Below are 56,678 nucleotides of genomic sequence, written 5' to 3'. Positions count from 1 at the left end.
TATCGCACAGGCGACCTCGTCCGGTGGGACCGGAGCGGGCGGCTGGACTTCCTCGGGCGCCGCGATCACCAAGTCAAGATCCGTGGGCACCGTACGGAGCTCGGCGCCGTCGAGGCCGCGATGCGCACCGCACCGGGTGTTCGCGACGCGGTCGTGGTAACGGACGCCGAGCGAACGCGACTGATCGGATTCGCGCTCGCCCACCAAGGAGCCACCGCGGAGTCGGTACGGGAACATCTGACGAGCCGACTGCCGGCCTTCATGGTGCCTGCCAGCGTCGCCGTACTCGACGACTTTCCACGGACGGTGAACGGCAAGGTCGACAGGGGTGCGCTCGCCGCCGCTGTCTCCACCGGGGAACCAGCCTCGTCCGCCACCGCTGCTCGGCCGGCCGTCCGCGGTGAGGACCTTGAGCAGCGAGTCGCCGCCGCCTGGGCCGAGATCCTCCGGCTGCCCGACATTCCCAGAGAGGTGAACTTCTTCGACCTGGGTGGCCACTCGCTCGCGATGTTCCGACTACAGGACGCGTTGGAGCAGCACACCGGGGTCCGTCCGTCCGTCGCCATGCTCTTCCGGTGCACAACGGTGTCCGCGCAGGCCGCCATGATCGGTGCGGGGGAAGGCCAGGGGGACGCGGTGCCGGGTGAGCAACGACAGGAGAGCCGACGGGCACGGGCCCTGAACGCCCGCCGGCAGAGGTTGCGCCAGCCGGTCTCCGTAGCGCCACAGCCCAGGAAATGGCTGCAATGCGTGGTGCCGCGGGAGGAACCCAGGCAACGGCTCATCTGCTTCCCGCACGCGGGGGGATCCGCGTCCTTCTTCCGCGACTGGGGACGCCACCTGTCGGACATCGAGGTCCACGCCGTCTGCTATCCAGGACGTGGTGAAAGGATCGAGGAGCCGCCCGCCACCGACTTGCGTGCACTCGCGACACAGATCGCGGAAGCGGTGGCATCGCTGGGCGGGGCGGAGATCGCCCTGTTCGGCCACAGCATGGGGGCGGTAGTGGCCTTCGAAGCGGCCCGTGCGCTTGAGGCCGGTGGCATCCGGCCCACCCATCTCTTCGCCTCCGGTTCCCGGGAAACACCCGGCGGTTTCACGGGGAGTGATGCGGCTGACGAGTGGGCCGACGGCCCAGCTGACAACGTGGTCAACCGTCTGGTGGATCTCGGCGGCACGGATCCTGAACTGGCCGCCGATCCCGCCTTCCAGGAACTGGTCCTGCCTTACGTCGAGGCCGACTCCCAGATGTTCCACAACTACATACTGCGACCCGATCCCATCCTGCACTGCCCGGTGACAGCCCTGGTCGGCGACTGCGACCCACACGCCGATATCCGGCCCTGGAGCGAGCTCACCGAGGGACAATTCCGCGAGGAACCGGTGAGTGGCGACCACTTCTACCTCGTTCCGAATCCACCCTTCGCCCTGCTTGAGAAGTCCCTCTCCACGTAAACGAGTTGATCAGAGCAGTACCCACCGCGACGGAGTCGTTAGAGAGGTATGCGATGAAACCGAACGGGAGTCACCCGACAGAGCCGGGCGTGACGTCGGACCTGGCACAGATGCGGGATCGGGACAGGCAGTACGTCTGGCATCCGTGGTCACCGGTGGCGGCCGACCGTACTGAGCTGATGATCTCAAGCGGGGAGAAGTACCGGGTACGGGACGTCGAGGGAAACGAGTACATCGACGCCTCGTCGCTCAACTCCATCTGTGGCTACGGCCATCCCGAGCTGATCGCGGCCGTCAACCGGCAACTGCTCCGGCTGCACGGTTTGGACATTTCGGTGGCGAGCCACGAGCTGGCCGGCCTGCTGGCCGAGCGTCTCGCCTCTTACCTGCCGACGAACCTCAACAGGACACTGTTCGTCAACAGCGGATCGGAGGGCATGGAGGCAGCTGTCCTGATCGCCAGCAACTACTGGGCGCAGGTGGGCGAGGCGCGGTCGAGGGTCGTCACCCTCACCGACGGCTACCACGGCTCGACAACGACCAGCCGGAGCTTGTCCGGGCTGCCACGCGTCGGCCATCCCTTCCAGGCCCCGTTGCCGGTCACACACGTCGACCTGCCGGCGTCGCCCAGGGAGATGCGACGGCCCGAGTCGTTGCGGCTGCTGCTGTCGGCTTTCGAGCGGGCGCTCCTCGCCGACCCCAACGATCCCCCGATGGCGGTGGTGGTGGAACCCTTCCTGAATGTCGGCGGCGGAATCGTGCTGCCAGAAGGGTTCCTGCGCGGACTGCGTGAACTGTGCGACTCCACCGGGACGTTGCTCGTCCTGGACGAGGTGTTCACCGCATACGGCCGGACCGGGAAGATGTTCGCCTTCCAGCGGGAGAACGCCGCGCCGGACATCCTCGTGACGAGCAAGGGGCTCGGCGGTGGCTATATGCCGATCGCCGCGGTCACTGTCCAGCAGCGAGTCTACGACAGCTTCGCCAGCGAGCCTGTCATCGGCGGTCTCCGCTACGGCCACACCACATCGGGTCACGCGGCGGCGTGTGCCGCCGGCCTCGCCACTCTGGACGTACTCGACAAGGAAAACCTGGTGGACCAGGCCGAGCGGTTCGGCACCGGTCTGCTCGACCGGTTCGCGCCGCTGGCAGGTACCGGCGATGTGCTCGACGTACGGGGGCTCGGTCTTGTCACGGTGCTCGAACTGTCGTCGGTGGAAGCCTGTAACCGACTGCTGCGACGAGCTCGGGACAACGGGCTGCTGCTCCGGCAGCACGGACCGGTCGCCATGTCGGTGCCGCCGCTGACGATCGATGACGAGGGCGTCGACGCGCTGGCCGACCGGCTGGAACGTGCCCTCGGCACGGACTCATGAGCAACGGTGCCGATCAGCTGCATACGATGGCCAACGACGAGGCCTCTGCCCGAGTCATCGCTTCCGTCGGCCGGCTGAGAGCGGACGGCGAGCTGGCCACCGGCGAGATCGAGCAGATCGTTGCCGACTTCGTCTCAGGCCGGGTTCCGGACTACCAGATGTCCGCTTGGCTGGCGACGATCGCGTGCCGTGGGTTGAACACCGCGCAAACAGCGGCCCTCACCCGCGCGTATGTGGAAAGCGGCGAGCGGCTGCATCTCGGCGACATTGGCCGAACGGTCCTGGATAAACACAGCACCGGCGGTGTGGGGGACAATGTCAGCCTGGTGGCGGTGCCCGTCGTCGCGGCCTGTGGTGTGTCCGTCGGCAAGATGAGTGGGCGTGGTTTGGGGCACGCAGGGGGGACCATCGACAAACTTGAGTCCATTCCCGGTCTCCGACTGGACTGCGGTGCCGAGGACATGTACGGACTGTTGCGTGACGTCGGCATGGTCATCACCGGCCAGAGCGACCAGCTGGTGCCGGCGGACCGGGCAACGTACGAGCTGCGTGATGTCACCGGCACGGTCGAGAGCATCCCGCTGATCGCCGCCAGCATCATCAGCAAGAAAGTCGCTGTCGGCGCCGACGGCCTGCTGCTGGACGTGAAGACCGGTACCGGGGCGCTGATCGTCGACCGTGAATCAGCCACACTGCTCGCCGAGACAATGGTGGACCTGGCCACTGCCTTCGGCCTGCCCTGCCGGGCCGTGCTCACCGACATGAGCCAGCCACTCGGCTACGCGGTCGGTAACGCACTGGAGGTGAAAGAGGCGCTCGCCGTTCTCCGCGGCGCGCACGTCCCCGGCCTTTCGGAGCTCTGCAAGGTCGTGTGCCGGTTGTTGCTCCAGCTCGCGGACCCCGGCCTCACCGACACGGCTGCCGATGACCAGGTCACTCGTGTCCTGAACAGTGGGTCCGGGTTCGAGCAGTTCATGCGCTGGGCCCGCGCGCAGGGCGCGGACGCCCATGTGCTCGCCCGCCCCGAGCTGCTGCCCACCGCCTCGCACCGGACCGTCGTCACCGCCGATCGAGACGGCTGGGTAGAGGACGTCGATCCCCGGGCCGTCGGCGCCGCCGCACTGCGTGTCGGCGCGGGACGGCTGGTCCACGGCGCCGCTCTCGACCACTCCGCCGGAGTGGTCCTACGGCGGAGGGTCGGCGACCGCGCGGTGGCAGGGGAGCCGCTGGCGGAGATCCATTACACCGACCGCGACCCCGAGGCCGCCGTCGCGCTCTGCCGTTCCGCGTTCCGCATCGGCACCGAGCGCCCCGCTTCCCGGCCCGTACTTCTTGATGTCCTCGATCCGGCCCGTACATCCAGTGACGACCTCCGGAAGGTATAGCGACATGTCCCCAGCCATACCCCTCACCGAGCTGCTGGCCGCGGCCCGGTCGGTCACCACGACGTTCGACCTGATCCCTGAAGAGCCGGTTCCGGTGGCCGACGCGGGCGCTCTGGTGCCGCTGGAGCTGAGCCAGGTCGCGGACCGATACGCCCGGCACGGGTTCGCGATCATTCAGCTCCCCCCTGGACCCTTCACCGACAAGTCGCTGCTGGCCCTTGCCGAGTCACTCGGTCTCGGGGAGCCGTTCCTCCCGCCGCTGTACCGCCTCGGCGGGACGGTCGCGACGGTCTCCCGGATCTCCGCCGCCGCGAACGAGGGAACCGTCGACGCGGACCATCCGTCCTTCGCGCGCACTGTCGGACAGGAACTGCACTGCGACGGCACCCTTCAGGACATCGGCTTCATCAAGGCGTCCGTGCTGCTGTGCGAGTCACCTGCGGCCGAGGGCGGGGACACTACGCTGTTCAACGCCTCGGCGGCCTTTGCCCGACTGCTCATGACCGACGCGGCGGCCGCCACCGCCCTGGCCACGCCAGGAGTGCTGATACGCCAGGCCAATGTCAACGGCAGCACCGAGGTGAACAGCGGGCCGGCGTTCACGGTCCAGGACGGTCAACTCATCTGCCGCTACTGCGTCTCCGGAACCGACAGGTGGGCCGTACCGGCCGACGTCACCGAGGCAGACCTGTGGCGTGGTGTGGAGTTCATGCGGTGGGCCAGTCAGCCGATCAGCCCGTTCTTCGCGCGGCTGAGACTCGGGGAAGGCCAGGCGATCGTCTTCGACAACACGCGCATCTCACACGGACGAAGCCCCTACAGCGATTCCAAGACCCAGCACCGCTGCCTTCACCGCAGCCTTCACCTGACACATCCGCGCGGCGTACGGACTCACCAGGATCAGACGCACGCCGACACCGAACCCCGGTCCACGGGCGCCGCCCGGACACTCGGCACGTATCCGGGCGATGCCCCGCTGGGGCCCCCGCCCGCACTGGATCCCGAACTGGCGGCTCCGCTGCGGGCGATCCTCAACGAGCTGCCGATGCCGCTGACCCCCGAACTGATCGCCGACCGGCGGGCCCGCACCACCGCGGGCACCCTGTCCGACGAGGCGATTCGGCGTGGCGGGGCGTTCGACATTGAAGAAGCCGCGTTTCCCGGGCCGCCCGGCGCGCCCGATGTCCGGGTCATCATCTGCCGGCCGACAGCCACCCCAGGACCGCACCCGGTCATCTTCAACACCCATGGTGGCGGCATGGTGGCCGGGAACAACCGCTCCATCGAGCTGGCCGACGAGCTCGACAGGGCCGAAGAACTTCAGCTGACCGTGGTGGCCGTGGAATACCGGCTGGCCCCGGAGCACCCCGATCCCGCGCCTCTCGATGATTGCTACGCAGCCCTGCTGGGGACCAGCGAGAATGCCGACAGGCTCAGGCTCGACGCCGAGCGGATCATCGTCAGTGGCAACAGCGCCGGCGGAGCCCTTGCCGCCGGCCTCGCGCTGCGCGCAAGGGACTGGGACGGGCCCCGGCTGCTTGGGCAAATGCTTCAGTGCCCCATGCTGGACGACAGGTGTGACACACCCTCGGCCGTTCAGCTCGCGCGAGCCGGGCTCTGGGACGGGGCGTCCGGCCTGGCGGGATGGACAGCCCTGCTCGGCGACCGGCGAGGCACCGACGACGTGTCCGGCCACACAGCACCGGCACGGGCCACCGACCTGTCGAACCTTCCGCCCGCCTTTGTCGATGTCGGTTCCGTCGAAGCATTGCGGGACGAGTGCGCGGCCTACGCGATGCGACTATGGCGGGCCGGCGGCCAGGCCGAGTTGCATGTCTGGTCCGGCGCCTTCCACAGTTTCGACCACTGGGTACCCGACGCGGCTGTGTCGCAGGCGGCGAAACGTGCTCGGATCTCCTGGATGCGCCGATTGCTGGCCTCATGAACCGCGGCACTGTGGCGCTGGTCACCGGGGCCAACCGGGGACTGGGCAAAGAGACCGCGCGTCAGCTGGCACACCGCGGAATGACTGTCCTGCTGGGCAGCCGGGACCTCGACCGTGGCGATGAGGTCGCCCGCGAACTCGCCGCCGAAGGCGCTGACATCAGGGCTGTCCGGCTCGATGTCACCGACGCCGCCGGCGTCGACGAGGCCGCCGAGCGGCTGCGCTCGGAGCATGGACGACTCGACGTGCTGGTCAACAACGCCGGCACGATCGCCGAGGGGCTCGCACTTGACGTCACCGCGACCAACCTGCGGCACACCTTCGAAGTCAATGTCTTCGGTGTGGTGACCGCCATTCACACCATGCTGCCTCTGCTACGCCGGTCTGTCGCACCCCGCATTGTCAACGTTTCCAGTACAACCGCCTCGTTGACGCTGACCGGTTCCGCTGCGGACATCCCGGGGGACGCCACCCGGCGGCTCGCCTACACCAGCTCGAAGGCCGCCCTGAATATGCTCACCCTGCAGTACGCCCTGGCATTCGACCGCGACCCCGAGTCGTCCCACATCAAGATCAATTCAGCCAGTCCTGGGTATGTCGCCACTGACATGAACTCGTTCCGCGGCACCCACAGCGTCGTCGAAGGGGCCCGCGTGATCGTGCGGCTCGCGTCGCTTCCCGACGACGGGCCGACCGGCGGCTTCTTTCACGCGGACGGTCCCGTCCCATGGTAGCTGGGGGCGACGGTTCAGGAGTGTTTACAATCCCGAGTGAGCCGAGGTGCCGTCCCGACGGCACCTCAAGAGCAGTTGGAAGGGCATCGATCCATGCGTGTCTTGCAGGTGGTGGGACCCCACATCGAACTCCCGACAGGCGCCTACGGTGGCAGTGAGCGGATCGTGGAGAGCCTGGCCGTCGAGATGCCGTCGCTCGGGGTGGAGATGACGACGTTCTCCGTCGGAACCACGACATTGCCGGGCGATGTCGCGTTTCACTTCGACACCGCGCAGACGACGTGGGACAGATTCGATGACGTCATCCAGGCGGGCAAGGCATTCGCCATGGCACAGGATTTCGACGTCATCCATTACCACGACGTCTTCGGGACGCCGTTCGCGTCGCTGTCGCCGGTCCCTTTCGTGACAACGCTGCACAGCTACGCCGCGGGTGGCAATCCGCTGGAGAAGTTCGTTGACGCGTTCCCCGACGCCAACTACGTCACGATCAGCGCGAGCCAGCGCAGCCTCTGCTCGCACCTGCGGGTCGTGGCCACGGTGCCGAACTGCATTCCGGAGGACGTCGTCCATGAGGACGTCCGGTCCGGCACCGGTGGGTCATACCTCGTCCATCTCGGTCGAATGTGCGCCGACAAGGGGACGGACCTGGCCGTCCGCCTGGCGCGGGAGGCGGGGATTCCGCTCGTACTGGCGGGCCCGGTGTTCAGCCCTGACGTCGAGTTCTTCGCGCGGGAGATCAAGCCGCACATCGACGGGGCCGCCGTCACGTATATCGAGTCGGTCGCCGGTGCGGACAAGGTACAGCTACTGAGGGGCGCCCTGGCGATGGTTTCGCCCGGCCGGTGGAACGAGCCGTTCGGGTTGTCCATGGTCGAGGCGATGGCACTCGGGACCCCGGTCGTGGCCTCCCGGGCCGGCTCGCTGCCCGAGGTGGTTGACGATGGGGTGACCGGCTTCGTCGCGGATGATGTGCCCGCCATGCTGGCCTGCTTGGACCGGGTCCGGGTCCTTGACCGTGGGCGGTGTGCCGCCACCGCCCGCGAGCGCTTCAGCCCGCGCGTGATGGCGGCCAACTACCTTGAGGTTTACCGGAGGCTGGTGGGCTGAACCCCGATCACAGTCCCGTGACCGGCGTCTCCTCACGAACTGGTGCTTTCGTTTTCGTGAGGGGAGCGTCGGAGTAGCGCGCGAGACCCGGCGCCAGGAGGGCGAGCAGCGGCACGATCAGAAAGACCGCGAAACCGGTCATGGCGACCGTGGACACACCGACCGCTGTAGCGATCGGGATGGCCAAGCCCATACCGACAGGCTCGAACAGCTTCGCGGACAGTTGGTCGAGAGCGTTGATACGGCCGCGCAGCTCCGGCTCGAATCGCCGATTGATCGCCGCGTACCACCAGACACCGTGGAAAGCGATCCCGAAGGTGCCGATGAAGATCGCGGCACAGAACACCGGAAGCGGCACGTTCACCGCCAGGCACAGTTCCACCCCGGCGAAGGACATGAATCCGATACAGGCCCACAGACCGGGGCGCGCGGGCTTCCATCGTCCGGCCACGATGGTCCCCAGCAGGTCGGCAACCCCTGAGATGGCGAGGATCAGACCGAGCCCCACATTTCCGTACCGGGGCTCGCTCACGAATCGCAGCAACACATACACCGGTGCGAACGCGAGCAACACTTGCACCGTGGTCTGGAGGGAGCCCGCCACTACCCACGGCACCTTCAAGGCGGCCTGGGCGCCGGCCGCCATGCTCCGAAGCGACAGCTTCTCCTGGCCCGTCCCGAGTCTCGCCTCTCCGCGTGCCGACGGCACAACACAGGCGGCGACGACGAAGCCGACCGCCTTGCCGATCAGGAGGGACGCCGGCGACATCGTGATCAGCAGGAGGCCACCGATCGCCGGGCCGATCGTGGCGAGAATTCCCAGGCTTGCCGAGATCAGGCTTTGCGCCTGCTCGATACGGTCCGGGCTGACGAGGTCTGCCACCTTGGCCCGGGTGGACGGCAGGCACAGACCCCATCCGAAGCCGGACAGAACCGCGGCTCCTATCATGAACGGCACGTTGGTCGTGCCGGCGCCGACCACGAGCAGGAGCGAGGAGCCCGTCAGTACGAGGTACCCGAGCCGCACCAGCAGAGTCCGTGGATACTTGTCCGCCAGCGCCCCTCCGACCGGGAGGGCGGCAAGGGTTGACAGAGTCTCGGCGCCCAGGAAATAGCCGAGGGTGAGAGGTGTGGCCTGGTCCAGGAGGAATATCGGAATGACCAGGGACCCCACCCCGGAGACGGCTGCGACAACGAGCTGAGCGACCCACAGCCGAAGGAATTGCCTGTTGCCTCGGACCAGCCCACGCGCGGTGAGCGTAGATCCTGTCACCGGTTGGCCGACTTCGGCGGCCAGTTGTCGATCGCCTCACGGTACAGGCGCTCGTAACCGGCGGCCATGACGTCGATGTCAAAGGAACGAACGGCACGGTCCCGACAACTCGCCGGTGACAAGGACGTGGTGGCATCGATGGAAGCCACCAGTTCGTCGAAGGTCTGGCATACGAAACCAGTGACCCCTGACTCCACCAGTTCACCAGCCGCCCCGCGGTCGTAGGTGACCACGGGCGTGCCACACGCCTGTGCCTCGGCCATCACCAGCCCGAACGGCTCTTCCCAGTCGATGGGATTGACCAGGCAGGAAGCTCGCGCGAGGAGATCCAGCTTAGCGATGGAGTCCACCTCGCCCAGCCATTCCGTGTCGCTGCCCAGCCGCGGCCGGATCTCGTCCTCGAAGAACGCCCGCTCCAACGGCTCGTTGCACTTCGCGGCGAGGACGATCCGCTTACCGGCGGCCCGCGCCGCGTCGATTGCCGTGTGCATGCCCTTGTTGTAGAACGCACGCCCCAAGTACAGAACCCAGTCCTCCTTCGCGTCCCGGTCGAGGAAGGGGAAGTCCTTCGTGCGGATGCCGTTGTGGACGAAGCCGCGCCAGTTGACACCAGGCGTGGCCGCCTGGTGGGCCTTGGACAGCGAGACCATGCCCACCGTCCGGGACACAAGCTGGAAGTACTGGAGGTAGTCATCCGCGATGTCCCAATGCAGCGTGCACAGGGTCGGGATGGACCTGTTCCGGGCCAGGACGGAGCCGGACAGCGTGTGGTCATGGACGACATCGAAATCGCCGTCCGCGATCACCTCTTCGGCCACCGCGGCGTGGTACGCCTCCACGATCGCGTCGTTGATTCGGTCACTCTGCGGCGCATCGTAGGATGAATACTGTTCCGCGGTGGTGCCCGACTTGCCCGCGGCGATGAGCGTCACCCGGTGTCCCCGGGCAACAAGGCCGTCCACCAGGTTGGCGCATACGGTCTCCGTACCGCCGTAACCCTTCGGGGGGACAGTGAACCAGGGCGGAGCCACGACAGCGATTGACAACGGTTGATTCATATCAGGAGATCCTTCTGTTCATGACGTTGCCATCGCTATACGGGACGAGTGTCGACGGGCTCTTGCGAGTAGGCGGTGGTGTCCCCCCGCAGTGAGACACCGGGACGGCCGTCGACGCCTACCGGTACCGGGCCGGCCACGGTTACCCGCTCGGCGCGGCGGACCTCGGTGCCGTAGTCGTAGATCGCGTAGTGCTGGGTCGCCTGGTTGTCCCAGATCGCCAGGTCTCCTACCCGCCACTTCCACCGCACCGTATGCTCCGGTTTGGTCACATGCTCCTGAAGAACCCTGATCAGGTCGCGCGAGGCCTGCGGACCGAAGCCGACCACGCTGCGCGCGAATCCGCCGAGCACGAGCGCCCGTTCACCGGTTTCAGGATGGACCCGTACAGCCGGATGCTCCGCTTCGTACGGCGTCTCGATGTACGAGTCGCGCGCCGAGACAGTGGCGTCGGTGTAGTCCGAATTGTTGCTGTGCACCACCCGCAGCCTGTCGGCCAGCTGCTGAAGCTCCTCGGGCAGGCTGGTGTAGGCCGCCACTGTGTTCGCCCACATGGTGTCGCCACCCACCGGGGGAATGATCTTGGCGTGCAGCAGGGCGAACGCCGGGGGCCGTTCCACGAAGGTCAGGTCGGTGTGCCAGTGATTGGCCCGACTGTTGTGCCGCGAGTCCATCTCCCGCAGGAACTGCTTCCCCTCCGGGGCAGCGTAGATGGGGTGCCCGAGGGTGAGATCGCCGAGCCGGCGAGCGAACGCCACCTGGTCTTCGTAGCCGATCTGTTGGTCGCGGAGGAAGACAACCTTGTGAGCGAGCAGCGCCTGACGGATGACAGCGACGGTCTTGTCGTCGAGTGCCTCCCGCAGGTCAACTCCCTTGATTTCGGAGCCGATGGCGCCCGCCAATTGAGTGACCTCGATGCCGGAGAGACGTAACAGGGCCTCAGACATGGCAAAGCACCTCTCAGGTAGCACGAGCATGGAAGCAGGCCAGAGCCTATTACACACTGCGTTTCTGAATCAACGATGGTTCCCTGGTTTCCCCCGGGAGGGGCAGGGAAGTGTGCACTCTTTGGTCACCAGGGCTAAACACGTCGCTGAACGTGCAATAGATACTCAACACGGTCGAGTGGGTTGTGGTCGGTACGCTGCCGACGAGGAACCACACCCTGTACCTGCCGGTATGCCTCGAACGCGCTCTCCAGCACGCCTTCACCGCGGGTGAGAGCGGGCAGTTCCTTTTGCAGTGTGTTCACTTGGGCCGCCGGGATCTCGCCTTCGAGTGTGCCCTCCGAGCCGTGCATTCCAGAGGTCCGCACGACAGCCTGCAGACGGGCCAGGACGCGCAGTACCGGCCCGACCGTGTCAGCCGGGAGGTCCAAGCTGAAGCCATGGATGGGCTCGTACACGCTGGTACCGGCCAACCTAAGCGCCTCCACAAGGACAAGTGGTGTGAGGTTGCGGAAGTCACCCGCCGTACTCGACATGCTCTTGTCGAACGTGCCGTGGGCGTGGCTCTGCCGTGCCCAGTAACCCGAGTGCGTCATGGTGACCTCGCAGTCGAGCACCGCCCATCCGCACAGCCCCTGTTGAAGCGTCTCGTGCACGGCCTCCTCGACCGCGTTGAACAACGACGGCGGCATCGATCCCAGCTCGACGCCCAGGCCGAACGTCACGCCGCTGCCGACGGGGCCCGGATCGACGCGCAACCCCACGGTCGCCAGGAACGGATTGGGATGCTTGCCGATGAATTCGACGGCTGCGCCCGTGCCGACCGGCCGTTCGACGCAGACTGTGGTCGTCTCACGGAAGGAGACATCGATTCCGTACTCGTCCGCGAGCGTTGCCTGAATGACCTCCTTCTGCACTTCCCCGTAGAGCGAGAAGAAGAGCTCCTGCCGGGTGTCGTCCTGGCGCAGGTTGATCAGCGGGTCCTGCTCCGCCAGTTCGGACAGTGCGGCCTGGAGCCTGCCCCTGTCCGCGGCGCGGAGAGGGACGATAACGGTCTCCAACGTCGGCGGGGCGAAGTGGAGACGCCCCGGGATCGATGTCGCGGATTCCCCGATCGTGTCCCCGATACGGATGTCGGCCAGCCCCCAGAGCTTGCCGATCTGGTTGGCGGCGACCGACCGCCGCCTGTCGGCCGAGCCATCGGCGAACACACTGACCGCGCTTACTTTCCCCTCTCTGCCCCTACCGAAACGCAGCCGGTCCCGAATCTGGATACAACCGGAGAACATCCGTACGTACGCGATCTTCTCGCCGGACGGTCCTCGCTCGACCTTGAAGACGGTGCCGGACACGGGCGCGTCCTCCTCGCCCTCCACCGCGGGGAGTAACTCCCTGATCGCGGCGATCAGCGCGTCGACACCGGCGCCAGTGATCGCCGAGCCGAAGAGCACCGGATGCACGAGCGCCCGGTGGGTCTGCGAGGCGAGCTCGTACCGTAACCGCTCATAGGGGATCGCCGTGCCACCGTCCACATAGGCGGCCAGGAGCCGATCGTCCTGCTCCGCGAGGACGTTGACCAATGACGACGCGAACTCCTCGTCGGATGCGCCGAAAGGCTCGAACGTGGCCCCGCGGCTACCAAGCCCGTCGACCGACCCCATCGGGATCGCCGTCGGCGCCAGCTTCTCGGCGATGGCGCGGAGCGAACCCTCGTACTGCGCGCCACGACGGTCGATCTTGTTCACGAACAGGAGGGTGGGGATACGCAGCCGTCGCAGTGTGCGCATCAGGACGCGTGTCTGTGCCTGGACGCCCTCCACCGCGGAGATCACCAGCACCGCACCGTCCAGCACGGACAACACACGCTCCACCTCGGCGATGAAATCCGGGTGGCCCGGGGTGTCGATCAGATTGGCCGTGACATCGCCGATGGCAAAGGACACCACCGCGGACTTGATCGTGATGCCGCGCGCCCGTTCCAGAGCAAGCGAGTCGGTCTGGGTGCTCCCGTCGTCGACACTGCCGATTTCGCTGATGACACCACAGGTATGAAGCAGTCTCTCGGTGAGGCTGGTCTTGCCGGCGTCGACGTGTGCCAGGATCCCCAAGTTGATTGTTCTCACGTAGCGTTGAGTCTTTCGAGTGGACGGTCGGCGAACGTGGGCATCCTATGGGGTCTGCCCGCCTCGTCCGGTTTGGACGCCAGTGGAGTCCTCCACTCGCTGTAGCAGCTCCATGGCGGGCAGCACGGCGTCCGCGTCCACGGCCGACGGCCGCCCCTCCCTGATGGCGGCGATGAACTCACGGTCCTGAAGGAGTCCACTGTCCTGGTTCCCCGGTTCGTACAGCACGCCGTCGCGGTTGCGCAGGACTCTGTTCTCGATGAACAGCGTCTCCCCACGTCCCATGAGGGCGAAGTCATAGGTGGCGCCGAGATCGCTGTTGTAGGACATCGCCACAGTCCCCAACTGGTCGCGTCGCGTGCGCAGCAGAATCGAGAGGTCAAGCGGCACCCCCAGCTTTGGGTCCGGCTCCGCGACCATGGCGGCGACCTGTACGCGGTCCGGCTCGTCGACTCCCAGCAACCAGAGAACCATGTCCGCCGCGTGCTGGCCGTGGTGCCACAGAAGGCTGTCCGTCCAGGAGCGGACGTAACCGCTGGAGCCGACATTCTCCCGCCGGAGCAGGAGATACCGGGCCACGATGTTCTCAAAGGACAGTTCGCCGCTCACCACCCGCTCACGCACCCATCGCATGGCCCCATGAAATCGGTGAGTGTGGGCGACCATCAGCGTCAGGCCCGTACGCCGAGCCATCTCCGCCAGCCGACGGCCCTCGGCGTAGCTCATCGCCAGTGGAATCTCCACCAGGACGTGCTTGCCGGCTTCGAGACAAGCGGCCGCCTGAGCGGCGTGCACCCCGTTCGGCGTGCCCAGGACCACCGCGTCAAGACGCGGGTCCGCCAGAGCCTCATGCAGAGCGGTCGTGTGGCGTGCGTAGCCATACTCCCGGGCGAAGGCAGCAGTACGTTCCGGGACCCGTCCGATGAGCCATTCCAGACGATGCCCGTCACCGGCCAGTCGCTGGGTGTGCAGAGCGGCGATCTGCCCGTACCCAGCGACTGCCACGCGCAATCCATTCACCACAACGGCTCCGTCCTCGTCAGTTCGGTTCTACGCTGTCGCTCGGCTCGACACCGAGCAGATCGACGCTTTCCGGGCCGAGCCCGTGCCGTATCTCCTGTGGAAGCTTCCGCCAGTCGTAGTAGGACTGGTTGCCCACCAGCGTGAAGGTGCACTGGACACTCCTCCGCGGCGTGGCCGCCTCGTTCCTGCTACCGCCATGGATGAGGTGGGAGTTGAAGATCACGACCGAACCTCGACGAGCCACAACGCGGGTCTCGTCCGGATGGGGCAGCAGCGGGTCCTCGCACCTGGCGAGGAACGGATCTCCCGTCAGATGGCTGCCGGGTATGACCCTGGTCCCGTTCGCCGCGGTGAACGCGTCGAGACACCAGAATGTTGTGCATCCTTGAAACGGTCGGCCACGCTCTCGCTGGAGATCGTGAAGAGGCTGGAGACCGTAACCCGGTTCGGTCCGCCGCCCGTTGAGCAGGGACAACTTGATACCCGGTCCGAGCACCGCACGGACGCCGTCGAGCACCAGGGGCTCGCGCAGGCATCCCTCGAACAGCAGCGAATGCCGCAGGAGGTTGTCCGCGAAGCGCACTCCGGGTTCCTCGGTGTAACCGTGCGTTTCGGTCCGTTGCCGCTCCCAGACTTCGTCAACGGCCGCGCTCCACACGTCGCATTGGTCCGCAGACAGGATGTCGGGCAGAACCAGGAACCCGTCCTCATCGAGCCGGGACCGTTGCTCCGCCGTCAACTCACCTGCCGATACCGTCGGTTGACGGTCCATACGACACCCGTCCATTGCCCCCTCCTGACTACCCGCCCGTTCCGGGTCAGTGCGTTGTCGTGTGGACAGCGTTGCAGATGTTGTTAAAGAGCGCCATGGTACGGTGGAGCGTCAGGTACGACCCGGTCGCGAGCCGAGGAGTGGTCTGTTGACGGATCAGGACCTGCACGTGGCGTTCTGCATTGATGACGGATATGCGTCCGGCGCGGTGGTGACGGCCAGATCCATCCAAGTCGGCCTCCGTCCCGAGCGGTGTGATGTCACCTTCCACGTCCTCGATGGCGGGTTGAGTGTGAGTGGCCGCGAGCACGTACGCCGGGCGCTGGCCGCCTTCGGTACGGTCACACTGCACTCCGTCCCCGACCTCCTGGCTCTGTCCTACCAGAGGAAGTGGATCACTACCCCGGCTGTGGGCCGTCTCTATCTCGAACAGGTTCTGCCGAAGGATGTGGGCCGCGTCGTCTACCTCGACGCGGACACTCTCGTTCTGGAGGACCTGGCGGCTCTCAGCGACTTCGACCTTGAAGGGCGCGGGGTGGGTGCGGTCAGCAATGAGGCCGGTCCTGACCGGTCGGTGGTGTTGACCGACGTCGCGGTCCAGCGGGAGCACGGCGCCAAACCGCCCGGCTACTTCAACTCGGGTGTCCTCCTTGTTGACCTGGACCTGTGGCGAGCGGAGCAGGTGACCGAGCAGGCGATGCGGTTGTTCCACCAGTATCGATCGTCCCTGCGCAGCGTTGACCAGGACATCTTGAATATCATTTTTGAAGGGTCCTGGACCAAACTGCCAGGCCGGTGGAACAAGCAGATCGACAATCCTCGGCTCGGCAGGTTCGGCGAAGGCCGCCTGGATTACCTGGTCCAACGCGAGGGGATCGTCCACTACACCGGTGAGACGAAGCCATGGCACACCGGCTTTCCATCGAGCCCCCTCCTTGAGCTCTACGAGGAGTACGCGCAGTCTGCTACTGACTGATCCGCCGCTCGGGTCATCCCGGGCAGGTGTTGTACTCACCGTCGGTCGCCGGTGATCCGCAGAGGGCCTGCCAGTCGGTACATGCGGTACTGACTGGCTGTCAATCATGCGGCAGTTCAACTGAAATTTCTCTGACTGAGTGTGTTCCACGCCACCGCTGTGCGGAGAGCCGCTACTGATGGCGGCTTTCCGCACGGACCGCGCGATCACGTCTTCCAGTGTTTGCCCGGACGTGACTGGTAACGACATCGAATTGAGGTCGGTCGGGAAATGAACTTGTGCGATGTGTCAATGTCCTGTGGTGCCGGCTACCGCGAAAAACTCAGCCGATGAGGCGCGGTCCGTCCATTATTCCCAGGCCGGAGACCATGGAGGTCCGCGACGGCCACTTTGTCATCGGGGCGGATACCGGAGTGAGTGCACCGCCCGACATCGCTGATCTGGTCCGCGAAACGCTGGCGATAGCCGGTTCGGGGAACGAGATCCGCCTGTCTCTGGTCAATGACGTGCATCTGGGGACCGAGGGGTATCGGCTGCGGGTCGCTGAGGACGGCGTCGAGGTCCAGGCCGCCGCACTGCCTGGTCTTCGCTGGGCCGTGCAAACTCTGCGCCAACTGGCCGAGAGCAACCGGCTGCCCTATGTGGAGGTTGTGGATCGGCCACGACACGGGTGGCGTGGGTCCCTGCTCGATGTGGCTCGCTGGTGCCATCCCTTGCCCTTTCTCTACCGCTATGTCGATCTGCTTGCCTTCCACAAGTTGAATACCTTGCATCTGCATCTCACGGACGATCAGGGATGGAGGTTCGAGGTCCACCGGTATCCGCGGCTGACTGAGGTCGGCGGCTTCCGGGACGGTTCCTCCGTTGGCCATGCCTCGGAGGGCCGAACGGATCATGTTCCCCACGGCGGCTTTTATACGCAGCGTGAGCTGCGGGATCTGGTCGCCTACGCCGCTCACCGGGGGGTCCGAATCATGCCGGAGGTCGACGCGCCCGGACACATGCAAGCGGCGATCGCGGCGTATCCGCGGCTTGGAAACGCGCCGAACGAAACACTGCCCGTGCGACGGCAATGGGGGATCTCCCAACATGTGCTCAACGTGGCCGACGAGACGGTGGCCTTCGTACGAGACGTGTTGGACGAACTGACCGATGTCTTCCCCTTCGAGCATGTCCACATCGGTGGGGATGAGGTGCCCTCGGACGAGTGGTCAGTCAACTCGGTCGCCCGGCAGAGGATGTCCGCCGAGAATCTCACAAGCCCCGGCCAATTGTCGGGTTGGTGGTCGGCGCGCCTCGCGGCGCACCTGGCTGAGCACGGCCGTCGAGCCGCAGTCTGGGATGAGCTCCTTGAGTTCGGAATACCGGACGGTGCGTCAGTATTCGCGTGGCAGGGTGTGGACCGCGTCGATCTGGCAGTACGGGGCGGGCACCAGGTTGTCGCCGCGCCGTACGAATACACCTACTTGGACTGGGCGGAGAGCGACAGCCCCGATGAGCCATTGGCCATCGGGGGAGTGCTCCCGTTGTCCAAGGTGTACAGCTACCAGCCTCCCGAATCGGTCCTCGGTGTCCAGGGACAGCTGTGGAGCGAGTATCTGCCCACACCGAAACTGGTTGAGTGGCGGGCCTTTCCACGGCTGGCGGCCCTCGCGGAAGTCGGATGGTCCAGGGGGGAGCGAGACCCCGCGGACTTCCACCGTCGCTTGGGCGAACACCTACCTCGCCTCGACCAGTTGAATGTCGCCTACAACCCGCTGGGAAAGGCATCGCCGCCTACTCGGAGGCTCTGACGAAGCGCTCTTTCAGGCACGTCGTGCAACGTTGAGCAGGTATTCTTTGCGGTTCAGGGGATTGTGGTCTGAGCGCGGTCGGGTCGGCGGCTTGCCGGTGACCGGCTGGTAGTGGTCGAAGACGGAATGCATGACGCCCTCCCCGCTGGTCAGGGCAGGCAACTGCTGCTCAAGTTTGTGTACGCGGGCTGCTGGAATGACACCAGTGAGCAGATATGACGGACCTTGCATGACCGGCACCTCTGGTACCGCACGCGAGCGTTGCAGCACCGGCATGAGCGCGCCCAGTAGTTCAGCCGGGATTTCGAGGCGGAAGCGGTGAACAGGCTCACATACCCTGGTCCCGGCCTGCTCCAGTGCTTTCAGCGCCACCAGCGGGGCGAGGCGTCGGAAGTCCGCGGCATGGCTTTGCACCGCCCAGTATCCGGCCTCGGTCAAGGTGACCGTACAGTCGGTGACCTGCCAGCCCCTCAGCCCCTGACTGAGGCTTTCCCGAACGGTCTCCTCCAGCGCCTTCATGAAGGCGGTGGGCAGCGACCCGATGGGGACCGCCAGCCGGAATCGCAGTCCGGTGCCGATCGGAGCCGGCTCTACACGTAGTCCAATGGTCGCGAGAAAGGGATTGGGCTCCTTGCCGATCACCTCAAGGGCCTCACCGGTGCCGACCACTCGTTCGACGCAGATTGTGGTCGACTCGTGGAAGGTGACATCTACGCCAAACTCCTCCGCCAGTGTGTCCTGGATCACCTCTTTCTGCACCTCGCCGTAGAGCGAGACGGACAGCTCTCGCCGAACTGTGTCCTGCCGAAGGTTGATCAGCGGGTCCTGCTCCGCGAGCCGCGAGAGTGCTGCGTACAGTGCGCCCCGGTCGGCGGAGCGCCGGGGAACGACGACTGTTTCGAGCGTGGGCGGAGAGAACAGCAGCTGATGGGCGTTCGTCGCTCTCGGCTCACCGACGGCGTCCCAGATCTGGACCTCACCAAGCCCCTTGATGCGGCCGATATTTCCAGCGGTGATTTCGGAGCGTTGCACCACGGAGCCGTTGTCGAAGACACTGATCTCGGTGACTTTGCTTTCCTTGCCCTGGCCGTAGGGAAGCTTCTCGTAGGAGCGGACCGCACCTGAGAACATCCGCACGTAGGCGACCTTCTCTCCGCCTGGGTCACGCTCAACCTTGAAGACGGTGCCCGACGGAGCGCTGTCCACCGCGGCTTCCGCCATGGGCAGTAGTGTGCGGATGCCGACGATCAACTCGGTAACGCCCACGCCGGTGATGGCCGAGCCGAAGAATACCGGGTGCACCTGCGCCCGCCGGGTCTGCGCCGCCAACTCGCTCCACAGGCGGGCATACGGGACCGCCGCCTTGTTGTCCACATAGGCGGCCAGCAATGTTTCATCGTGGTCGGCGAGCATCGCGAACAGACGGTCGGTAGTGTCAGGGGCGTCGGTATCGTAGGGGGTGAAGCTTGCCTGCCGTGTGCCCAGAGCATTCACCGAGCCCATCGGGAAGATCGCCGGGGTCAGCTTCTCGGAGATGTCCTGAAGCAGACTCTCGTACCGTCCACCGCGGCGGTCGATCTTGTTGACGAAAATCAGTGTGGGAATGCGTAGTCGCTGCAATGTTCGCATCAGGACACGGGTCTGTGCCTGAACGCCCTCCACCGCGGAGAGGACGAGCACGACGCCGTCCAGCACGCTGAGTACCCGCTCCACTTCGGCGATGAAATCCGGGTGGCCAGGAGTGTCGATGAGATTGACCGAGAGGTCCTCGATGGTGAAGGCGACGACAGCCGACTTGATGGTGATGCCGCGTTTCCGTTCCAGGTCCAGGGAGTCGGTGCGAGTGTTGCCGGCGTCGACGCTTCCGACCTCATCGATGGCGCCGACGGTGTACAGCAGTCTCTCGGTGAGGCTGGTCTTTCCCGCATCGATGTGTGCCAAGATTCCCAGATTCAATATGCTGCTCATAAGGTGCTAGTTCTCCTCCTGCGAATCTGGGGAATTCTTCATATCAATGTGGGAAGTAAGGATCACCGGTCTCCTGACTGTGTTCGAGCCGCGGGAAGCGGTTCCCTGCTTCGACGTAGTGTGCCTGCCTCCGACCCTACTTGACGATACGTCAGCAGAAGCTCCTCTGGTGGTTGGCCTGTTCGGACATCGACACTCATCCGGTGTCAGCCGTTCCACCATCCGCAGTCGCACGGACTGCCGGGGGCGGCCTCAAGAGGATGGTTTGCCATGGTTTGTTGTACGGCTCAGGCCCTCCGCGGACAGGACCTAGTGGTGAGCCCACGATGCCACTGCTTCAAACCGGATGTGCCCGCTGGTCCTTCCAGTGGTTCATCAGGTAGACAGGTGCTGTGACCGATCCCTATCCGCTCCGTGCCATCGACAACGACGACTACGAGACCTGGGCTCGCGTGATCGCCAACACTTATGGCGAGGACCGGGTGGAATCACAGCTGACGAATGAACGGTTGACACTCGATCTCGATCGCACCATCGGTGCCTTTGACGGCGATACGCCGATCGGCGGTGCTGCGATCTTGGCCCGGTCCCTGACCGTTCCCGGTGCCTTCCAGCCAGTGGCGGGCATCTCGTGGGTGGGAGTGGCGCCGACTCACCGCCGTCGAGGCGTCTTGACAGCGATGATGCGCAGACAGCTTGCTGGTCTGCACGAGTCCGGAGCCGAGCCGATCGCTGTGCTGAACGCTTCTGAGGCCGCGATTTACGGCCGCTTCGGATATGGCATCGCCGGTCGCGGGGCCATGATGCGCGGAGTGAAGAGGGCGATGGGCTTCCGGCCGGGTGTCGATTTCCGCTCCGGGACGGTCCGACTGCTCGACCGCGACGCAGCCCGCCCACTGCTGGAGAAGGCGTACGACGAGGCGCGAGTCTCCTTGGTCGGCTGGCTCGAACGGCCCGACAGGTACTGGGAGACCTGGCTGTACGACGAGCCGCATATGCGCGGGGGCGCCACATCGTTGCGTTTCGCCGTCCACGCGGATTCGACCGGGGCAACCACCGGCTATGCGATCTACCGGCTGAAGAGCGGGTCGAACGAGGTGGGCAACCAGGGCACGGTGCACGTAGTCGAGTTGGTGGCGACGACTCGATCGGCGTACGCGGCGCTCTGGCACTTCCTGATCGGAATTGATCTGTTCCCTTACGTGTGTTACGAGGGGGCGCCCGATGAGCCCCTGCTCCATCTCCTGAATGACCCGTCGTCGGTGCGGGTGAGCATGGTCGACCGGCTCTGGGTACGACTGGTCGACGTCGACCGCGCCTTGACGGCACGTCGCTACTCGACCCCGCTGGATGTGGTCTTCGACGTTGAGGACACCTTCTGTCCATGGAACGTAGGTCGCTACCGGTTGCGCGCCGAGGGTGCCGACGTCTCCTGCGAGCGCGTCCGCGCTGATGCCGATCTGCGGTTGTCCTCCACCGAACTTGGCGCCGCCATTCTGGGTGGGACGACTCTGGCAGCGCTCGCTGCCGCCGGTCGGGTCGAAGAACTCCGCCCCGGTGCGCTGGCCGCCTGCTCGACTGCCTTCCGCGGCACGCGTGAACCGTTCAACCCCACCGGTCCGGGATTCCCCTGTTACTGAGCGACGGACTCAACAGTTTTGTTCGCCGGGTACCGGCCCGGATGCTCCGCGCCGACTTCACCGCCGACGAGTGCTTGACGCGCGCACAATCGTCGGCCGCCGGCCGAACCTTGCCCGGCATGCGATGAGTTGACGGGCAATCACCACACACTTCGAAGGAAAACAAACAGGAGGTCGTACCATGAGCTGGGCATACTCCGATCTGGTCGCCGAGGTGTACGAGTTCCATCTACCCATCGGCTACTCCAACGGGGACGTCGAGTACTACACCCGTGCGCTGAGCGGAGTCACGGGGCGTGTCCTGGAGCCCGCTTGCGGCACCGGCCGCGTGCTCATCCCTCTGTTGGAGGCGGGGCACCTGGTGGATGGCTTGGACCACTCCCCGGAGATGCTGGCCGTGTGCCGCACGTACTGCCAGGAGCGCGGCCTGCCCGAACCGGCGCTGCACGAGGCTGATATGGCCACCTTCGTGCGACCGGAGGCCTACGATGCGGTGATTATGCCCGCGGGTTCCATCCGGAACTTGAGCGGCCGGGCGGTCACCCTCCAAGCCCTGAAATCCTTCTACCAGTCGCTGGCACCAGGTGGCCTGTTGATACTCGATGTCGCGGCTCCCCGGATGAACGCGGAGCCAGGGGCGGTCCAGATATACCAGCGTGAGCCGTACGCCTGGACGGTCCAGACGGTGCGCTCCGACTATGACCCGGTCGCCAACCGGACAACTCAGTTCCTTCGCTACGAGAAGTGGTGTGACGGCGACTTGGTGAAAGCCGAACTGCACCGGTTCTGCCTTCAGCTCTGGGGCCTTAGGGAGTTCGAGGAGCTCCTGACCGAGGCCGGCTACACCGAAATTCGAGTGACGGCCGACTACCAGGAGAATAACCGGCCCACCTCCGCCTCCGGTGACTGGACCTTCCACGCCGTCCGTCCTTGACGAGCGCGGGCCGATTCGGACGAGCCGGGGATCGCCCCCCCGGGGCACCGACCCCGGCTCCGTCCTGCACGCACTCAATCCACCAGCAGTGGCAGACCGGGCAGCACCTTCTCGATGGTGATCGGGAAGTCGCGCACGCGTACCCCGGTGGCGTTGAACACCGCGTTCGCGACCGACGCACCCGCCCCGCAAATGCCCACCTCGCCGACGCCCTTCGCGCCCAGGGGGTTGGCCTTGTCGTCGTACCCGTCGAGGACGACAGCGTCGATGTCGGGGATGTCGGCGTGGACCGGCACCAGATACCCCGCGAAATCCCGGTTCACGAAGGCGCCGGATCGCGGGTCGACGACGGCCTCCTCTTCGAGGGCCGCGCCGACTCCCCAGATCATGCCGCCGATCAGCTGCGAGCGGGTCGTCTTCGGGTTGAACACACGACCCACCGAGAACACGCTCAGCATCCGCCGCAGACGGATCTCCGCGGTGTCGGCGTCGATTCCCACTTCGGCGAAATGGGCCCCGTAGGTGTTGATCGAGTAGTCCGTGTAATTCGGGTCGTCGCCCATGAAGCGGACCTGCCCCTGCGCCTCCACGCCTTCGGGACGGCTGCGCGCGACGATGCCGCTCAGTGCCTCGGACGCGTCACCGATGCCCACGCTGCCGTCGGAGAACACGGCGTCCGCCGGGTCCAGGCCGTGCAGCGGGGAGCGGGGGTCGCCGCAGGCCGCTTCCAGCAACTTCTCGCGCAGAGCCGCGCACGCTCGATGCGCCGCGGTGCACGAGTTGGTGGCGCCCCACGAGCCTCCCGACCCCCAGCTGGAGGGCAGATCGGAAAGTCCGAGCTCGATCCGCACCCGTTCGAGCGGGAGTCCGAGTCCGTCGGCCGCGACCTGCGTCAGGATGGTGTAGGTGCCCGTGCCGATGTCGGTCATGTCGGTCCTGACGACAGCGGTGCCGTCCGCCTCCAGCCGCACCCGCACCGTCGTCGGACCCTGCAAGTGGCCCCGGATGGCGGCCGACACGCCGTAGCCGACCAGCCATCGTCCGTCGCGCACACTCGCGGGCGTGACCGGGCGGTTCTCCCACCCGAAGCGGCGCGCGCCCTCGCGCAGGCACTCGACCAGGTGCCGGTCGCTGTACGGCACGTCCCGCTCGGGATCGACCGTGGGCTCATTGCGGATCCGCAGCTCGACCGGGTCCATCCCGAGCGCGTCGGCCAGTTCGTCCATCGCCGACTCGACCGCCAGCAAGCCCGGCGCCTCGCCCGGCGCGCGGACGTCCGTCCCGCGCGGCAGGTCGAGCGCCGCGAGCCGGTGACTGGTCAACCGGTGGGGCGCGGCGTAGAGGCTGCGGGTGGTGGCGGCGGTCTGCTCGGCGTACTCGACATCGGGGTTGGTGTGCATGGTGACGTCGTGGGCGATCGCCGTCAGCCGTCCGTCGCGCCCCGCGCCCAGCCGGACCCGCTGGCTCGATATGGGGCGCATGCCGACGAGCTGGAAGACCTGCTGGCGGGTCATCGCGACTTTGACCGGTCGGCGCAGCACGCGGGCGGCGAGCGCCGCCAGGATCGTCTCGGAATGGATGCCCAGCTTGGAGCCGAATCCCCCGCCGACGAAGGGGGAGACGACGTGGACCCGCTCCGGGGCCATCCGAAGCGTGCTGGCGACCGAAGCCTGCGCGGCGTCGACGATCTGGCAGCTGACATGGACGATCAGGTCCTCGCCGCGCGGTTCCGCCAGGCACGCGTTCGGTTCGATCGGCAGCGAGAGCTCGTACGGCGTTGTGTAACGCTGGTCGACCTTGACCTCGGCGCTGTTGAACCCCGCGTCGAAGTCGCCCACCTCGGTGTCGGTGGGGAGGCCGGCGTTGACCACCTTCGGGATGTACACCTGGTCCTCGTACGCGGCGAAGTCGAAGCGCCCCCGCCCGGCGCTGTATTCAACCTCGACGAGGGCTGCCGCGGCTCGGGCCTGCTCAAGGGTCTCGGCGACGACGAGCGCCACGGGCTCGCCGTAATGGTGGATGTCGGGGCCGGTCAGCACCGGCTGGGCGCGCCAGTATTCGAAGGTGACGGACTCGTCCCGAGGGCCTTGCACGGGGGCGTTGAGATGGGTCATCACCAGGCGCACGCCGGGTGCGCTCGCGACGCTCTCGGTGTCGATCCCGGTGATGCGGCCTTTACCGATCGTCGCGCCGACGATCAAACCGTAGAGCGGTTGGCCGGCCTCCCAGTGCTCGTAGGCGTAGGCGGCTCGGCCGGTGGCCTTCAACGGGCCGTCGACGCGGTCCACAGCTTGCCCGATCATCTCGCCCCCTCAGCTCGCCCCGGCCACTTGGGCCAGTGTGCGGCACAGTGTGCGCTTGGCCAGGTCGATCTTGAAGTCGTTGTGCCCCTGCCCCACCGCGTCGCTCATGGCCGCCTCGGCGGCGGCGCGATAGGTGGCCATCGTGGCCGGACGGCCGATCACCGCGGCCTCCGCCTTCGTGGACCGCCACGGCTTGTGCGCGACACCGCCGAACGCCACCCTCGCCTCAGTGATCGTTCCCCGCTCGGTCGAGACGACAGCTGCCACGGAGACCAGCGCGAACTCGTACGACGCCCGGTCGCGCACCTTGCGGTATCGCTGCCGGCCCGGCGGGGGCGGGGGAAGCAGGACACCCGTGATCATCTCGCCCGGCCTCAGTACGTTCTCGATGTGCGGTGTGCCGCCCGGCAGCCGGTAGAAGTCGGCGATGGCCACGCGGCGCACCTCCTGGTCGCCGCCGAGCAGCTCGATCTCCGCATCCAGTGCGGTCAACGCGACGGCCATGTCCGAGGGGTGGGTGGCGATGCAGGAGGTGCTGGCTCCGAGAACCGCGTGTATCCGGTTGAACCCGCCGATCGCCGAGCAACCGGAGCCGGGATCACGCTTGTTGCAGCCGGCGGCCGTGTCGTAGAAATACGGGCAGCGCGTGCGCTGCAACAGGTTTCCGCCGGTGGACGCCTTGTTCCGCAACTGACCCGATGCGCCGGACACCAGTGCCTCCGACAGCACCGGATAACGGGTGCGTACGTGTGCGTCGGCGGCCACCTCGGAATTCGCCGCCTGGGCGCCGATGCGCAGTCCGCCGTCCGGGAGTTCCAGGATGTCCCGCAGCGGGAGCCGGCTGATGTCGATCAGACGGCTGGGCTTCTCGATGTCGAGCTTCATCAGGTCGAGCAGATTGGTGCCGCCGCTGATGAACTTCGCGCCGTCTCTGGACGCCGCGGCGACGGCCGCTTGCGCGTCCGTCGCTCTCTCGTAGGTGAAGGGCCTCATCGCGGGCTCCCTTCCGCGGTGGCGCGGATGGCCGCGACGATATTCGGATAGGCGGCGCACCGGCAGATGTTGCCGCTCATCCGCTCGCGGATCTCCTCGTCGGTCAACGCGATGTGCGGCGCGGTCACGTCGGCGGTGGCGTGGCTGGGAGAACCCGCCTCCACCTCGGTGAGCATGCCGACGGCCGAACAGATCTGGCCTGGTGTGCAGTAGCCGCACTGGAAGCCGTCGTTCTCGACGAAGGCGCGTTGCATGGGGTGTGGAACATCGGGGTCGCCCAGGCCCTCGATCGTGACGATCTGGTCGCCCTCGTGCATCACGGCGAGCGTCAGGCAGGAGTTCACGCGCCGGCCGTTGATCAGCACGGTGCAGGCGCCGCACTGCCCGTGGTCACACCCTTTCTTGGTGCCGCTCAGGCGCAGATGTTCGCGCAGCGCGTCGAGCAGCGAGGTCCGCGGATCGACCTCAAGCTGCCGCACCTGAGCGTTGACACTCAGCCTGATCGCCAAGAGTCCGGCCGTCTCGCCCTGGCTTCGCCCCATGGCGCCCGTATCCGAATCGCTCATCACTGCCCGCCTTCCCCGCCAGGGCCTCTCGGGCTCCAGCTGGAAATGCGTCGCCACCTTCAGGCGCGCTTCTGTTTCCCAGCGTCTCGCGAACACCGTCGCCCCGCGCGTCGAAGGCGGGCGCCGGGCCGCCCGCGTGCCCCGGGTGGTCAGTGAGTCATTGCCCGGCGGACCGCGGGAGAGTGGAAGGAGTGGGAGGAGTGGCGGAGGAGGAGAGTCATATGCGTGTTTCGCGGCTCGGTCGGCATCGGGAGGGCATCGCCATTTTGGTGGTGCTGGTGCTGGCCGTGCTGGCGGAGGTCGCGGTGATCGTGGGGCCCGCGTCCGACCGGCCGCTGGTGGGGGTGGCTGTTTCCGGTCTGCTGGCCGTGGTGCTCGTGATCGGCATTGGCTGGGTGTGCGGCCACTGGTACCTGGTGCGGCACCGTTCCCGGCCGGAGTGGGGCGGCATGGAGAAGGATATGCCGCTTACCACCGAGGCGGTGGCCGGTTTCCCGTTCGCCGAGGTGAGCGAGCGGCTGGGACAGTGCGACACGGGCTGTATGAACCGTGTGTACGCCGCCTGGGTCCTGGCGAGCCATGGCCATGACGCGGAATGGATCGCCCGCGGTCTGGACCTCCCCCATGATGTCGCCGAGGTCCTGGTCGAGGCCGCGGACAGGAGGGCGCGGACCTCTTCAGGCGCTGCCGAGACGGACCGCCTTGAAGAGCAGGAGCAGGACGCTGAGGATCAGGTAGCCGCGCAGCACCGTCATACCCAGCCTCGTGCCCGGTGACCATCGCACGGGTTCGAGCAGTGTGACCGGTGGCATGCGCCAGGCGAGTTTTTCGGAGCGCGTCATGACGGGTGTCCGGGGCGGGGGCGAGCGGCGCCGGGTGGTGAACATGGTCGCTGCCGCGGTGGCCAGGCCGATGACCAGCGCGATCGCCAGCCAGGTGACGAGGCGGGCGACGTCAAGGGCCGGGAAGAGTGTAGTGGCCATCAGAGTTCCGGACAGCAGGAGCAGTACCGCGATGATGACGGTGGCGAGTACGTTCAGCCACCGAGGGTTGACCCAGGGACCCAGAACCTCGGAATCGTTGCACAGCAGCAGGAGAAACACGCTCGCCGAGGGCAGAAGCAGCCCCGCCAGCGCCTGCACGGCTTCCGTGATGAGCCCCAGCGGCGCTCCGGGGATGAGCACGATGGCGGCGGCGACCAGGACCAGCAGGCTGTAGGAGGTGTAGAACTGCTTGGCCTCGCGGAAGCCGCGGTGCAGGGAGTGGCGGAGATTGAAGACGTCTCCGAAGGCGTAGCTGGTGGCCAGGGTGACCGCCGCCGCGCCGATGATGCTGGCGTCCAGGAGGACGACGGCGAACATCACCCCCAAGGCGTGATCGTGCCGGCCCAGTGCGTTCGCGACTCCGGCGGCGTCGGTGAAGTGGCCCTGTGCGCCGGTACCCCGGACGGCGAAGTCGGCGACCATCATCAAAGCCGCTGCCCCGGCCACGACCACGAGGGCGCCGATGGCGGTGTCGGCGCGCTCGTATCCGATGAAGCGCGGGGTGATGCGTTTGTCGATGACGTTGGACTGTTGGAAGAACAGTTGCCAGGGAGCGACCGTGGTACCGACGATCGCGATGATCAGCAGTACGGAATTGCTGGTCACGCCCCCCTCGACGGCGGGGACGACGAAGTGGTGCGCGGCCTGTCCCCACCGGGGCCCGGACAGCAGCGTCAGCGGGACGATCAGCAGACTCAGCGCCATGAAGACGAACATCGCCCTTTCCCAGCGGCGGAAGGAACCGCTGGTCACCACCGCGATCAGGATGACGGCGGCGGCCGGTACGGCGACGTACCGCGACAGGCCCAGGTAACCGGCGGCCAGTGAGACACCGATGAATTCGGTCACGATCGTCAGAAAGTTCAACAGGAAGAGATCACCGGCGCTGAACCAGCCCCAGAACCGGCCGAACCGTTCCATGATCAGCCGCGCGTGGCCCACCCCGGTGACCGCGCCCAGCCGTACCACCATCTCCTGGTTCACCACCAGAACCGGAATGAGCAGGAGCAACACCCACAGCAGCGAGTATCCGTAGTTCTGGCCGGCCTGGGCGTACGTGGACACGCCGCCCGCGTCGTTGTCACCGATCATGACGATGAGCCCGGGCCCGACAATCGCCAGCAGCGTCAGCATGCGCGTTCTCACGCCGGGACGGCCGCCCTCACCGGCTGTGTTCGGGACGCGGCCGAGAGCTCCGCGAATCTCGTCCGGAGGAGCCGAGCCCGCTACCGCGCCGGGCCGTCTCACCTCAGCGGCGGGCGGCGCCGGACGAGGGGCGGTTTTCCCGCGCCCGGTCTCCGTACGGTGGTCGGGACGGCGTGGCGGACAGGACCGCCCGGGGGCGTGGGGTTGCTCCGGTTTCCGCGGAGGGTGGGGTTCTTCTCCTCTCTCCGTGGGGCTTGCGGCCGGGGACTTGGGTGCGGCCGGGGCAGCGGGCCCCGGCGCCGGATGAGCGCCGTCGAGCGGACCGGCATGGTCGGGGAGTTTCGGATGCGGAGGAGGCTTCGGTGATGGAGAGTGCTTCCGTGAAGCAGGGGGCTTCGGTGATGGAGGGGGCTGAGGGGAGGGGGGAGGCTTCGGTGTCGGGGGCGGCTTTGGACGCTGATCGTCACCTTCGTGCGCTTCGTCCTCGCTCACGGGGAAGTGGGACTCTCGCGCTCGGGACGGCCCGGCGGACGCGGTGCGTGGCCACGGCGGCGCCAGTCCGGCGGAATGATCACTTCCAGTACATCATCGACGGTGATCACACCCAGGATCCGATCCTCGTCATCGACGACCGGAACGGTCAGCAGGTTGTAGTCCGTCATCAGGAGGGCAACGTCCTCGATGTCGGTGTCCGGTACGACGCGCACCGGGTCGGAGTCCGCCAGCTGTTCCAGCGGTGCTGCCGCATCCGCTTGCAGGAGATCCACCAGCGTGACCGCCCCCGTCAGCCGATCCCCCTCGCCGATCAGATACACACTGGTCAGCACCTCGGGCTGAAGGGCATGTGATCCGCCCGCCTCCCGCAACACCTCGGCGGCCGTGATGCCGGGCGCCGCGGTGAGCACGTCCAGGGCCATCAGCCCCCCGGCGCTGGAGGGATTGAAGCCCATCAGAGTCAGTACTTTGACGCGCTGTCTGGCCGGCAACGCGTCGAGCACGGGCTGCCGCCGGGCCTGCGGCAACTCGTTCACAGCGTCCGTGGCGTCATCGGCGCGCATCCGGGCGATCACCTTCGCGATCTCGGCGTCGGACCGCTCACGGAGCAGACGGATCTGCGAATCCGGCTCCAGTTCCTCGAACACATCGGCTTCGAGCTCCGGGTCGCCGTGGACCGTCTGAAGAATCTCGTGGGACTCGGTACGGCTGGCCTCTTCGAGGAGATCGGCGATGTCCGCGGGCTTCAGTCGGCCCAGCCGCCCGAACACACTCCTGACCCGGGCGGAACGCGCGTGACCGATGAGAGGCTCGAAAGACTTCCAGTCCCTCCAGTCCCTTCGGTCGTGCTCGCCGTCACCACCTCCGAACAGCCGCGCGAGTCGCCGCGGCCGCCGTGTGTTCAAGCCGGTGACCACCAGGCCCTCGGACGTCCGTTCCAGAACGAGGTCGTAGGCCCGGACGAACTCGGCCGCCGGCACATCGATCACCCGATGGCCCAGCACATCCGCACGAAGCAGCACCTCCCCCTCACGCCGCTCAAAGCCGCCCAGGTTCACCCTCCGGCTCGTCAGTGTGATTCCTTCGGCGCCCCAGTTCGCCACCTGCTCCCCGGGAAGGAAGACATCCCGCCCGCCCAGCCGTGCCACAAGACCCGTGACCAGTGGGTAATTCCGGCCCCGCAGACGCACGATGACATCGGAGAGACGGCCCACCGTCTCACCGCCTTTACCCAACAGCGGCCGACGTAGCAGCTCCGCCAGATACAAGTCGCGACCCACAAGCCCAACGTAGGCACAGCGGCCGGAACCGCAATCGAAGACACGGCCATCCAGCCCCATCCTCACGTTGGCCCCAGAAGGGTGACGGAGGCCGGATGGTTCGCCTCGGGCGCGGAGGCGGCGTCGCCGCCGACGGCGACGGCGGCCCGCAGGCCGGTGGGTCCTCACCCTCACGGCGTGCGCGCAGCCCGCTCGGAGCCGGGCCGCAGGCCGGCTCGCGGATCTCGGCTTCACCGGAGACTTCCCCCCCGGCGGCTCCGCGGACCATATCGCCGTACTCGACGAGGTCCGGCCCCGGTTGCCGCACAGTTGCGAGCTCGCCGAGATCGGCGGGGCCTGCCGACACGAACGGCCGACCGGGATAAGGCCGTTGGTCCGCGGTGCCCGCGCCTCGCAGGGTAGTTGCGCTCCACGGACGCCGGTGACCATGCCTGACCAGCTCGCCTGAACACCCAGGACCAGACGCTAGTTGACGCATCAATGACCGACATCTAGTGTGGATGACGCGTCAACCAAATGGTTTTGGGGTCGCCAACCCGGTCAGCCCGTACCTGCCTTACCGCGGGGCATCGAGATGTCGGTGCGCTGCCGGAGACCCGCGGACGCAACGTTCCAGAAGGGGAATCTCGTGAGTACTCAGAACAAGGCCGGACTCGGCGCGCTGCTGACGCCCGAGGAGAGCGTGCTCGCCCTCATCGACCACCAGCCCTTCCAGGTCGCCAACCTGCACAGCCACGAACCGACGATGGTCATCAACAACGCCGTCGGGCTCGCCAAGGCCGCCAAGGTGTTCGAGGTTCCGACCATTCTGACAACCGTTCTGGAGGAGCGCGGTGGCCTTCTTGTCCAGGGCCTGCAGGATGTGTTCCCGGAGCAGAAGCCGATCAACAGGACGTTCATCAACACCTGGCAGGACGATCGTGTCGTGGATGCCGTCAAGGCGACAGGACGCAAGAAGCTGATCATCGCCGGCCTCTGGACAGAGATCTGTGTGGCCATGCCGGCGATACAGGCGGCGGGCGAGGGCTTCGAGGTCTTCGTCGTCACCGACGCGTCGGGTGGTGTCTCGAAGGAGGCCCACGACATGGCGGTGCAGCGCATGATCCAGGCGGGCGTGGTCCCGATCACCTGGATGGCCGTACTGGGCGAGTGGCAGCGCGACTGGGCCCGCGAGAAGACCGTGCCGGGTGCCGCCGAGGTCCAGGCACAGCACGGCGGCGCCAGCGGCGTGGCCTTCGCCTGGGAGATGCAACTCCTGGCCACGCCCACCGAAGGCGAGGCAGCTCTCACCGCTGGGTGACGGAGGCCGATCGCAGCCGTTCGAGAACGGGCCGCCGGGGATTCCGGCGGCCCGTTCGTCGGCCCGGGGGGTGCGGTCACCAGCACTGCGAGCGAGGGCACCCACGAGCCGCTGCCGCTGCCGCTGCTTCAGCGTGCGATCGGCCACCTACAGTGGAGGACTGGTCGAGCGCGCATAGGTCATCTCCCGACGTCGTCGCACTCGGCGGGCGTCCCGTCGGCCAGGACGTGCCCGAGATCGGTCTCTCGCAGGACACGGAGCACACCGGGCCCAGTCACCCGATCAGCGCCACTCTGAGAACACTCACTGATTCGGCGACGCTACGGCGGCTGTGCTGATAACGCTATTGATGATGACCGCGGTCATGGTGCGTGTGACCGCTTCGCTGGTGGCTCCGGCGCCCCAGTTGCCGTGTTCCAGCTCCTGAGCACGTTTGATCACTGCCGTGTTCCAGGGGATATACGGGTCGAACTGGGGGAGCGCACGGCTCGCCCAGAGCAGGGCAGCGAGTGCGGCGATGCGAGGGGTTGGCTCCGTACTGTCGACCAGGACGTCACGGACTTCTTTGAGGAGCACGGCCCGACGGCCGTTTTGACTGTCCTCAAGGACGGTCGTGTTGAAGAAACCGAGTACCTTGCGGTTTTCCCTGCGAATGTCGCCGCGTGCGATGAGGCGTTCCAACAGGGGGTGACGGAGTCTCGGACCGATCGCGGCGAGCACCGTCTGTACGCCACGCGGTTTCTCCGACACGTACTCCCAGGCGGAGAGCAGGATCTCATCCGACGGTGGCGCCTTCTCCCGGACGGCTTCCACGTTGACGGACCCGGTCCGGGTTGTCGTCATCGCCACGGATTCGTGAAGGGCAAGGTCCGCGAGCACAGCTCCGGCGAGCACGTAGAAGAGAGTGTTCTCGCCCGCGATGACCCCGGATTCGGGTTGAAAGAGCAGAAGCAGGAGGTCCTCGGGCAGGATCGGGGAGTCAGTACTATTCGCCGTCCAGGGTGTATGTGCCCCTGCCTCGATGGATGGTTCGTCAGGCTGCTGAGCCATATGTCGGTACCCTCTCTTGTGGTGTGAATTGCTGTCGATCGACGCTGAGGATGTCGAAGTAGCCCTTTTGGTCCGCTGGATCAACCAAGATGCGTCACTGCTCCGCTTCAGGTCGGACGGCAGGAGGACACTGGCGGCTTCCTCGTTCAGTTCCTCGGCTTCCGCACCACACCCGTCTCCGCCGGGATGGTCGGGTCTGTGAACAAAGGGGCTTCGGCGGCATGTTCGGCGTTCTCGTCGAGTGGCGTCCACGACTCGTACGTGGACCGCTCCAGGGGCAGAGGTTTGCCTGCCGCGACAATAGTCCGTGCGGGGCGGTCTCCGCCGAGCAGGAAGTCGATCACCGGGCGGTCCACTTCCTCCGTGCCGTAGGGGAAGACACCGTGAACGCTCTCGTTGTCGACCGCGATCAGGCTCGTGTTCGGCCGGCCTCGGACAGCCGAGATGCCAAGGACTCGAATCCGGCAGGGACGTCCGCCGGCGCGCGGGCGCGGAGGATTGCGGCGATGTCCGTCCGCGCCTTCTTCAAGCGTTCGATGCGCCGCTGGAGTTCGGCGTCGACGTCGCGCAGGACACCCGGTGTGCTGTCGGTTTCGGCGCTGACGTCATTGATCTGTGAGAGCGGCACACCGAGCTCCGCGAGACGTCGGATGCGCAGCAGACTCACCAGGTGCCGCACCTCGTACTGCTTGTATCCGTTGTGCCGGCGCTTCGGTTCATCGAGCAGACCGAGACGGTGATTGTGGCGGATGGTGTTCACTGTCGTGTCCGCCAGATCAGCGAGCCGGCGAGTGCTCCACGGCATGTCGTATCCCTCCCGTGGTTGAGGGGCGTGTGTGGCGCCTCACTATCAGTTCGGCGCCATACACGCCTCTCGTCGGCAGCGATGACGCGGTTCCGCGTCATCAGAAGCCGTCAGGAGAACAGACAGTCATCCAACGTCACTTCGAGAGAAAGTCGCGGAGCGCGGTGTTGACCTCGTCGGCGTGGGTCCAGAGCAGGCCGTGCGGAGCTCCTTCGACCTCGATGTAGTCGGCCTCGGGGAGTGCCTTGTGGAATCGGCGCGCAGTAGCGTCGATCGGGAGAATGTTGTCCTTTGTTCCGTGCAGGATCAGTGCGGGCTTGCCGCTCACGCGGACCGCCTCGACATCGGCGCGGAAGTCTTCGATCCATGCCGGTACCACGGCATACGCAGCCACCGGAGCGCTGCGGATCGCGACGTTCCAGCTACCGGCCACCACCTCTTCGCTGATACGTGTGCCGAGGTTCTCGTCGAGGTTGTAGAAGTCCGCGTAGAACTGCTTGTACCAGGCATACCGATCCGCCTTCGCGGTCGCGGCTATGCCGTCGAAGATCTCCTGCGGCACCCCGTCGGGGTTGTCGTCGCGGGCGACGAGAAACGGTTCGAGCGAGGCGAGGAAGGCGAGCTTCGCGACACGCTCATGACCGTAGCGACTCACATAGCGGGCGAGTTCCCCGGTGCCCATCGAGAAACCGACAAGGACGACATCCTCCAGGTCGAGGGTCTCCAGGACCGTATTCAGGTCAGCGGCGAAGGTGTCGTAGTCGTAACCGGAGTTCACCTTCGACGACTGACCGAAGCCACGGCGGTCATAGGTGATGACCCGATAGCCCTGGGCCAGCAGCTCACGCGTCTGACGCTCCCAGCTGTGCCCGTTCAGTGGGTAGCCGTGGATCAGGACGACCGGCTGCCCGGAACCCTGATCCTCGTAGTAGAGCTCGACGGGCGTACTGTTCTCCGTACCGACGGTGATGTAACCCATGATTTCTTTCCCCTCTGGCCGACGAGACGAACGCCGGCCCCTATCTGTATATGGAAACTGTGTGTTGTCGGAGGCGGATCGGAGGTTTCGCCGTCCGTATCGGCCCGCCGTGGGGCGCGAAGTTCACCATGGGCGGTCAACCGCCCTGACGTCATCCCGCGATCGCGGCCTGTAGGTCGGCGTGATCCACGGTGGCCACGACTGTGACTCGACCACCATCGCCGGGATCGGGATCGGGCATGATCGATTCCGGGTCGACGAGATAGACCTCGTGACCATCCAGCGTCAGCCGCCGTGCGACCTCCAGCAGCACGCGCCGTGCGACGTCGTCGATCGAATAGACCCTTGTCAGGTCCAAAGCCACCCTGACTTCCGCAGGCGAGATGTCCGCGGATTCCTGAACAACTCTCTCGGCTCCGGCAAAGCCGATGCCCCCTTGCAGTTGCAGGACCCGGAGCGCGTTCGGTCCGCTGCCAACGACACGGTTGGACCGCACGACGGCACGCGCGGCGGCAGGGACCTCCATCACATGCAGACCCATGTCCGAAGAGAATCGCTCGAAAAGTGACACCCCACGCACGCTGTTCCCGTGACTGTCCAGTCGTGGTGAGAACGTGGCAATGCCGATCTGTCCGGGGAGCGCGCCGATCAGACCCCCGGCCACCCCGCTCTTCGCCGGAATACCGACCTGGGTCGCCCAGTCACCGGCGGCGTCATACATTCCACAGCTGAACATGACGCTCAACACCTGACGCACCACCGGTTCAGGCACCACCTGCTCTCCCGAGAGAGGGTTTATCCCACGGTTGGCCAACGTCGCGGCCATCATGGCCAGATCTCGCGTGGTGACGAGCACGGAACACTGGCGGGTGTAGCCGTCCACGGTGGCCCTTGCGTCCTCGGTGAGGACGTTGTGACTCCGGAGCATGTGTGCGATGGCGAGATTGCGGTGCGCGTGCTCCATCTCCGACGCACATACCGCCTCATCCATCTCCAGTCGACGACCGGCGAATGCAGAGAGGCCGTGGAGCACGCGTTCCACACGCTCTGTCGGATTCAAGTCCTCCGCGCCGGCCAGTGAGTGAACGGTGATCGCACCAGCGTTGATCATGGGATTGCGGGGGCGCCCCGTATCGCTTTCGAGTGAGATCTCGTTGAACGCCTCTCCGGACGGCTCGACGCCGACTTTGGCGAGCACAGGGTCGAATCCGCGATCAGACAGGGCCAACGCGTATATGAACGGCTTGGAGATCGATTGGATCGTGAACTCGATATCGATGTCACCGGCACCATAGACCTCTCCGTCAATCATGGCGAACGCCGCACCAAGGCGCTCGGGGTCCGCTGCCGCGAGCTCAGGGATGTATCCCGCCGGCTCTCCCGACGTGTCCAACTCCACATCTCCCAGTACTTCGGCCAAATAGTCGGGAATGATTGGCCGCATTCGTCCTCCATGCATAGTTGCGGCGCGGGCACAGTTCTCCGGTCCGGCCGAGCTGCTCTGCCCTTCTGTCACGAATATCTTCTGTCACGAATGCTCAAGAAGTCTTGTCGGAGCGGGGGTGGCGGTGAGCACGCGAAGCCGGTCGGCGTCGACATTGGCTCCGAAGGCGGGGGTTCCGGGTTCGAGCCGGATGCCCGCCGCGAGGTCGCCGATGGTGAGGGGGTCGAATCCGAGAGAGTCGATCAGCACGGAGACGACGGCGAGATCCTCGGGCGAGTCACCGGCGATCGCGATGGCCTTGCGTCCGAGGCCGCCGGCTGGACGAGCCCCGTCTTCGAGGTCGTGGTAGCCCATGTGGTTGAGGGCTTTCACGACACGTGCGCCCGTAAGGAACCGCTGAACGACTTCGCTCGAAGAGGTGTCGGGCGGGAGGATCGCGTCGCGGGGACCATCGACCTCCCACCAATGGTTCATCGCGTCGATGACCAGCTTTCCCGCCAGCTTCGGAGCCGGGAGGTCGCGGTGTTTGCCGAGCGGGAGAGCCAGGACCACCACATCGGCGGCATCCGCGGCCTGGGCCGGCCACACGGCGGTCGCTCCGGGGGTGAGGATTTTGGCGGTAAGCGCGATCTTGGAGGGATCACCGGACCCGGAGATCAGGACTCGATAGCCGGCGGCGACCGCCAGGCGCGCCAGGACGGTGCCGACCTTCCCGGCCCCCAGGATCCCGATGGTGGTGACAGGGTTGGTCATCGCGCCGCTCCCGCCGTGGCCGCGGGCCGCTCGGCCAGAAGCTCGCGGATCCGGGGGATGACTTGGGTGCCGTACAACTCGACCGAACGCAGGCGTGCGGAGGCTGAAACGGTGCCGGCGGCGGAGTAGATCATGTCGAACCGGCCCGCGTTCAGTACCCGGATGGCATGGGCGATCTTGGCCGCGACCGTCTCGACCGAGCCGACATACAGCGACCCGCGGTCCACCTCGGCGTCGAATTCCTCCCGGCGCAGCGGCGGCCAGCCGCGCAGCGCCCCGATTCGGTCGCGAATCTCCTTGTACCCAGGGTAGAAGAGCTCCTTGGCCTCTTCGTCAGTGGAGGCGACGAAGCCGGGCGAATGCGTCCCGATCGGCTGCGCGGTAGTGCCGAACTCCTCGCTGGCACGCCGGTACAGATCCACGTAGGGAGCGAACCGGTCAGGGGCGCCGCCGATGATCGCGAGCATGAGCCGGAAGCCATACTGAGCGGTGCGGAGCACGGACTGCGGTGTCCCGCCCACCCCCACCCAGGTGTTGAGACGTCCCGAATCGGTCTTCGGGTACACGTCCGCATGGTGCAGGGCGGCGCGCGTGGTGCCTTCCCAGGTGACCGGCTTCTCGTCCAGGAGCCGATGGAAAAGGTCGATCTTCTCCTCGAACAGCACCTCGTAGTCCTTGAGGTCGTACCCGAACAGGGGGAACGACTCGGTAAAGGAACCGCGTCCGAGGATCACCTCGGCGCGGCCGTTGGAGAGCGCGTCGACCGTGGCGAACCGCTGGAACACTCGTACCGGGTCGTCCGAGGACAGTACTGTCACGCCCGAGGCGAGCCGAATGCGCTTCGTGGCTGCCGCGATGCCCGCCAGCACTGTCTCAGGGCTGGAGATCGCGTACTCGGGCCGGTGGTGCTCGCCCAACGCAACAACGTCGATACCGATCTCGTCGGCAAGTACGGCTTCGGTCACCGCGGCGCGGATCGCCTGCGCGTGCGAGACGATCACGCCCTGGTCGCTTCGGGGCCGGTCTCCGAAGCTGTCGATACCGAACTCGATTTGCGAGACATCCATCGTGTTCACTTCGTTCAACGCTTTCGTTGTGTCGGGGTGTGGCGGTGCGTGGTCCGTGACGACCGTCCGGGACGGCCGTCCCGGACGAGCTGCGCGAGTACCCTGCCGGTCGGGCCCCGCGTCTTGTCTTCGCCGGTCAGCGGTTCGCGCGCGGACGGGGGAGGGGAGTCTGTTCACCGAACAGCCGGATGCTCTGCTTCGCGGTCCCCTTGGTCACCCACACCACCTCCGCCGATCTAGTTGACACGTAAACCATGACATCCGATGGTTTATGTGTCAACTAGGTAGTGGTGCGGTGGGTGAAGCTGCACGTCAGTGAACTGGTGCATGGTCGGCAACGGGGCCGACGGGGGGCTGGTCGGGCAGCTCGCCGACCGGAGTCGCCCCTCCGGTCGACATCTTCCGACCGGGCTCGGTGCGTGGTCCAACCGTCTGACGTGAGCGGCTCCGCAAGCGTTCCACCGGCGCTTGAGTGTGTTCCATGTCTCAGGAGGCTTGCGTAAACGTCGACCGTGAGTTGAGGATTCAACTCGCCATCGAGGATGTGATCCTCTGTGAGGAGGACGTGTCATGACCAAGCAACTGACCGGCCGCAGCTACCACTTCGACCTCGGCGATCTGAAGGTGCGATTCACCTTCGATTCGCCGACCCAGGGCAGCTTCGTGGTAGTGCAGGGTGCGGGGCTCGCCCCTGACGGTCACGCAGAAACGGTGGATCTGAACCTGCGGGAGATCCGCGAAGGCGTCTACCTGAACTCCTGGACCGAGGCGAGTGGAGCCACGGTGACGCACCTGGAGGACTTTGAGAACGGGACGTTGTATTCCAACGTGACCGTCGACGGCAAGCTCTACCACTTCACCGGAACGATCAAGGAGGCCTGACCATGGCCAAGTACGCCGCCGGGCAGGACGAACAGGCAAAAGGCAACGTCGACATCGTACTCACCGCGATGCGGGAGTTGTTCGCCGACAAGGACCTCACCGCGATAGACCGATACTGGGCTGAGCCCTACATCCAGCACAGCCCGCGGATGCCCAATGGGCTCGACACCCTGCGCGATGTCGTTCCCCACCTGGAGGGCTTCTCCTGGGAGCCGCAGCGGATCGCCGCCCAGGGCGATCTGGTCTTCACTCACAGCATCGTCCACGGCTGGGCCCCGAACCCCGTGGCCATCGTCGACATCTTCCGGCTGGACAACGGACGCATCGTGGAACACTGGGACGTCGTCCAGGACATCGTCTCAGCCGAGGAATCCGTCAACGGCAACACCATGGTGTAGACACGGCAGGTTGGGCAGCCCGGTCTCATCGCTCTTGTCGCACCGGTCCTTCACCTCATCGTTCCAGGACGGGACTTGACGCCGTTGGGTGCCGGACGACCCGACCGTCGGCGGGAATCCGATGCTGAGCTGATGTGGCTACTCGGCGAGGACGCCGGATCCCTTGTAGGTCCTGTCCGGTCGGTCTTCGCGGGCCCGCGACGCCTGGCACCGCACCTCGCCGCGTTGTCGGAGTCGCCCAAGTACGTCCAGTACATGAGCGATCCTCCGCCTTGCGATGCACGGCACCAGACGCCGCGGGCTTATCCGCGAAGATCGACCGGACAGGACCTAGCCGTGACGCAGGGTGCGGTTCCTTCTGTCCTGATCAGCAGAAGTTGTCAGATCAACCATGTTGTCCTAGTGTTCCAACTGAAAGCTCAGCCGACCCTGCGCCCTTCCAGTCCTGGCGTGGGAGGAGTGGAGGGAAGCCCCGTGTGCGTTGCTGCGGCCGTCCTCGGCGTGATCCTCGCGTCCCCTGGTCCGGTCAGTCCGGCTGCTTCTCCATGTGGTCCAGGACGCGCTGGGAGATCCGGCCGAGTGTGCTGAGCTGGTTCGGGGTCAGGGCATCGATGAACAGGCGGCGGACGTGCTCGACGTGCTGGGGTGCGGCCTCTCTGATCGCCTCGTAGCCGGCCGGGGTGGCGACGATGAATGCTCCGCGTCCGTCGTCGGGGCACTCCTCCCTGGCCACGAGCCCGCGTTTCGCCATCCGCGTGACCTGGTGGGACATCCGGCTCTTCTCCCACTCCACGATCTTGGCCAGATCCAGGAAGCGCATCCGCCCGTTGCCCCTTTCGGTGAGGCCGACGAGCACGAGATAGTCGGAGGCTGACATTCCGGAGTCGGCCTGGACGAGTCGGGACAGTCGTCCGATGAGTGTCTCCTGCATTCGGATGAAGCTGTCCCAGGCAGCCTTCTGTTCCGGGTCGAGCCAGCGCGGCGGTGCGTCCATGGGGGCAGTCTAACGAAATCGTTGATAGCTCATCTACTGGTGGTGGCGGCGATACAACCCGCGGTGAGGCCGCGTCCGCCGTAACCAACACGTCCCCGTTCACGCCTGGCCCTGATGCGCGCGCCGGAAGGTGGGGGGTTAAGTTGATGCATCAACCTAGTGCGGCTAGGGTGATGTCCTGGCTGACGGGATTCCGCTGAGTCGAGCGGGATCAGACCCCACAAGGAGGACACATGACGGTCGAAGTGAGCGACGTGCCCGAGGCGATGCGCTACGAGGCCCGTGTCGATGGAGCGTCCAAGGTGGCGGGTGTCGCGGAGTACATCCGTACGACGGAACTCATCGCGTTCGTGCACACCGAGGTCGAGGCGGAGTACGAGGGAGCGGGAGTCGGGTCCGCGCTGGTCCGTACAGCCCTTGACGAGGCACGCGCCGCGAACCTGCGGGTGCTGGCCACCTGTCCCTTTTTCGCGGGCTGGATCATCCGGCACCCCGAGTACCAGGACCTGCTGTACCAGTCCCGCAGCAAGGTCAGTGACTGACAAGCCGAGCACGGCAGGAACGGAGGCGGGCATGAGCGGCGAATCCGAGCAGAAGGCATACCAGACGGAGTCGATCACGGTGACCTTCGAGGCCAGGCGCTGCCTCCACGCCGCCGAATGCGTCAATGGCCTGCCCGAGGTGTTCGACCCGACGAAGCGACCGTGGATCCAGCCGGAGAAAACCACGGCCGAGCGCCTGGCGGAGGTGGTGCGGCGCTGTCCCTCGGGCGCGCTCCAGTACGAACTCGTGAAGGCCGGGACGGAAACCCCCGACCGGCCCACCACGATCACCCGCGGTGCCACCGGACAGCTGACTGTGCGCGGGGAGCTGAGTGTGGACACGCCGCAAGGCACGCGCGCCGAGACCAGGGTCGTGCTGTGCGGCTGCGGGCAGAGCCGCCTCCAGCCGTACTGCGACCACGCGGGGCCCTGCGGTCAGTGACGACCACGCGGGACCCCGCGGTCAGTGACACGGCCGTGCCCGCTTCCCGCATGTAACACCCAAGATCTTGGAGTCGAGTAAATGTCCCTCGCAGTGCGATTCTCCGAGTACGGCACCCCTGACGTGCTGCGTATCCTCGATGTTCCGCCGCTCACCGCGGGTCCCGGGCAGGTACGGCTCGCGGTGCGCGCCGCGGGCGTCAATCCGATCGACTGGAAGATCCTGCACGGCTCCATGCGCCAGGTGATGCCCCTCGATCTCCCGGGCGGCCTCGGCTCCGACGTCGCCGGTGTGGTCGACCAGGTGGGCGAGGGCGTGACCGCCTTCGGCATCGGTGACGAAGTGCTGGGAGCCTCCCTTACACCCTCCTACGCGCAGTCGGCGCTCGCTGACCCCGCCGCACTGGTCGCCAAGCCGACCTCCGTCCCATGGGAGGTTGCCGCGACCCTGGCCGGTTCGGGTATCACCGCCTGGGAGGTTCTCAACAAGCTGAAGATCTCCACGGGGGAGACTCTGCTGATCCATGGCGCGGCCGGTGGCGTGGGTACGTTCGCTGTGCAGCTGGCCGTTGCTCGCGGTGCGCGTGTCATCGGCACCGCGAGTGAGCGCAACCATGAACAACTCCGCTCTTTCGGCGCGGAACCGGTCACCTACGGCAAGGGCCTGGTCGACCGCGTACGAGCGATTTCTCCCCACGGAGTCGACGCGGTCCTCGACGCCTCCGGTCGCGGTGAGATCCCGGACTCGATCGAACTCGCCGGCGGTCCGACACGCGTCCTCTCACTCGTGGCCTTCGGCGCCGCGGACACCGGAATCCAGGTGCACATGACAGAGCCGGGAGCGGGGGGCCCGGAAGTGCTCGGTGGCATCCTCGCTCTCATGGAGGCGGGACGGCTGCGGATCCCCCTCGCCGGTACCTACCCCCTCGACGAGGTTGCGGCGGCACTGGCGGTGAGCCAGTCGGGGCACCTGGGCGGCAAGCTCGTCGTACTCCCGGCGTAAGGTCACGACCTTTCGCGGCTGGTCCTTGTCCGCCCGGTGGGGACGGCGTCCGCTGAGGACGTGGGGCCGGCCCTCGGCCCAGTGCGCCTGGCCGAGCGCACTGTTCCGGTCACGGGACAGCTCAGTTGGCATGGCTAGACTTCCCTCGGCAGGGTGGTTGTGTTAGTGAGTTGAACCCACAACTCACCAGAGGGCCCGCAGTACGAAGGCTTGGCCGATTGACAAGCCGGGAGAGGTGGATGACCGATTGTCTGATCTCACATCGCGGCGATCGCCGCGGCCGAGCGGGCGAAGGCGAGCCCGCCCTCGTGCCGAATCCGTCGAGGTCGCCACGCCCCGCGTGTCGCGCGAGCAGCGGGAGAACTGGCAGTCACTGGTGATTCTCGCGCACTTGGTCGAAGCCGAGCTTGAGCGAAAGACGCAGGACGATGCCGGCATCCCGCACAGCCACTTCAAGATCCTCGCGTTGCTCGCCGGCGCGGATCGGTACACGATGGGCCTCACCCGATTGAGTCGGGCGCTACGGTTCCACAAGAGTCGGCTGTCACACGCACTCCGCTCACTGGAGGCCGCCGGATTCCTCCGCCGCGAGGACACTCCCGAAAAGGGCCGTGCCTACCAGGCCGTCCTCACACGTCGTGGTCTCGACCTCGTGCAGCGAGTGCTGCCGCTGCAGGACGCCTTCGCCCGTGACACTGTGCTCTCCGGACTCACCGCGACCGAAGTCACGCAACTGCGCACCATCGCTGAGAGGATCATCGCGAACCTGGATGATCGGGGGCAATGACCCGACCGGTGTGCCTGTCAGTGCCGCCGGGGGCGGGGCGCTGGGCCAGTGGATCAGCGCGTAGGCCGTGGTCGTGAGTTTGGGCATCAGGGCGTCCCGCAGGACGCGTTCGCGGTGATCCCGTGGTCCTGGTCGTGCTGGACACGCCGGATACGACGCTCCGCGCATCGCCCGCCCACTGGCCACCGGCCTCCGACGACCCTGGGAGAAGCCAGCCGAGCCGGACAAACTGACACCCGCACGCGTCCGGCGGGGGTTGAGGAACCTGTGCGTGAAGGTCGGCACCTCGGCCGGCGCACCCAAATCCCGCCCTGGCCCAGGCCGGCCACCGGGTTCGAAGAACCGACGCTCGGCCATTCGTCATGCCGCCGGCAGAGTCCCCGCGACCGGCGAGACATACAAGAGGCCCGCCCATCACAGGGTCGGCGCCAATCCCCGCCGTGTGATACCCGTTCCGAGCTGACTGCGGCCGCCACTGCCCGAAGCCCACACGGTCAGGCAGGATGGGCAGCGTGGACGCGAACACACGCCAGCCCGTGGATGACTTGGTTCATTGGAATGGTGAGCTCTCCGGACTCATCAGCAATGCCCGGCGAGGCGAACCGGCATCGGCTGTCATCTTCCGTCGTGACCACGCTGTGGCTGCCGTGGAGAAGGTCACCACTGGACTCGCCAGCTCCGGCCAACTCACCGATTGGGCGCAGGCCGTGCACTTCGAGGACCGTGTGCAAGTCGAGGACGGACACCAGGACCTGCTGACCCAGTTCCTCTTCGAGATTTCGACGCCCGAGCTGTTCGAACCAGTAACCCACGAAATCTGCCAGCGATGGCTACACATCCTGCGGGCATCGATAGCCTCCGATGCCGAAGTGGCCGAACGTTAAACGACAAGCCAAGCTTGTTCTTCAGGGTCTGGCCTGGTTGCGTTCGGCGATGGTCTCGGGCCGCCTGGCTGTTTTGCCCACGTCGTAGTGGGCGGTGGGCTGCCGGTTCTTCGAGCCGGGTCGTCGTCCGGGGCCGGGCCGGTTGGGTTTCGGTGCACGGGCCGGACAGGGCAAGTTGGGGCGGAGGTTCCTGAACCCCCATGCGGACCCGGGCGGGGTGAGCCGGCCGGGCTCGACCGGCTTCTCCCAGGGGCGGCGGAGGTCAGCGGCCGGCGGCCGGGCGAGGCGGAGTTGGGTGTGGGCGGCGGTGATCAGCCAGGTCCACCGGTCCGCCGCCTTGGGCGTGCGGAGTTTCGGGCGGGTCCAGCCCAGCGTCTGCTTGATCAACCGGAACCCGTGCTCGATGGTCGAATCTGCGCAGGAACGCCTGCCGGCGCAGATCGACGTCAAGGCTCGACGGGCCGGTGGCCGACGACGCCCACAGCCAGACGAGTGCGTCCAGGATCTGGCACCACGAGGTCGGGCCCGTATCCAACGCGGCCACGAACGAGTAGGGCCAGCCGTCAGCCACATCGAGTACAACGACCTGCACCTGCCTACACGGTGGACGGGCCCGGACGGTTCACAGATCGACCAGCAATTCGACGTACGCGGCAACCGCACCTCGCTGACCGGTTCGGACGGCTCCGTCGTCACCCACTACACCCATCACTCAACGGGCGCCCCTCCCACAATGACGGGCGCATTGGGGTCGGTGCTGACAAACGATCTCTTTGACCTGTGGTGCTGACGCGGGCCACACCTCGACGAGCAGGGAATCCAGACAGGCGATTCCCGCGTCACTCGATGCCTGCTCAGCCGAAGCCCCGTCACCTGTGCGTGCCTCCGGGCCGTCCGCCCACGGGCGCTCGACTCGCGATCGCGCTTGACACCCGACCATACTCCTCTCCAATATTGAGCTACTTAACTAGTGGACTAGCGGTGAGGTAGATGCGGTACTACATCGAGAGACGCCGTGGCGTCGCGGCGTACCAGCAGATCGTCGAGCAGACCAAACGGGCGGTCAGAGCAGGTGCGTTGAAGCCAGGTGACCGCTTGCCGACCGCTCGGGAGGCGGCCGAGACCTGCGCGGTGAACCCGAACACCACGCTCAAGGCGTACCGGGAGCTGGAGCGGGACGGCGTGGTGGAACTGCGACAGGGAGTGGGCACGTTCATCGCCGCCACGGCAGCGGACCGGAGCCACGCGCCCGCCGTCGAGTCGCCGCTGTACGTCGAACTGGCGGAGTGGACCGGGCGGGCGCTGGCCGCGGGTCTGGTGGAGGAGGACGTGCGGGACCTGGTCGAGCTGGCGCTTCAGGAGCGCCGGCGGACGACGGAGGGTACCGCCGGCAGTGGTACGGACGAGCGGCACGGGGGACGGAAATGAGCGGGTTGGCAGGAGAGGTGGCCACGTTGAACACGGGGCGGACCGCCCTGGAGGTACGCGGTCTCGGACGGCAGTACGGGCGCCGCTGGGTGTTGCGCGACGCGACGTTCCGGCTGCCCGCCGGACGCGTGTGCGGACTCGTGGGTCCGAACGGAGCGGGCAAGACGACGCTGCTGGAGATCGTCGCGGGGCTGCGCGGGGCGTCGGCGGGTGAGGCCAGAGTCTTCGGTGAGCCGGCCGGCGGGGTGGAAGCGCGGCAGCGCGTCGCGTTCCTGCCACAGGAGAAGCCGCTGTTCGCGCGCTTCACGGTCGCCGAGACGCTGCGGCTGGGCCGTGAGCTGAACCCGCGCTGGGACCAGGAGCTGGCCGAGGACTTCGTGGGGGCGGGTTCCGTTCCGCTCAACGCCAAGGTGGGACGGTTGTCCGGTGGCCAGCGCACCCGGGTCGCCCTCGCGGTGGCCCTGGGCAAGCGCCCCGACCTCGTCCTGCTGGACGAGCCGCTGGCCGACCTGGACCCGTTGGTGCGCAGGCAGACGGTTGCCGCGCTGCTGGGGGAGGTCGCCGAGCGCGGCATCACCGTCCTGCTCTCCAGCCACCTGGTCGCCGAACTCGACACGCTCTGCGACTACCTGCTGCTGGTGGCCCAGGGCGGACTGCGGCTGGCCGGTGACGTGGACGAGATCATCAGCGTCCACCGGAAGCTGTCCGCGCCCACCGACCGGGTGCCGTCCGGCCCCGGCGGGCTGCCCGCGGGCCTGGAGCACCACACGGTCGTGCAGATCCACAGCGACCAGCGGTACACCACCGCGCTGGTCCGCCCCGGCGGACCGGTCAGCTACATGTGGGACGCCAGCGCCCCGAACCTGGAGGAAGTGGTGCTCGCCTATCTGGAGCAGGACGGCTCCGCGCCGCTCATCAGCCCCAACTCGCATGTTCCCGGCATCGGTTCGGAGGTCGCGAAGTGACTGCGACGGCACAGGCGCTCCGGTCGGACGGGCGCTCCCCGGGACTGCCGGGACGGCGGAAGAAGCGGGCCCGGGGCTTCGGCCCGAGCGGGATGGTCTGGCTGGTGTGTCGCCAGCACCGGGTGGCGTTCCTCCTGTTGCTCGTGGCGGCGGCTGCCACGACGGTGGGTCTGGCATGGCTGGCCCAGGAGGCGAGCAGCGCGGTGGCGGCCGTCGAGGGGCCGAAACCGTCCGCCGAGGACATCGCGGTCCTCGACGCCGCGTACCTGCGGCTTGAGCTGCTGGGGCTGGCGCTGGCGGGTCTGCCGGTGATCATCGGCGTGTTCATCGGCGCCCCGCTGTTCGCGGGGGACCTGGAGACCGGCACCGCCAAGTTCGTGGGCGTCCAGTCCTACGGCCGCTGGAGCTGGGTGGCGACGAAGCTCGGCGTGGCCGCGCTGGTCGCGGCCGTGACGGCGCTCTCCACGGGGATCGCCATGAAGGCCCTGTGGACACCGCTGGTGAACCACTCGGCCATGGGTACCGACTTCACCGGCGCCGGCGGGTTCGACACCACGGGGCCGGTCACGGTCGCACTGGCGGTGCTCGGCCTGCTGATCGGCGCCGCCGCCGGGCTGCTGATGCGGCGCACGCTACCCGCGATGGTGGTGACCCTCATCGCCCTGCTGACCGTGAAGATCGCCTGGTCGCAACAGCGGATGATCTTCGCGGACACGGTGACCAAGACCACGGGCGGCGGCCGGTTCGGCGACGGTGACACTCCGCAGATTCCGGTCAGCGCCGTGGAGATCGACACCTCCTACGTGGCCGACGACGGCTCGCTGCACGGCTGGGGCACCTGCGTGGATACGAAGGACACGACGGCCTGTCTGCGGCGCGAAGGAATAGTCGGCTGGTCGGTGGAGTATCTGCCGTACTCCCATCTGGGCGCCATGCAGTGGGCGGCGACGGGTGCGCTGGCCGGACTGATCCTGCTGACGACGGGTGTGCTGGTGTACGCGGCGCGGCGCGCTCTGCGCTGACCTCGCACCCAGGATGTACCCCTCGGACTTCGCAGAGACGGCCGAGGGGTACGGGTCACGCCGCCGGGCGCGCTGTCCGCGTCCCGGCGGCAGGATCGTCGAGGCCGACAGCATCCCCCTGACGACCCGACGCCGCACAGGACGGGGGGCTGGACAATGAGGACAGATCGCATCGGGCAGACAGACGTCCGCTACCGCCAAGGCGGCGAAGGGGACCGCGCTGTGGTGTTCGTCAGCCGCTCAGCCGAGGGGTTCCCGGCGGGGACTCCCGCTACGGGCGGACCAAGGGGGCCAGTTGGGATCGGAGGGTTCCGGCGTGTGGTTGCAGGGAGCCGTCGAACGCGGCGGAGCCGATGGTGAAGGCGTCGGCTCCGGCCGATGCGAGTGACTGGATCTGGTCGGTGCTCGTGATGGAGCCGGCGATGACGAGGCGGCCGGTGGTGGCGGCGCGGGCGGCGCGGACCAGGTCGAGGGGGTCGGCGTCCGTCGCGCGGTAGGCGAGGAGGTCCACGCCGGCACAGCCCGCGGCCTGTGCCCTGCGGCAGTCCTCGGCGATGCGGTCCGGGCCGCCCGCGAGGACGGTGGGGTGTCCGCGGGGTTCTCCCGCGAAGGGCAGGTAGCCGATGGATGTGCCGTGCAGCAGGCCGAGGGTCTCCTCGATCCAGGTGCCGCCCATCAGCCAGTCGACGCCGAGTTCGGTCGCTGTTCGTACCGAGGTGAGGGCCTGCTCCCGGTTGGTGCTGACGACTTCGAGGTAGGTGGTGGCGCCCATGTCCCTGATACGGGTGTGGAGTCTGGCGAGGGTGTCGTGGCTGACGCCGATGTCCTTGAATCCGATGTGGGTGACACCGAGGCCGTCGATGGTGTCGAGGACCTCAAGGCAGTCGGTGACGGTGCGGTCGTCGCGGGTGAGCATGAAGATGAAGTCCATGGCGTCCTTCGGGTGTTCCCGGAGTGTTGCGGGTCGGTGGTCAGGGGCGGTGCGGTGCCTGCGCCGACAGGCGGTCGGCGTGGCGCAGGGCGGTGAGCAGGCTGGTGTGGTCGGCGGTGCCGAGCCCCGCGATGTCGAAGGCGGTGCCGTGGTCGACGCTGGTGCGGACGAAGGGCAGGCCGATGGTGATGTTGACGCCGTGTTCGAGCCCGAGGTACTTGACGGGGATGAGTCCCTGGTCGTGGTACTGGGCGACCACGGCGTCGAAGGCTCCGGCGCGGGCTCGCATGAAGACGGTGTCGGCGGGCCAGGGCCCGCTGGCGTCGATGCCCTCGCTGCGCGCGGCCCGGACGGCGGGGGCGATGATGTCCAGGTCCTCCCTGCCGAAGAGACCGTTCTCCCCCGCGTGGGGGTTGAGAGCGGCGACCGCGATCCGGGGGGCGGGCAGCCCGCCGCGCTGGAGGGTGCGGTGGGTGAGCCGGATGATGTCGAGTTCACGGGCGGTGGTGATCGCGTCGATCGCGGTGCGCAGGGACTCGTGCACGGTGACCAGGACGACCCGCAACTCGTCGGTGGCCATCATCATCGCGTAGTCCGTGGTACCGGAGAGATCGGCGAGGATCTCGGTGTGCCCGGGGTAGGCGACGCCGGACAGGCGCAGCGCTTCCTTGTTGATCGGCGCGGTCACCAGGGCCCGTACCTCGTCCGTCAGGGCGAGCCGGATGCCGCGGCGGACGTACTCGAAGGACGCCGCTCCGGCGCGGGCGTCGAGGGTGCCCCAAGGCAGGTCGGGCGGCAGACCGTTCCCGGTGAGGACGTCCACCGTGCCGGGGGCGAAGGTTGCCTGGTCGACCGATGTGACGGGGCGGATGGTGAGGCGGGTGCCGGCGATCCTGTCGGCACGCGCGAGGACGTCCACGTCTCCGACGACGACGACCGGCGCGGTACGCCGCGGATCGGCGCACGCTTTGAGAGTGATCTCGGGGCCGATCCCACAGGGGTCGCCCATGGTGATGGCGATCGGGGTCATGTGTGCTCTCCTGGTGTGAGGGGATGCCGGACGAGCCGGCACAGACGCAGAAGCAGGGCGTCGTCGCCGAAGCCGCCTGCCTTGATCAGCACGGGGAGCGGGAACTGTCCGAGGACGGTTCCCCGGGCGACGCCGGGCTCGGGTTCGTCGAGCAGGTCGATACCCGTGGCACCGAGGGGCCGGAGCACGGCCGCGGCCGTTTCTCCCCCCGTGACGACCAGGGCGTCGACCGTACGATCCTCGATCAGGGCCCGGACGACCGCCGTCAGCGAGCGGGCGAGTGTGCGCGCGGTCTGTGGCGTGTGACGTTCGCCGGGTGACTGCACGGTGAGGATGGGGGCCGTCAGGCCGCGCAGGGTCCGTACGGCCGAGGCCGGGTCGCCGCCGACGGTGACGCCCTCGACGTCCGGCCGCGACCGCAGCGTGGTCAACTGCCGCCGGGTCGCCGGGTTGACGCTGCCGACGACGACCAAGGGCCGTCGGGCCGGCGTCGGTATCGGTGTGGTGCTTCCGGCGGCGCGGGCGTATCGCCGGGCCAGGGCGGCGGCCAGCCCCGGGGAGCCCGCCCAGAGCACGTCGTCGGGATACGGCACCGCCGCCACCAGGCGGTCGAGGTCGCCGTCGGTGGCGGCGGACCAGACGATCAGGCCGCCGTCGCCGATCAGCCGGGGCAGTTCGACGGCGTGGCCCGGCCCGGCGAGGACGGCCTGCGGGAACAGCGCGGTGAGGTCCGAGCACCCCACGGGGTGGACCGGATCACGGGCGAAGTCGCTGTCGTGGACCGGTACGCCCCGCACATACTGGACTCCCTCCACCGTCACCCTCCCCTCCGCCGGAAAGGCCGGAGCGATGACGACGGCCCGTCTCCCCGACGCCGCCCACGCGGCCGACACTTCCGCCGTCACATGACCGCGCAGGGTGGAATCCACCGTCTTGAGGAGCAGCCCGGATCCGGCGAACAGGTGTGCTGCCTGCCGGGTTCGCCCGACAGCGGCCTCCTCGTCCAGTCCGCGGCTCCCGGTGTCGACGGCGATCACGCTCGTGCCAGGCCCGGGCGGAGCCGCCGGGGTGGCGAGCAGTATCCGGGCGTCGTGACCGGCGCGGCGAAACGGCGCGGCACCGTCCCCCGCACTGGTGAGATCGTCCGCCAGGATGGCGATGCCCGAGCGGGCGCCGTTGCGCACTGCCATTCCCACCCCTCGATGTTCTCGGCGTCAGCTGTGACCGGACCAATTGTCATGGAGGCGAAAACAGCAGGACAAGCGATTCATCCTCACAGCACCTGTGAGTAGAGTTCACGCATGCGATGGTCGTCCCTCCCCCCGCTGAACTCCCTCCTGTCTTTCGAGGCGACCGTCCGGCACGCGAGCATGACCGCCGCCGCGAAGGAACTGCACGTCACGCACGGCGCGGTGAGCCGGCAGATCCAGAACCTGGAACGCTCCCTCGGGACAACGCTGTTCGAGCGACACACCCGTGCCCTGCGCCCGACCCCGCAGGCCCGCCAGTTGGCGGCCGTCGTCCGGGACGCACTCGACCAGATCGACGCGACGGCCGGGCAGATCTCGCAGCGCACCCCCGCGGGTCCCCTGGCCCTGTCCTGTGAGCCCACGCTCCTGATGCGGTGGCTCATCCCCCGGCTGCCCGATCTGGCCGTGAGCGTCCCTGATCTCACCGTCCATCTGTCCGCGGGCGGCGGCCCCGTGTTCTTCGAGCGGGACGGCGTCGACGCCGCGATCCGCAGGGACGACTTCCCGTTCCCCGAAGAGGCGAGCCGTACCCGCTTGTTCACCGAGCGGATCGGCCCCGTCTGTCGCCCCGATCTCGCGGCCCGGCTGGCCCGCGGCGACGACCGTTCACAGGCGGACCTGCTGCACACCGCCACCCGACCCGGGGCGTGGGACGACTGGCGGCGCATCACCGGCAGGAAAGCGGAACCCGCCACCGAACAGACCCTGGAGCACTTCTACCTGACGCTCCAGGCCGCCGCGGCCGGCGTCGGGGTCGCCATCGCCCCGTACGCCGTCGTCCGCGACGATCTGGAGCGGGGCCAGCTCGTCGCGCCCTTCGGTTTCGTCCCCGACGGCACCAGCTACCACCTCCTCAGCCGCCGGTCACCCGAGCAGGACGCGCGTGTCAGCCAGTTGAGGGCATGGCTCAAGGCCCAGACGAGCCGGCTGGAAACCGAGCCCCGCTGAACGGTGGGCAGTGTGGGCCATGAACGGTACTCATCCGCCCCCTGGACACCGCCCGCCGCCGCCCGCCTGCGGAGAACAGACCACAGGAGGAAAGCCGGCTGACGATCAAAGGTCCGTGGGCCGTGGCCACATGACCCCTGACGATGTGCTCCTTGACAATACGACTGGTCATATTCAATTCTGGACGACGACCATGCCACACCGTGCTGGAGGGGTTGCTATGCAGGTAGCGGTGGTGACGTTCGACGGATTCAACGAGCTGGACAGCTTCATCGCCTCGGCGGTGATCAACAGATGCCGCAGGGACGGGCTGGAAGCATTCATCACGACACCGACCCCGGTCGTCACGTCGATGAACGGCGTCGACGTGACCGGCCAGCGCTCCTTCGACTTCGTGACCGAGGCCGACGTCGTGCTGATCGGCAGCGGAGTGAAGGCCCGCGATGTTGTCGCCGACGGACAGCTGCTGTCGATGCTGCCGCTGGATGCGTCACGGCAGTTGATCGGGGCGCAGTGCTCCGGCGCTCTGGTGCTGTCGCACCTGGGGATTCTGGGTGACATGCCGGCCTGCACGGACATCATGACCCGGCCTTACGTCGAGGCCCGGGGTGTCACTGTCCTGGACGTGCCCTTCCATGCCGAGGGGAACATTGCCACGGCGGGAGGCTGTCTGGCGTCCCACTATCTTGGGGCCTGGGTGATCACCCGCACGCTCGGCGAGGAGGCGGCGCGTGAAGTCCTCGACTATGTGGCGCCGGTCGGAGAGAACGACGAGTACGTCGAGCGGGCGATGAGGGCGATTCACGCGGGCGAACTCACGCCTCGCTGACCCGGTCAGTCCGAATACGACGGGCTGGTTCCGGTTCAGCGGCGCCGATGACATGACGGAAATGTCGAAGACGGCAGGACGCTCACGGGGAGGCTCCCCGTGAGCGTCCTTGGTGTCAGTCGACTTCCGCGACACACCGGCTCTTCCGGATCTCCCGGTCGGGGTGTGTCACGCCTTCCCCGAGTCCGCCCCGGCGGCAGGCGGCACGGTGGTCAGCGAGTCGAACACCGTGAAGAAGTCGTCGAGCGGTGCCCCGCTGCGAGTGATCTTTGCCCGCAGAGCCGCCCCCTCCCACGCGTCCACCAGGAACCGCGCGAGCACGGCACCGTCCACCCGACTCGCCAGCGCTCCCGCTTCCTGTGCCTCGCCCAGGGCGGCGGCCAGGAGTGACTCCCAGACGGCGAGCCTCCTGGCCACTTCCTCCCGGATGACCGGGCTCTGCGTGGACAGCTCCGCCCCGAAGTTCCCGAACAGACAGCCCCGGGCATAGCCGTACTGCTGAAGGTCCTTCGACAGGTACTCGAAGTGCACACGGATGCGCTCGACGGCTGGAGTCGCCGTAGCGGTGAGCATGCGCATCTGGCGTCCGTGGGCGTAGCGGCTCATCACTTCGACAGCCATGGACTCCTTGCTGTCGAAGTGGTTGTAGAAGGAGCCCTTCGGAGTTCCGGCCGTATCGGTGATGTCCTTGATGCCACTGCCATTGAAACCGTGTTCATGGAAGCGGTCGGAGGCAGCCTCGATCAGCTGCTCACGCATGCTGGGCCTGGGCATGTTCCACACTCCTCTTCGCCACAATCAATATGGCCAGTCACCTTGAACGCTGTCAAGTCCCGAATAAAGGGGGTTCTTCCAGGTCATCGGCCCCGGTGGTTCTCAAGGAGCCGCAGGCAGACCTCACTGATGGTCGGAAACGCGGGTACGGCGTGCCACGGCCGCTCCACCGGTACCTCCCCGGCGATCGATCACGACGGTCGCGGGCGGGACGTCAGTCATCGGCGCTGTAGTGGAGCAGGAAGTCGCGTTCGTGATCGCGTCCTGCGTCGGGGCCCTGCTTCGGCGTGGACGCATGGCCGGCGATGGTGTCGTCCAGGGCGATACGCGCGGGCAGGTGCCGAAAGCGGCCGGGACCCGCTTCCAGGGGGTGCTGCTCGCGGGCCATGCGCAGGGCGAACTGCTCGATCCAGTCCATCTCAGGCGGGTAGGGCTCGCCCAGGGCATCGTCGTACTGCCGGGCGGCCCGCCGCATGGCGTCGGCGAGGTCGGCCGTCGATTCGAATGTGATCCTCACGCTCTTCCCTCTCGTGCTCGTCCTTGTCCCGTTCGGCGCCGGGAGAAGACTCCGACGGCCCTTGGACGGTCCGGTGAGTGCTGCCCGGCCCGCTCGTCACTGCGACGGATTGCTTCCGGTCTGCTCGCCTGCGATCTGGTTGGCGTACCAGTCCCATTGGGAGCGGTGGGGTGTGTGGTGCGTCCCGTCGTGGTGCGGGTCGGCGGCCGACGCGCGGCGCAGTGCCGCGGCGAGCGCGGCGGGGGAGCCGAAGCTGAGGACCGACGGGTCCTGCCGTCCGGGGAGCCGGGTGGTGACCTCCTGGACGACCCAGCCGTTGCCGTCGGGGTCGTTGAAGGAGAGGAAGGAGCCGTAGCTGCTGCGCTTGGGGTCCGGTCCGGGGACGCGGGCATCGGTGCCGGCATGGTGGAACACTCCGCCGGCGTCGTGGAACACCTCGCTCGGCCCGGCGCCGCGCTGCTTGAGTTCCTCGTAGACGGCCTCGATGTCCTCCACGATGAGGTGGAGGCCCTGTGCGGTGCCGGGGGGCTGGGAGGTGACCGAGGTGCCGAAGATGACGGAGGCGGGGGAGCCGGGCGGGGTCACCTGGACGACGCGGAAGTGTTCGTCCGTGGCGATGTCGGCGTCGAGCCGCCAGCCGAGTGCGGTGTAAAAGTCCTTGGCGCGGTCTACGTCGGTGACAGGTATCACGACTACTTCGAGCTTCATGTCCATGGTCTGGGCCTTCTGTGTTCGGTGGCGGGCGCGGGGTTCCCCGCGGCGGGGTGGTGCGCCCGTCATTCGGGTCGCGGCCGGGGCGGCGCGTTCGGGTGGGGCGCCGCCCCGGCCTTGGCGCGACCCGCCCTGTGGGGGAATCAGCCGGGGCGGGTCACGGGTCAGGGGGTGGTCAGCGGGCGGTCGTCTTCGCGGCCTGTTCGATGACGCCGGTCACGGTGTCCGGGCGGGTGAGGGTGACGGCGTGGGAGGCGTCGACCTCGGTTATGCGGGCGTGGGCGCGCTCGGCCATGAATGTCTGCGCGACCGGGTTGATGGCGTCGTCCTGGATTCGGCCGATCACGCCGCTCCAACTGGAGGCGTCCACGAAGGCCTCGTGCACGAGGACGACGGGGGGCTTCTGTTTCGGTGCAGGACTCTGTGATGTGACGGAGGCCGGAATCGTGAGAGCCAGTGCCACCGCGGTCATCCCCACCGCCGCGACGCCGAGGGTGAGAACGGAACTACCGGGGCGACGGAGGGCGCTCTTCACAGACATGGTGGATCTCCTTGCTATGCAGCCGTGTTCGGCCGGACGAGTGTTGACGGGTTGTTGCCGCCGGGCGGAGCCCTCAGCACACGCTGAGGGCTCCGCCGTAGCACCGCTGTGGCAGGAGGGCAGCATGGATCTAATCAAGATGACCGGTCGTCTTAATCAGGACATGCCCACATGCGAGTCCTTTGCGGACGGATGCTGAAACGGTCACCGGTCGGGACACTGGGGCATCGGCATCGCCCGCGGGTCCCTTCGCCCTCGGAGGGCGGTCAGTTGGCCTTCCACCAGTTGGTGACGACCTTGGCGTATTCGGCCGGGGCTTCCTCCCAGACGAAGTGGCTGGCGTCGATGATGTCGAGCTTGCTGTTCGGCAGGTGCTTGTGCAGGAACTCCGCGTTCTCCGGCGGAACCACCGTGTCGTGGCGGGCGGTGGCGATCTGGACCGGCGTCTGGATGCCGGGCAGAAGTTCGGCGAGGACGGGCAGCTCAGTGGGGTAGGCGCGGACGTAGGCCATCTGGTCGACGAAGCGCTGGCCGACGTAGGAGGCCAGGTAGTCCTCGCGGACGGCGTCCGGCAACTTGTAGCCCTGGATGGTCTCCAATGTCGCCGTCACGGCTGCCTTGGGGGGGTAGGCCCGGTAGGGGGTGAGGTCCTCGTCGAGCACCCACTCCTCCAGGGGGCTGCCCAGGGCCAGCGGGACCGAGGTTCCACCGGTGCCCACGACCAGGCTCTGGAATCTTTCCGGGTGCCGGGCGGCGGCGAACAGGGATGCCGCGGTGCCGACGTCCGGGCCTACGACGTGGGGCTTCTCCAGGCCGAAGGCGTCGGCGATCTTCACGATGAATTCGCCCATCGCGGCGGGGGACATCAGGTCCTCGCGGAGTTCGGAGTGCCCGAACCCGGGGAGGTCCACGGCGGTCAGGTGGGCGTGCTGGGCCAGCCGCGACCAGGTCGCGTCGTAGCTGTAAAGGCTCTCCGGCCACGGGCTCAGCAACAGGGCCTTGCGCTCGTGGGGTGTCTCGCTCCGGGCGTACCGGATGGACAGTCCGTCGATCGTGCGGAACTCGGTCTTGATCTCGCTCATTTTCCTTGTCCCTCTCAGGTTTTCGGAGGTGGTGCCCGGGTCGTGCACTGGCGGGGTCGCATGCACTCAAGGTGCTCCCGATGCCTCGTGTGGCACCGCTCGGACGCGTCGCCTCATGCCCGGTGAACGACCGCCGTAATGGCCGTTTCCATCTTCGCGCTTTCGGTTCTAACACGCACGACCGACACATGTAAAGGTCTTCATCGATTAGACCATGTGCTACGGTGTGAGACATGGCCACAGACGAAGGAAGGCACCTCGCGCCCCGGGTCCCCCCAGAGGCTGCGATGATCGTGAATCTGCTCAACTCCCGGCCGCACGGCGCGGGAGACATGTTTCCCGACCAGCTCGACAAACCCGAGACGGCCGGAGTGATCCTGGGCCTCTTCGGCCCGCCGGAAGCGGCTGCGCCGGCGTCGGAGCGCATCGATCTGATCCGCGGACTGCGCACGGTCCTCCTGGGCATGGTTTGGCCGCAGAGTGAAACGGAAGCGGACGCCCGACTGGCCGAACTCAATGAGTACGCGTCCTCGGTCACCCTGCGCCAGGACTTCTCCGGGCAGGGGGAGGTGCGGCTGCGGCAGGTGGGCGGTGACCCGGTTGTCGGCGGTATCACCCGCGCGGTGGCCGATCTCATGACGGCGGACAAGTGGTCCCGTATCCGCATCTGCGACAACAGTTCCTGCCATCACGCGTTCTATGACGCTACGCGCAGCCGTACCCAGCGGTGGCACTCCTACGAGATGTGCGGCAACAAGGCCAATGTGGCGGCCTACCGGGCGCGCAAGAAGGTCGAGTCCTGATTCCTGGGACGCGGCATGGCCTCTGGGTTCGCCCAGGAGTGAGCCTCGCGTGACCCGGGCGGGTGGGCGGCCGGTGCCCCGGGGTTAGGTCCTGTCCGGTCGATCTTCGCGGATAAGCCCGCGGCGTCTGGTGCCGTGCATCGCAAGGCGGAGGATCGCCCATGTACTGGACGTACTTGG

Annotated in this window: 53 protein-coding genes and 2 pseudogenes (1 of these 55 running past the window's edge); 26 read left to right on the top strand and 29 right to left on the bottom strand. The window is 67.0% G+C overall.

Annotation, left to right across the window (positions count from 1 at the left end):
* From ABTZ59_RS28750 to ABTZ59_RS28725, 6 genes are all read left to right on the top strand, one after another.
* Window positions 1-1,455, top strand: the 3' portion of a protein-coding gene (locus tag ABTZ59_RS28750) for an amino acid adenylation domain-containing protein (protein ID WP_351419549.1). 1,257 nt of this gene lie to the left of the window's left edge; 1,455 of the gene's 2,712 nt are visible here — the last part of the coding sequence; its start codon lies beyond the left edge, outside the window; it ends in the stop codon at window positions 1,453-1,455.
* Between the two features lie 89 nt (window positions 1,456-1,544).
* On the top strand, window positions 1,545-2,831 hold the full coding sequence (locus tag ABTZ59_RS28745; protein WP_351419548.1) for an aminotransferase family protein: 1,287 nt from the start codon (window positions 1,545-1,547) through the stop codon (window positions 2,829-2,831).
* A gap of 26 nt (window positions 2,832-2,857) precedes the next feature.
* On the top strand, window positions 2,858-4,216 hold the full coding sequence (locus ABTZ59_RS28740) for a thymidine phosphorylase (protein ID WP_351419547.1): 1,359 nt from the start codon (window positions 2,858-2,860) through the stop codon (window positions 4,214-4,216).
* 4 nt (window positions 4,217-4,220) lie between these two features.
* A complete protein-coding gene (locus ABTZ59_RS28735; RefSeq protein WP_351419546.1) occupies window positions 4,221-6,161 on the top strand; it encodes an alpha/beta hydrolase fold domain-containing protein in 1,941 nt (646 codons plus the stop codon).
* Window positions 6,158-6,895, top strand: a complete 738-nt coding sequence (locus tag ABTZ59_RS28730) for an SDR family oxidoreductase (RefSeq protein ID WP_351419545.1) — start codon at window positions 6,158-6,160, stop codon at window positions 6,893-6,895. The genes ABTZ59_RS28735 and ABTZ59_RS28730 overlap by 4 nt, the downstream gene beginning before the upstream one ends.
* 93 nt (window positions 6,896-6,988) lie before the next feature.
* Window positions 6,989-8,005, top strand: a complete 1,017-nt coding sequence (locus tag ABTZ59_RS28725; protein WP_351419544.1) for a glycosyltransferase — start codon at window positions 6,989-6,991, stop codon at window positions 8,003-8,005.
* Window positions 8,006-8,012: 7 nt separating this feature from the next.
* On the opposite strand, the gene ABTZ59_RS28720 is transcribed toward ABTZ59_RS28725, so the two are convergent.
* From ABTZ59_RS28720 to ABTZ59_RS28695, 6 genes are all read right to left on the bottom strand, one after another.
* Window positions 8,013-9,278 (bottom strand): MFS transporter, encoded by a 1,266-nt coding sequence (locus ABTZ59_RS28720; RefSeq protein WP_351419543.1) that lies wholly within the window; start codon window positions 9,276-9,278, stop codon window positions 8,013-8,015.
* A complete protein-coding gene (locus tag ABTZ59_RS28715) occupies window positions 9,275-10,324 on the bottom strand; it encodes a glycosyltransferase family 4 protein (RefSeq protein ID WP_351419542.1) in 1,050 nt (349 codons plus the stop codon). Before ABTZ59_RS28715 ends, ABTZ59_RS28720 begins: the two co-directional genes overlap by 4 nt.
* Window positions 10,325-10,371: 47 nt before the next feature.
* Window positions 10,372-11,283, bottom strand: a complete 912-nt coding sequence (locus ABTZ59_RS28710) for a TauD/TfdA dioxygenase family protein (protein ID WP_351419541.1) — start codon at window positions 11,281-11,283, stop codon at window positions 10,372-10,374.
* Window positions 11,284-11,417: 134 nt separating this feature from the next.
* Entirely contained in the window at window positions 11,418-13,406 is a 1,989-nt protein-coding gene (locus ABTZ59_RS28705; RefSeq protein ID WP_351419540.1) for a GTP-binding protein, read from the bottom strand.
* A 45-nt stretch (window positions 13,407-13,451) separates the two neighbouring features.
* On the bottom strand, window positions 13,452-14,411 hold the full coding sequence (locus tag ABTZ59_RS28700; RefSeq protein ID WP_351419539.1) for a Gfo/Idh/MocA family protein: 960 nt from the start codon (window positions 14,409-14,411) through the stop codon (window positions 13,452-13,454).
* Window positions 14,412-14,445: 34 nt separating this feature from the next.
* Window positions 14,446-15,201: a phytanoyl-CoA dioxygenase family protein gene (locus ABTZ59_RS28695; RefSeq protein ID WP_351419538.1), complete on the bottom strand. Its 756-nt coding sequence runs from the start codon at window positions 15,199-15,201 to the stop codon at window positions 14,446-14,448.
* A 148-nt stretch (window positions 15,202-15,349) separates the two neighbouring features.
* Between ABTZ59_RS28695 and ABTZ59_RS28690 the strand changes: the two genes are divergently transcribed.
* Both ABTZ59_RS28690 and ABTZ59_RS28685 read left to right on the top strand, forming a co-directional pair.
* Window positions 15,350-16,177 (top strand): glycosyltransferase family 8 protein, encoded by an 828-nt coding sequence (locus tag ABTZ59_RS28690; RefSeq protein ID WP_351419537.1) that lies wholly within the window; start codon window positions 15,350-15,352, stop codon window positions 16,175-16,177.
* Window positions 16,178-16,506: 329 nt separating this feature from the next.
* A complete protein-coding gene (locus ABTZ59_RS28685) occupies window positions 16,507-17,970 on the top strand; it encodes a beta-N-acetylhexosaminidase (protein ID WP_351419536.1) in 1,464 nt (487 codons plus the stop codon).
* A gap of 12 nt (window positions 17,971-17,982) precedes the next feature.
* On the opposite strand, the gene ABTZ59_RS28680 is transcribed toward ABTZ59_RS28685, so the two are convergent.
* Entirely contained in the window at window positions 17,983-19,938 is a 1,956-nt protein-coding gene (locus tag ABTZ59_RS28680; RefSeq protein ID WP_351419535.1) for a GTP-binding protein, read from the bottom strand.
* Between the two features lie 392 nt (window positions 19,939-20,330).
* On the opposite strand from ABTZ59_RS28680, the gene ABTZ59_RS28675 reads away from it, so the two are divergent.
* A complete protein-coding gene (locus tag ABTZ59_RS28675; protein ID WP_351419534.1) occupies window positions 20,331-21,578 on the top strand; it encodes a GNAT family N-acetyltransferase in 1,248 nt (415 codons plus the stop codon).
* Window positions 21,579-21,759: 181 nt separating this feature from the next.
* Complete coding sequence (locus ABTZ59_RS28670) at window positions 21,760-22,512, top strand: class I SAM-dependent methyltransferase (RefSeq protein ID WP_351419532.1); 753 nt, start codon at window positions 21,760-21,762, stop codon at window positions 22,510-22,512.
* 74 nt (window positions 22,513-22,586) lie between these two features.
* Here ABTZ59_RS28670 and ABTZ59_RS28665 read toward each other — a convergent pair whose 3' ends face one another.
* Genes ABTZ59_RS28665 through ABTZ59_RS28655 form a run of 3 tightly spaced genes read right to left on the bottom strand, consistent with a single transcriptional unit; the run spans window position 22,587 to window position 26,374 of the window.
* Window positions 22,587-24,815 carry a molybdopterin cofactor-binding domain-containing protein gene (locus ABTZ59_RS28665; RefSeq protein WP_351419529.1) on the bottom strand — a complete coding sequence of 743 codons (2,229 nt, stop codon included), beginning with the start codon at window positions 24,813-24,815 and terminating at the stop codon, window positions 22,587-22,589.
* Between the two features lie 9 nt (window positions 24,816-24,824).
* Window positions 24,825-25,808, bottom strand: coding sequence for an FAD binding domain-containing protein (locus ABTZ59_RS28660; protein ID WP_351419527.1), 984 nt, complete (start codon window positions 25,806-25,808; stop codon window positions 24,825-24,827).
* Window positions 25,805-26,374 (bottom strand): 2Fe-2S iron-sulfur cluster-binding protein, encoded by a 570-nt coding sequence (locus tag ABTZ59_RS28655; RefSeq protein ID WP_351419567.1) that lies wholly within the window; start codon window positions 26,372-26,374, stop codon window positions 25,805-25,807. Before ABTZ59_RS28655 ends, ABTZ59_RS28660 begins: the two co-directional genes overlap by 4 nt.
* 200 nt (window positions 26,375-26,574) lie before the next feature.
* Here ABTZ59_RS28655 and ABTZ59_RS28650 point away from each other — a divergent pair, with 200 nt between their 5' ends.
* Window positions 26,575-27,150: a hypothetical protein gene (locus ABTZ59_RS28650; protein WP_351419524.1), complete on the top strand. Its 576-nt coding sequence runs from the start codon at window positions 26,575-26,577 to the stop codon at window positions 27,148-27,150.
* Here ABTZ59_RS28650 and ABTZ59_RS28645 read toward each other — a convergent pair.
* Window positions 27,052-28,563 carry an NRAMP family divalent metal transporter gene (locus tag ABTZ59_RS28645; RefSeq protein WP_351419521.1) on the bottom strand — a complete coding sequence of 504 codons (1,512 nt, stop codon included), beginning with the start codon at window positions 28,561-28,563 and terminating at the stop codon, window positions 27,052-27,054. The genes ABTZ59_RS28650 and ABTZ59_RS28645 overlap by 99 nt on opposite strands.
* Window positions 28,564-29,051: 488 nt before the next feature.
* Window positions 29,052-30,338 carry a magnesium transporter MgtE N-terminal domain-containing protein gene (locus ABTZ59_RS28640; RefSeq protein WP_351419517.1) on the bottom strand — a complete coding sequence of 429 codons (1,287 nt, stop codon included), beginning with the start codon at window positions 30,336-30,338 and terminating at the stop codon, window positions 29,052-29,054.
* 628 nt (window positions 30,339-30,966) lie between these two features.
* Here ABTZ59_RS28640 and ABTZ59_RS28635 point away from each other — a divergent pair.
* The gene (locus ABTZ59_RS28635; protein WP_351419513.1) at window positions 30,967-31,638 is read left to right on the top strand and encodes a hydrolase; all 672 of its coding nucleotides are present in this window, start codon (window positions 30,967-30,969) and stop codon (window positions 31,636-31,638) included.
* A gap of 303 nt (window positions 31,639-31,941) precedes the next feature.
* On the opposite strand, the gene ABTZ59_RS28630 is transcribed toward ABTZ59_RS28635, so the two are convergent.
* The 7 genes from ABTZ59_RS28630 to ABTZ59_RS28600 form a co-directional block, all read right to left on the bottom strand.
* Window positions 31,942-32,688, bottom strand: a complete 747-nt coding sequence (locus ABTZ59_RS28630; protein WP_351419509.1) for a GOLPH3/VPS74 family protein — start codon at window positions 32,686-32,688, stop codon at window positions 31,942-31,944.
* A 146-nt stretch (window positions 32,689-32,834) separates the two neighbouring features.
* The gene (locus ABTZ59_RS28625; RefSeq protein ID WP_351419505.1) at window positions 32,835-33,044 is read right to left on the bottom strand and encodes a hypothetical protein; all 210 of its coding nucleotides are present in this window, start codon (window positions 33,042-33,044) and stop codon (window positions 32,835-32,837) included.
* 53 nt (window positions 33,045-33,097) lie between these two features.
* A complete protein-coding gene (locus tag ABTZ59_RS28620) occupies window positions 33,098-33,493 on the bottom strand; it encodes a MerR family transcriptional regulator (protein WP_351419501.1) in 396 nt (131 codons plus the stop codon).
* Window positions 33,494-33,629: 136 nt separating this feature from the next.
* The gene (locus ABTZ59_RS28615; protein WP_351419498.1) at window positions 33,630-34,472 is read right to left on the bottom strand and encodes an alpha/beta fold hydrolase; all 843 of its coding nucleotides are present in this window, start codon (window positions 34,470-34,472) and stop codon (window positions 33,630-33,632) included.
* Between the two features lie 151 nt (window positions 34,473-34,623).
* A complete protein-coding gene (locus ABTZ59_RS28610; protein WP_351419495.1) occupies window positions 34,624-35,916 on the bottom strand; it encodes a glutaminase in 1,293 nt (430 codons plus the stop codon).
* An 84-nt stretch (window positions 35,917-36,000) separates the two neighbouring features.
* Complete coding sequence (locus tag ABTZ59_RS28605) at window positions 36,001-36,669, bottom strand: NADPH-dependent F420 reductase (RefSeq protein WP_351419493.1); 669 nt, start codon at window positions 36,667-36,669, stop codon at window positions 36,001-36,003.
* A complete protein-coding gene (locus ABTZ59_RS28600; RefSeq protein ID WP_351419489.1) occupies window positions 36,666-37,736 on the bottom strand; it encodes an LLM class flavin-dependent oxidoreductase in 1,071 nt (356 codons plus the stop codon). Before ABTZ59_RS28600 ends, ABTZ59_RS28605 begins: the two co-directional genes overlap by 4 nt.
* Window positions 37,737-38,306: 570 nt before the next feature.
* Between ABTZ59_RS28600 and ABTZ59_RS28595 the strand changes: the two genes are divergently transcribed.
* The gene (locus tag ABTZ59_RS28595) at window positions 38,307-38,618 is read left to right on the top strand and encodes a MoaF-related domain-containing protein (protein WP_351419485.1); all 312 of its coding nucleotides are present in this window, start codon (window positions 38,307-38,309) and stop codon (window positions 38,616-38,618) included.
* 2 nt (window positions 38,619-38,620) lie between these two features.
* Window positions 38,621-39,016 (top strand): nuclear transport factor 2 family protein, encoded by a 396-nt coding sequence (locus ABTZ59_RS28590; protein WP_351419482.1) that lies wholly within the window; start codon window positions 38,621-38,623, stop codon window positions 39,014-39,016.
* A 526-nt stretch (window positions 39,017-39,542) separates the two neighbouring features.
* Here ABTZ59_RS28590 and ABTZ59_RS28585 read toward each other — a convergent pair.
* Complete coding sequence (locus tag ABTZ59_RS28585; protein WP_351419480.1) at window positions 39,543-40,010, bottom strand: MarR family winged helix-turn-helix transcriptional regulator; 468 nt, start codon at window positions 40,008-40,010, stop codon at window positions 39,543-39,545.
* A 233-nt stretch (window positions 40,011-40,243) separates the two neighbouring features.
* Here ABTZ59_RS28585 and ABTZ59_RS28580 point away from each other — a divergent pair, with 233 nt between their 5' ends.
* From ABTZ59_RS28580 to ABTZ59_RS28555, 6 genes and pseudogenes are all read left to right on the top strand, one after another.
* Complete coding sequence (locus tag ABTZ59_RS28580; RefSeq protein WP_351419473.1) at window positions 40,244-40,552, top strand: GNAT family N-acetyltransferase; 309 nt, start codon at window positions 40,244-40,246, stop codon at window positions 40,550-40,552.
* Between the two features lie 31 nt (window positions 40,553-40,583).
* Window positions 40,584-40,994 (top strand): (4Fe-4S)-binding protein, encoded by a 411-nt coding sequence (locus ABTZ59_RS28575; RefSeq protein ID WP_351419470.1) that lies wholly within the window; start codon window positions 40,584-40,586, stop codon window positions 40,992-40,994.
* Between the two features lie 81 nt (window positions 40,995-41,075).
* A complete protein-coding gene (locus ABTZ59_RS28570; protein WP_351419468.1) occupies window positions 41,076-41,996 on the top strand; it encodes an NADP-dependent oxidoreductase in 921 nt (306 codons plus the stop codon).
* 340 nt (window positions 41,997-42,336) lie between these two features.
* Window positions 42,337-42,783, top strand: coding sequence for a MarR family winged helix-turn-helix transcriptional regulator (locus tag ABTZ59_RS28565; RefSeq protein WP_351419465.1), 447 nt, complete (start codon window positions 42,337-42,339; stop codon window positions 42,781-42,783).
* A gap of 163 nt (window positions 42,784-42,946) precedes the next feature.
* A pseudogene (locus tag ABTZ59_RS28560) lies at window positions 42,947-43,246 on the top strand (NF041680 family putative transposase); the annotation flags it as partial.
* Window positions 43,247-43,295: 49 nt separating this feature from the next.
* Entirely contained in the window at window positions 43,296-43,667 is a 372-nt protein-coding gene (locus ABTZ59_RS28555) for a hypothetical protein (protein ID WP_351419462.1), read from the top strand.
* 21 nt (window positions 43,668-43,688) lie between these two features.
* Here ABTZ59_RS28555 and ABTZ59_RS28550 read toward each other — a convergent pair.
* Window positions 43,689-44,157, bottom strand: a pseudogene (locus ABTZ59_RS28550) (NF041680 family putative transposase); the annotation flags it as partial.
* A 500-nt stretch (window positions 44,158-44,657) separates the two neighbouring features.
* On the opposite strand from ABTZ59_RS28550, the gene ABTZ59_RS28540 reads away from it, so the two are divergent.
* From ABTZ59_RS28540 to ABTZ59_RS28530, 3 genes are read left to right on the top strand one after another with little or no spacing between them, the layout of a single operon-like run.
* A complete protein-coding gene (locus tag ABTZ59_RS28540) occupies window positions 44,658-45,095 on the top strand; it encodes a GntR family transcriptional regulator (protein WP_351419459.1) in 438 nt (145 codons plus the stop codon).
* Complete coding sequence (locus ABTZ59_RS28535; protein ID WP_503003770.1) at window positions 45,092-46,060, top strand: ABC transporter ATP-binding protein; 969 nt, start codon at window positions 45,092-45,094, stop codon at window positions 46,058-46,060. Before ABTZ59_RS28540 ends, ABTZ59_RS28535 begins: the two co-directional genes overlap by 4 nt.
* On the top strand, window positions 46,057-47,082 hold the full coding sequence (locus tag ABTZ59_RS28530; protein WP_351419451.1) for an ABC-2 membrane transporter-related protein: 1,026 nt from the start codon (window positions 46,057-46,059) through the stop codon (window positions 47,080-47,082). The genes ABTZ59_RS28535 and ABTZ59_RS28530 overlap by 4 nt, the downstream gene beginning before the upstream one ends.
* Window positions 47,083-47,353: 271 nt before the next feature.
* On the opposite strand, the gene ABTZ59_RS28525 is transcribed toward ABTZ59_RS28530, so the two are convergent.
* Genes ABTZ59_RS28525 through ABTZ59_RS28515 form a run of 3 tightly spaced genes read right to left on the bottom strand, consistent with a single transcriptional unit; the run spans window position 47,354 to window position 50,233 of the window.
* Window positions 47,354-48,013 (bottom strand): HisA/HisF-related TIM barrel protein, encoded by a 660-nt coding sequence (locus tag ABTZ59_RS28525; protein ID WP_351419447.1) that lies wholly within the window; start codon window positions 48,011-48,013, stop codon window positions 47,354-47,356.
* Between the two features lie 40 nt (window positions 48,014-48,053).
* Window positions 48,054-49,043 (bottom strand): 4-hydroxythreonine-4-phosphate dehydrogenase PdxA, encoded by a 990-nt coding sequence (pdxA, locus tag ABTZ59_RS28520; RefSeq protein ID WP_351419443.1) that lies wholly within the window; start codon window positions 49,041-49,043, stop codon window positions 48,054-48,056.
* Window positions 49,040-50,233 carry a four-carbon acid sugar kinase family protein gene (locus tag ABTZ59_RS28515; RefSeq protein WP_351419439.1) on the bottom strand — a complete coding sequence of 398 codons (1,194 nt, stop codon included), beginning with the start codon at window positions 50,231-50,233 and terminating at the stop codon, window positions 49,040-49,042. Before ABTZ59_RS28515 ends, pdxA begins: the two co-directional genes overlap by 4 nt.
* Window positions 50,234-50,344: 111 nt before the next feature.
* On the opposite strand from ABTZ59_RS28515, the gene ABTZ59_RS28510 reads away from it, so the two are divergent.
* Together ABTZ59_RS28510 and ABTZ59_RS28505 are read left to right on the top strand one after the other, a co-directional pair.
* On the top strand, window positions 50,345-51,241 hold the full coding sequence (locus ABTZ59_RS28510; RefSeq protein ID WP_351419435.1) for a LysR family transcriptional regulator: 897 nt from the start codon (window positions 50,345-50,347) through the stop codon (window positions 51,239-51,241).
* A 220-nt stretch (window positions 51,242-51,461) separates the two neighbouring features.
* Window positions 51,462-52,070, top strand: coding sequence for a DJ-1/PfpI family protein (locus tag ABTZ59_RS28505; protein WP_351419565.1), 609 nt, complete (start codon window positions 51,462-51,464; stop codon window positions 52,068-52,070).
* A gap of 168 nt (window positions 52,071-52,238) precedes the next feature.
* Here ABTZ59_RS28505 and ABTZ59_RS28500 read toward each other — a convergent pair whose 3' ends face one another.
* From ABTZ59_RS28500 to ABTZ59_RS28480, 5 genes are all read right to left on the bottom strand, one after another.
* Entirely contained in the window at window positions 52,239-52,844 is a 606-nt protein-coding gene (locus ABTZ59_RS28500) for a TetR/AcrR family transcriptional regulator (protein WP_351419432.1), read from the bottom strand.
* Window positions 52,845-53,058: 214 nt separating this feature from the next.
* Window positions 53,059-53,361: a hypothetical protein gene (locus ABTZ59_RS28495; protein ID WP_351419429.1), complete on the bottom strand. Its 303-nt coding sequence runs from the start codon at window positions 53,359-53,361 to the stop codon at window positions 53,059-53,061.
* A gap of 96 nt (window positions 53,362-53,457) precedes the next feature.
* Window positions 53,458-54,069: a VOC family protein gene (locus ABTZ59_RS28490; protein ID WP_351419426.1), complete on the bottom strand. Its 612-nt coding sequence runs from the start codon at window positions 54,067-54,069 to the stop codon at window positions 53,458-53,460.
* A gap of 178 nt (window positions 54,070-54,247) precedes the next feature.
* A complete protein-coding gene (locus tag ABTZ59_RS28485) occupies window positions 54,248-54,613 on the bottom strand; it encodes a hypothetical protein (RefSeq protein ID WP_351419422.1) in 366 nt (121 codons plus the stop codon).
* A gap of 266 nt (window positions 54,614-54,879) precedes the next feature.
* Complete coding sequence (locus ABTZ59_RS28480; protein WP_351419419.1) at window positions 54,880-55,695, bottom strand: alpha/beta fold hydrolase; 816 nt, start codon at window positions 55,693-55,695, stop codon at window positions 54,880-54,882.
* A gap of 233 nt (window positions 55,696-55,928) precedes the next feature.
* Between ABTZ59_RS28480 and ABTZ59_RS28475 the strand changes: the two genes are divergently transcribed.
* Window positions 55,929-56,498, top strand: coding sequence for a CGNR zinc finger domain-containing protein (locus ABTZ59_RS28475; protein WP_351419416.1), 570 nt, complete (start codon window positions 55,929-55,931; stop codon window positions 56,496-56,498).
* The last annotated feature ends 180 nt before the right edge of the window (window positions 56,499-56,678 follow it).

The sequence above is a fragment of the Streptomyces sp. NPDC094034 genome (assembly GCF_040303865.1).
Taxonomy (GTDB): Bacteria; Actinomycetota; Actinomycetes; order Streptomycetales; family Streptomycetaceae; genus Streptomyces.
Note: the sequence above shows the minus strand (reverse complement) of the source record. Positions and strands in the feature narration are given on the sequence as shown.

Excerpts from the sequence above, each read along its gene's own strand:
- ABTZ59_RS28740 (WP_351419547.1), top strand. The coding sequence starts at position 2,858 with ATGGCCAACGACGAGGCCTCTGCCCGAGTCATCGCTTCCGTCGGCCGG.
- ABTZ59_RS28735 (WP_351419546.1), top strand. The coding sequence starts at position 4,221 with ATGTCCCCAGCCATACCCCTCACCGAGCTGCTGGCCGCGGCCCGGTCG.
- ABTZ59_RS28730 (WP_351419545.1), top strand. The coding sequence starts at position 6,158 with ATGAACCGCGGCACTGTGGCGCTGGTCACCGGGGCCAACCGGGGACTG.
- ABTZ59_RS28725 (WP_351419544.1), top strand. The coding sequence starts at position 6,989 with ATGCGTGTCTTGCAGGTGGTGGGACCCCACATCGAACTCCCGACAGGC.
- ABTZ59_RS28710 (WP_351419541.1), bottom strand. The coding sequence starts at position 11,283 with ATGTCTGAGGCCCTGTTACGTCTCTCCGGCATCGAGGTCACTCAATTG.
- ABTZ59_RS28695 (WP_351419538.1), bottom strand. The coding sequence starts at position 15,201 with ATGGACCGTCAACCGACGGTATCGGCAGGTGAGTTGACGGCGGAGCAA.
- ABTZ59_RS28685 (WP_351419536.1), top strand. The coding sequence starts at position 16,507 with ATGAGGCGCGGTCCGTCCATTATTCCCAGGCCGGAGACCATGGAGGTC.
- ABTZ59_RS28680 (WP_351419535.1), bottom strand. The coding sequence starts at position 19,938 with ATGAGCAGCATATTGAATCTGGGAATCTTGGCACACATCGATGCGGGA.
- ABTZ59_RS28670 (WP_351419532.1), top strand. The coding sequence starts at position 21,760 with ATGAGCTGGGCATACTCCGATCTGGTCGCCGAGGTGTACGAGTTCCAT.
- ABTZ59_RS28665 (WP_351419529.1), bottom strand. The coding sequence starts at position 24,815 with ATGATCGGGCAAGCTGTGGACCGCGTCGACGGCCCGTTGAAGGCCACC.
- ABTZ59_RS28660 (WP_351419527.1), bottom strand. The coding sequence starts at position 25,808 with ATGAGGCCCTTCACCTACGAGAGAGCGACGGACGCGCAAGCGGCCGTC.
- ABTZ59_RS28655 (WP_351419567.1), bottom strand. The coding sequence starts at position 26,374 with ATGAGCGATTCGGATACGGGCGCCATGGGGCGAAGCCAGGGCGAGACG.
- ABTZ59_RS28630 (WP_351419509.1), bottom strand. The coding sequence starts at position 32,688 with ATGGCTCAGCAGCCTGACGAACCATCCATCGAGGCAGGGGCACATACA.
- ABTZ59_RS28620 (WP_351419501.1), bottom strand. The coding sequence starts at position 33,493 with ATGCCGTGGAGCACTCGCCGGCTCGCTGATCTGGCGGACACGACAGTG.
- ABTZ59_RS28615 (WP_351419498.1), bottom strand. The coding sequence starts at position 34,472 with ATGGGTTACATCACCGTCGGTACGGAGAACAGTACGCCCGTCGAGCTC.
- ABTZ59_RS28610 (WP_351419495.1), bottom strand. The coding sequence starts at position 35,916 with ATGCGGCCAATCATTCCCGACTATTTGGCCGAAGTACTGGGAGATGTG.
- ABTZ59_RS28605 (WP_351419493.1), bottom strand. The coding sequence starts at position 36,669 with ATGACCAACCCTGTCACCACCATCGGGATCCTGGGGGCCGGGAAGGTC.
- ABTZ59_RS28600 (WP_351419489.1), bottom strand. The coding sequence starts at position 37,736 with ATGGATGTCTCGCAAATCGAGTTCGGTATCGACAGCTTCGGAGACCGG.
- ABTZ59_RS28595 (WP_351419485.1), top strand. The coding sequence starts at position 38,307 with ATGACCAAGCAACTGACCGGCCGCAGCTACCACTTCGACCTCGGCGAT.
- ABTZ59_RS28590 (WP_351419482.1), top strand. The coding sequence starts at position 38,621 with ATGGCCAAGTACGCCGCCGGGCAGGACGAACAGGCAAAAGGCAACGTC.
- ABTZ59_RS28585 (WP_351419480.1), bottom strand. The coding sequence starts at position 40,010 with ATGGACGCACCGCCGCGCTGGCTCGACCCGGAACAGAAGGCTGCCTGG.
- ABTZ59_RS28580 (WP_351419473.1), top strand. The coding sequence starts at position 40,244 with ATGACGGTCGAAGTGAGCGACGTGCCCGAGGCGATGCGCTACGAGGCC.
- ABTZ59_RS28575 (WP_351419470.1), top strand. The coding sequence starts at position 40,584 with ATGAGCGGCGAATCCGAGCAGAAGGCATACCAGACGGAGTCGATCACG.
- ABTZ59_RS28570 (WP_351419468.1), top strand. The coding sequence starts at position 41,076 with ATGTCCCTCGCAGTGCGATTCTCCGAGTACGGCACCCCTGACGTGCTG.
- ABTZ59_RS28540 (WP_351419459.1), top strand. The coding sequence starts at position 44,658 with ATGCGGTACTACATCGAGAGACGCCGTGGCGTCGCGGCGTACCAGCAG.
- ABTZ59_RS28535 (WP_503003770.1), top strand. The coding sequence starts at position 45,092 with ATGAGCGGGTTGGCAGGAGAGGTGGCCACGTTGAACACGGGGCGGACC.
- ABTZ59_RS28525 (WP_351419447.1), bottom strand. The coding sequence starts at position 48,013 with ATGGACTTCATCTTCATGCTCACCCGCGACGACCGCACCGTCACCGAC.
- pdxA (WP_351419443.1), bottom strand. The coding sequence starts at position 49,043 with ATGACCCCGATCGCCATCACCATGGGCGACCCCTGTGGGATCGGCCCC.
- ABTZ59_RS28515 (WP_351419439.1), bottom strand. The coding sequence starts at position 50,233 with ATGGCAGTGCGCAACGGCGCCCGCTCGGGCATCGCCATCCTGGCGGAC.
- ABTZ59_RS28510 (WP_351419435.1), top strand. The coding sequence starts at position 50,345 with ATGCGATGGTCGTCCCTCCCCCCGCTGAACTCCCTCCTGTCTTTCGAG.
- ABTZ59_RS28505 (WP_351419565.1), top strand. The coding sequence starts at position 51,462 with ATGCAGGTAGCGGTGGTGACGTTCGACGGATTCAACGAGCTGGACAGC.
- ABTZ59_RS28500 (WP_351419432.1), bottom strand. The coding sequence starts at position 52,844 with ATGCCCAGGCCCAGCATGCGTGAGCAGCTGATCGAGGCTGCCTCCGAC.
- ABTZ59_RS28490 (WP_351419426.1), bottom strand. The coding sequence starts at position 54,069 with ATGAAGCTCGAAGTAGTCGTGATACCTGTCACCGACGTAGACCGCGCC.
- ABTZ59_RS28485 (WP_351419422.1), bottom strand. The coding sequence starts at position 54,613 with ATGTCTGTGAAGAGCGCCCTCCGTCGCCCCGGTAGTTCCGTTCTCACC.
- ABTZ59_RS28480 (WP_351419419.1), bottom strand. The coding sequence starts at position 55,695 with ATGAGCGAGATCAAGACCGAGTTCCGCACGATCGACGGACTGTCCATC.
- ABTZ59_RS28475 (WP_351419416.1), top strand. The coding sequence starts at position 55,929 with ATGGCCACAGACGAAGGAAGGCACCTCGCGCCCCGGGTCCCCCCAGAG.